Genomic DNA, 57,671 nt, shown 5'->3' with positions numbered 1-57,671 from the left:
GGAGCTGGCTGCCCCTCGGCAAGAAGGTGCTGGCCAACGTCGAGCGGATCGTCCGCGAGGAGATGGACGCCGTCGGCGCCCAGGAGGTCCTGCTCCCCGCGATCCTGCCGCGCGAGCCCTACGAGGCCACCGGCCGCTGGGAGGAGTACGGCCCCGAGCTGTTCCGCCTCCAGGACCGCAGGGGCGGTGACTACCTCCTCGGCCCCACCCACGAGGAGATCTTCACCCTCCTGGTGAAGGACCAGGCGTCCTCCTACAAGGACCTGCCGGTCATCCTCTACCAGATCCAGAACAAGTACCGCGACGAGGCGCGCCCCCGGGCCGGCATCCTGCGCGGCCGCGAGTTCCTGATGAAGGACTCCTACTCCTTCGACACCGAGGACGAGGGCCTCGCCAAGTCCTACGCCCTGCACCGCGAGGCCTACCAGAAGATCTTCGCGCGCCTCGGCCTCGACTACCGCATCTGCGCCGCCACCGCTGGCGCCATGGGCGGCTCCAAGTCCGAGGAGTTCCTCGCCCCCGCCGAGGCCGGCGAGGACACCTTCGCCGACTGCCCGAACTGCGACTTCGCCGCCAACACCGAGGCGATCACGTACGAGCTGAAGCCCGTCGACGCGGCGAGCGTGCCCGCCGCCGAGGACATCCCCACCCCCGACACCCCGACCATCGAGACCCTCGCCGCCTCCCTCGGCGTCCCGGCCTCGGACACGCTGAAGAACCTCCTGGTGAAGGTCGACGGCGAGATCGTCGCCGTCGGCGTCCCCGGGGACCGCGAGGTCGACATGGACAAGGTCGAGGCGCACTTCGCCCCGGCCACCGTCGAGCTGGTCACCGAGACGGACTTCGCGGCCCGCCCCGACCTGGTCCGCGGCTACGTCGGACCGCAGGGCCTGGACAAGGTCACCTACATCGCCGACCCGCGCGTCGCCCCGGGCACGTCCTGGATCACCGGCGCCAACAAGGCCGGCACCCACACCAAGAACGTCGTCGCGGGCCGTGACTTCGAGGTCGACGCCTACGTCGACGTCGTCGTCGTGCAGGAGGGCGACCCCTGCCCCAAGTGCGGCACGGGCCTCGTGCTGGACCGCGCCATCGAGATCGGCCACATCTTCCAGCTGGGCCGCAAGTACGCCGACGCCCTCAAGCTCGACGTCCTCGGCCAGAACGGCAAGCCGGTCCGCGTCACCATGGGCTCCTACGGCATCGGCGTCTCCCGCGCGGTGGCCGCCCTGGCCGAGCAGACCGCCGACGACAAGGGCCTGTGCTGGCCCGCCGAGGTCGCCCCGGCCGACGTCCATGTGGTCGCCGCCGGCAAGGCCCTGCAGACCGAGCTGGCCCTCGACATCTCCCAGAAGCTGGCCGCGGCCGGTGTCCGCGTCCTGGTCGACGACCGCCCCGGCGTCTCCCCGGGCGTCAAGTTCACGGACTCCGAGCTGATCGGCGTACCGCGGATCCTCGTGGCCGGGCGGCGCGCGGCCGAGGGCGTGGTGGAACTGAAGGACCGCCGTACCGGCGAGCGTGAGGAACTGACGGTCGAGGAGGCCGTCGCCCGCCTCACGGCGTAGTACCGAGAGCGCCGGGCGGCCGACCCCTTCGGTCCGCCCGGCTCCCTACAGCCACCCGGCGAATTCCAGGAGCAGTTCGGCGTCGCGGGGGCGTCCGACCCGGCCGGCCCGCACCCCCGACTCCACGGCCCGGAACAAGGTCCAGCCCCGCAGCCGGTCCTGGTCGACGTCCAGGGACTCGGCCAGCCGCTTCACCCGCCGCCGGGTCGTGGCCGCGCCGGACGGCTGGGCGATCAGGTCCTCGACCCGGTCCCGGACCAGCCGGGCCAGGTCGAACGCGCACTCGCCGACCACCGGGTCGGGCCCCACGGCCAGCCACGGCGTCCGCGTCCCGGCGAGGACCTTGCTCTGCCGGAACGTGCCGTGCAGCAACCGGTGTTCGGGTGGCGAGGCCAGCAGTTCCTCGCGCGCCGCGAGGGCCAGGTCGACCAGCGGGGCCACCTCGGGATCGGCCTGCGCCCGCGCCCGCATCGCCTCGGCCTGCCGGCCGGTCCGCTCGGTCACGGTCTCGAAGGGGAACACCGCGGGCGGTTCGACCCACAGCCGCCGCAGCGTCCCCGCCGCCTCCAGCAGGGCCTTCGCCTCCGGCAGCGTCCGCACCGAGACGTCCGGATGCAGCCGCTCCAGCAACAGGACGCCCTCCGTCGAGAACGGTTCGAGCAGCTGCACGGCACCCCGCCCGGCCCACTGCGCGAGCGCGGCACGCTCCGCCTCCGGGCGGGCCCGGCCCGGCGCCAGCTTGAGCACGGCCGGCGTCCCCTCGGCCGTACGCACCAGCACGACCAGGCTGCTGCGCCCGCCGGGCACCTGCACCCGTTCCACGGTCAACTCGCGTAGCGCGACGGCACGCCGCACCGCCTCGGGCAGCTTCTCCAGCCAGTCGTCACCTTCGGGCGCGGTCTCCCTGAGCGCCCTGACCAGGCGCTCAGGCGGTTCGACAACCATGCGCGAGTCGTTCCCTTCGTGCTGTGCGCGGTGCGTGCCCCGCGCGGGTCACGCCGTCGGCGCCGCCGAGGGCGGGGCCGTGCCGGCCCGCTCGGCGAGCCCAGGGAAGGCTACGCTCCCGCCGCGCCAGCGCACGGCTCGCACCGCCGCCTCCCGCAGCGCCTCGGCGGCCAGGGCCCGTCGCCCGCCGGCCGCCGCGCGCACCAGGTCGGCGTAGATCCCGGCCACCCGGTCCTCCAGCTCGGCGGCGAACCGTACGGCCGCCGCCGCGTCCGGGACGGCGAACGGCAGCGCGTACCCGGCGGACGCGGCCACCGGCCGGCCTCCCAGGTCCTTCACCTCACGCACCAGGGCGTCCCGGCGCGCCCGGTGCGCGTCGTAGGCCGTGACGGCCTCGGCGCGCCGCCCGTCGCCGATCTTCCCGCCGACGACGCCGTAGCCGTACACCGCCGCGTGCTCGGCCGCCAGAGCCGCCTGGAGGGCCCTGAGCTCCCGGTCCTTCGCCTCGCTCACGCGTCGCCCTCCGTCAGCAGGAACACGTGCGCCGCCCCGGCCGCGGCCACCGACGCCAGCAGCCGCGCCAGCTCACCCGGCACCGCGCCCAGCGCCTTGGTCCGCCGGTCCGCGAGCTCCCGCTCCGCAGCGGCGAGCCCGGCGAGGGCCTCTTTGTCGTTGCCCGGCACGGCAGGGGACGGGGACGGCGAGGCCGAAGCGGAGGCCGAGGGCGACGCGGAAGCGGACGCCGGGGGCGACGCCTTGCGGTCACTTCCGAACGCCCGCGCATGCCGTACGACCTCCTCGCGCAGCGGCCGCAGCCGCCCCGTGAGCCCGGGCCGGGCGGCGATCACCGCGTCGTACCGCTCGACCAGAGCCTCGCTGTCCCGGGCCGCACGCGCGCGGGCCCGGTCGGCGGCCGACGCGGCGGCCGGGCCACCGGAGTCCCCGCCGGTGCACCCCGACAGGGCGAGGGCCGCCGGGGCGACCGCGAGCAGGCTCCTTCTGCGCGGCCCCGAGCGGGCACGCGGCGATGGGGGGAACGGCACGTCAGACGTCCTCGGGGGCTCGTGTCGAGAAACATTCGAAAAGCATTCGCGAAGCATTCGAGAAAGAAAGGACTGCGAGGGCTGCACGCCCGTGATCACGGTACCCGGGCCCTTGCCCGGCATCACTCAGCGGCACCGTTCGTGACCGGGTGGACGGCAACACTCCCTGCGACCGGATACCCTTTGACCAGACACGCGCCCCATCCCACAACAGCACACGCGGCCGAGGAGTCACCCGGATGAGCACCACCCAGAGCGAGAGGCTGCGAGAGCTACTGGAGCCGCTCGTCACCTCCCAGGGCCTGGATCTCGAAGAGATCGAGGTGGACTCCGTCGGACGCAAGCGTGTGCTGCGCGTGGTGGTCGACTCGGACACGGGCGCCGACCTGGACCAGATCGCCGATGTGAGCCGCGCGCTCTCGGCGAAGCTCGACGAGACGGACGCGATGGGCGAGGGTGAATACACCCTCGAGGTCGGCACCCCGGGCGCGGAGCGCCCCCTCACCGAGCACCGTCACTACGTGCGTGCCACCGACCGGCTGGCGAAGTTCCAGCTGGCCGAGGGCGGCGAGCTGGTCGCCAGGATCCTGAAGGTCGACGACGAGGGTGTCGACACCGAGGTGCCCGGCGTGAAGGGCCGCAAGCCCACCGCGCGCAGACTCGCCTTCGACGACATCGTCAGGGCGCGTGTCCAGGTCGAGTTCAGCCGCAAGGACAACAAGAAGGAAGAGGAGGCGTAGCCGTGGACATCGACATGAGCGCCCTGCGGGGCTTGGTTCGGGAGAAGGAGATCTCCTTCCCCCTGCTGGTCGAGGCGATCGAGTCGGCCCTCCTCATCGCCTACCACCGCACCGAGGGAAGCCGCCGTCACGCGCGCGTGGAGCTCAACCGGGAGACCGGCCATGTGACCGTGTGGGCGAAGGAGGACCCCGACGACCTCGAGGAGGGCCAGGAGGCCCGCGAGTTCGACGACACCCCGTCCGGTTTCGGCCGTATCGCCGCCACCACGGCCAAGCAGGTCATCCTGCAACGCCTGCGCGACGCCGAGGACGACGCGACGCTCGGCGAGTACGCCGGCCGTGAGGGCGACATCGTCACCGGTGTGGTCCAGCAGGGCCGCGACCCGAAGAACGTGCTCGTCGACATCGGCAAGCTCGAGGCCATCCTGCCGGTGCAGGAGCAGGTGCCCGGGGAGACCTACCAGCACGGCATGCGGCTGCGCAGCTACGTGGTCCGGGTGGCCAAGGGCGTCCGCGGCCCGTCCGTGACGCTGTCGCGCACGCACCCCAACCTGGTGAAGAAGCTCTTCGCCCTGGAGGTGCCCGAGATCGCCGACGGGTCGGTGGAGATCGCCGCGATCGCCCGTGAGGCCGGTCACCGCACGAAGATCGCCGTGCGGTCCACCCGCTCCGGCCTGAACGCCAAGGGCGCCTGCATCGGCCCCATGGGCGGCCGCGTGCGCAACGTCATGGCCGAGCTCAACGGTGAGAAGATCGACATCGTGGACTGGTCGGACGACCCGGCCGACATGGTGGCGAACGCGCTGTCCCCGGCCCGGGTCTCCAAGGTGGAGATCGTGGACATGGCGACCCGGTCCGCCCGGGTGACCGTGCCCGACTACCAGCTGTCCCTGGCCATCGGCAAGGAGGGGCAGAACGCCCGCCTCGCCGCCCGGCTGACCGGCTGGCGGATCGACATCCGCCCGGACACCGAACCGGCCGGGAACGGATCCGAGGAATAGATCCAAGCCGCGGGCCGTTCAGATCACGACAGGTTCATGCGCGCCAACTGTTCGAATCCTGCCCCAAAGGGGTGAGGCGCGCACGGGGAGGTAGACTTAACTGTGTCTGGCCGGACGCGCGACCGAGCTTGCCCTGAACGCACGTGTGTGGGGTGCCGGGAGCGAGCGGCCAAGGCCGGGCTGCTGCGGATCGTGGCGATCGAGGACGCATGCGTCCCTGATCCACGCGGTACGCTGCCCGGCCGGGGTGCGTACGTTCACCCCGCACCGGTCTGTCTCGACCAGGCGGTACGCCGCCGGGCGTTCCCGCGGGCACTGCGCGTCCCGGGACCGCTCGACACAAAGGCGTTGCGCCGATACGTCGAGCGGACGACAGTTGCCGAGCAGGCAACACGGTAAGACGTGCCGTACGGAACCCCGTGCGGCTAGGTACCTCGCGAGTCGAAAGCAGGTCGAGATTGCGATGAGCACTCGATGAGTACGCGATGAGTACGCCCATGAACTAGCGACGGTCCGGACGCAACCCGGACCTCAAAGGAGCGAAGTGGCTAAGGTCCGGGTCTACGAACTCGCCAAGGAGTTCGGTGTCGAGAGCAAGGTCGTCATGGCCAAGCTCCAGGAACTCGGTGAATTCGTCCGTTCGGCGTCTTCGACGATCGAAGCGCCTGTTGTACGCAAGCTGACGGACGCCCTCCAGCAGGGCAGTGGCGGCGGCAAGTCCGCCCCCGCCCGCAAGGCTGCCCCGGCGAAGCCGGGCGCCCCCTCTCCCGCGCAGGCCGCCCGTCCGGCCGCCCCGCGCCCGCCGGCCCCCAAGCCGGCCGCCGCCGAGAAGCCCGCGGCTCCCGCCGCGCCGGCTGCTCCCGGCCCCCGTCCCACCCCGGGCCCGAAGCCCGCGCCGCGGCCCGCCCCGGCGTCCCCGGCTCCGACGACGCCCGAGTTCACCGCGCCCCCGTCGGCTCCCGCCGCACCGGCCTCGCAGGGTCAGGGCCCGGGCTCCGGCGCGCGTCCGGGCGCCCCGCGTCCGGCCGGCCAGGCGCCGCGTCCGGGTGCCCCGCGTCCGGGTGGTTCCGGCCAGGGCGGCCAGGGCCGTGGTGACCGCGGCGACCGTCCCGGCGCTCCGCGTCCGGGTGGCGGCGCCCCGCGTCCCGGCGCCCGTCCGGCGGGTCCCCGTCCGGGCAACAACCCCTTCACCTCCGGCGGCTCCACCGGCATGGCGCGCCCGCAGGCGCCCCGTCCCGGCGGTGCTCCGCGTCCGGGCGGTCCCGGTGCGCCCGGTGGCGCCCCGCGTCCGCAGGGCCAGGGCCAGGGCGGTCCCCGTCCGCAGGGTGCCGGCGGCGGTCCTCGTCCGCAGGCTCCGGGCGGCGCGCGTCCGACCCCGGGCGGCATGCCCCGCCCGCAGGGTGGCGGCCCCCGTCCCGGCGGCGGTCCCGGCGGTCCCCGTCCGAACCCCGGCATGATGCCGCAGCGTCCGGCTGCCGGCCCGCGTCCCGGCGGCGGTGGCCCCGGTGGCCGCGGTCCCGGTGGCGGCGGTCGTCCCGGTGGCGGCGGCGGTCGCCCGGGTGGCGGCGGCTTCGCCGGCCGTCCCGGTGGCGGCGGCGGCGGTTTCGCCGGTCGTCCCGGTGGTCCCGGTGGCGGTGGCGGCGGTTTCGCCGGTCGTCCCGGTGGTCCCGGTGGCGGTGGCCGTCCCGGCTTCGGTGGCCGTCCCGGCGGTCCCGGTGGCCGTGGTGGCACGCAGGGTGCCTTCGGCCGTCCCGGTGGTCCCGCGCGTCGTGGCCGCAAGTCGAAGCGGCAGAGGCGCCAGGAGTACGAGGCCATGCAGGCCCCGTCGGTCGGCGGTGTGATGCTGCCTCGCGGCAACGGCGAGACCGTTCGCCTGTCGCGCGGTGCCTCGCTCACCGACTTCGCGGAGAAGATCAACGCCAACCCGGCGTCGCTCGTCGCGGTCATGATGAACCTCGGCGAGATGGTCACGGCCACGCAGTCCGTCTCCGACGAGACGCTGCAGCTCCTCGCCGACGAGATGAACTACACGGTTCAGATCGTCAGCCCCGAGGAGGAGGACCGCGAGCTCCTCGAGTCGTTCGACATCGAGTTCGGCGAGGACGAGGGCGACGAGGAGGACCTGATGGTCCGCCCGCCGGTCGTCACCGTCATGGGTCACGTCGACCACGGCAAGACCCGGCTCCTCGACGCCATCCGCAAGACGAACGTCATCGCGGGCGAGGCCGGCGGCATCACCCAGCACATCGGTGCCTACCAGGTCGCGACCGAGGTCAACGACGAAGAGCGCAAGATCACCTTCATCGACACCCCGGGTCACGAGGCGTTCACCGCCATGCGTGCCCGTGGTGCGCGGTCGACGGACATCGCGATCCTGGTCGTCGCGGCCAACGACGGCGTCATGCCGCAGACGGTCGAGGCGCTCAACCACGCCAAGGCGGCCGAGGTCCCGATCGTCGTCGCGGTCAACAAGATCGACGTCGAGGGTGCCGACCCGACCAAGGTGCGCGGTCAGCTGACCGAGTACGGCCTGGTGGCCGAGGAGTACGGCGGCGACACCATGTTCGTCGACATCTCCGCCAAGCAGGGTCTGCACATCGACTCCCTGCTGGAGGCCGTGATCCTGACGGCCGACGCCTCGCTCGACCTGCGGGCCAACCCGAACCAGGACGCGCAGGGCATCTCGATCGAGTCCCGCCTCGACCGCGGCCGCGGTGCCGTCTCGACGGTCCTCGTCCAGCGCGGCACCCTGCGGGTCGGCGACACCATGGTGGTCGGCGACGCGTACGGCCGCGTCCGGGCGATGCACGACGACAACGGCAACAGCGTCGCCGAGGCCGGTCCCTCGACGCCGGTGCAGGTCCTGGGCCTCACCAACGTCCCGGGTGCGGGCGACAACTTCCTGGTGGTCGACGAGGACCGTACGGCCCGTCAGATCGCCGAGAAGCGCGCCGCCCGTGAGCGCAACGCCGCGTTCGCCAAGCGCACGCGCCGCGTCTCCCTCGAGGACCTGGACAAGGTGCTCAAGGCCGGCGAGATCCAGCAGCTCAACCTCATCATCAAGGGTGACGCTTCCGGATCCGTCGAGGCGCTCGAGTCCTCGCTGCTCCAGCTGGACGTCGGCGAAGAGGTCGACATCCGCGTCCTGCACCGTGGTGTCGGTGCGGTCACGGAGTCCGACATCGACCTGGCCATGGGCTCCGACGCCATCGTCATCGGCTTCAACGTGCGCGCCGCCGGGCGTGCGCAGCAGATGGCCGAGCGCGAGGGTGTCGACGTCCGGTACTACTCGGTCATCTACCAGGCGATCGAGGAGATCGAGGCGGCCCTCAAGGGCATGCTCAAGCCGGAGTACGAAGAGGTCGAGCTCGGTACGGCGGAGATCCGCGAGGTCTTCAAGTCGTCCAAGCTGGGCAACATCGCGGGTGTTCTCATCCGCTCCGGCGAGGTCAAGCGCAACACCAAGGCGCGCCTCATCCGCGACGGCAAGGTGGTCGCGGAGAACCTCAACATCGAGGGTCTGCGTCGCTTCAAGGACGACGTCACCGAGATCCGCGAAGGGTTCGAGGGCGGTATCAACCTCGGCAACTTCAACGACATCAAGGTCGACGACGTCATCGCGACGTACGAGATGCGCGAGAAGCCGCGCGTCTAACCTGAGTCACGATCGGGGCCGGTCGGCGGGACTTATTCCGTCGATCGGCCCCGGCCGTTGCGTGTACGGTTCCCGTATCGGCGTCCAAGCGCGGCGCCCGTACCCCGAACCGGCGGGACATCCGGATCACACATGTATGTGGGGACTCTGTCCTTCGATCTGCTCCTCGGCGACGTCCACTCGCTGAAGGAGAAACGCTCTCTCGTCCGTCCGATCGTGGCCGAACTCCAGCGCAAGTACGGCGTGAGCGCGGCGGAGACGGGCAACCAGGACCTCCACCGCAGGGCCGAGATCGGGCTCGCCGTGGTCAGCGGGGAGGCGGGACACCTCACCGACGTACTGGACCGCTGCGAGCGGCTGGTCGCGGCACGGCCCGAAGTCGAACTGCTCTCGGTTCGACGCAGGCTCCACAGCGACGAAGACTGAAGCAACAAGAAAGCACTTAAGGAGACGGACCAGTGGCCGACAACGCGCGCGCCAAGAGGCTGGCGGACCTCATCCGAGAGGTGGTGGCCCAGAAGCTGCAGCGCGGGATCAAGGACCCGCGGCTCGGCTCGCACGTCACCATCACGGACACCCGGGTCACGGGTGACCTGCGGGAGGCGACCGTCTTCTACACGGTGTACGGGGACGACGAGGAGCGCGCTGCGGCCGCCGCCGGCCTGGAGAGCGCCAAGGGCATCCTGCGCTCCGAGGTGGGCCGGGCCGCGGGGGTGAAGTTCACGCCGACCCTGGCCTTCGTCATGGACGCCCTCCCGGACAACGCGCGCGCCATCGAGGACCTCCTCGACAAGGCGCGGCAGTCCGACGAGAAGGTGCGCGAGGCCTCCGCGGGCGCCAAGTACGCCGGCGACGCCGACCCGTACCGCAAGCCCGAGGACGACGAGACGGACGACACCGCCGAATGACCCAGAAGCACACCACGCCCGACGGCCTTGTCATCGTCGACAAGCCGTCGGGCTTCACTTCGCACGACGTCGTCGCCAAGATGCGCGGCATCGCCCGGACGCGACGCGTCGGGCACGCCGGCACGCTCGACCCGATGGCGACGGGCGTCCTCGTCCTCGGCGTCGAGAGGGCCACCAAGCTCCTCGGCCACCTCGCGCTGACCGAGAAGGAGTACCTGGGCACCATCCGGCTCGGCCAGAACACCCTCACGGACGACGCCGAGGGGGACATCACCTCCACCACGGACGCCTCCCAGGTCACCCGGGACGCCATCGACGCCGGGGTCGCCAAGCTGACCGGCGACATCATGCAGGTGCCGTCCAAGGTCAGCGCCATCAAGATCAACGGCGTGCGGTCCTACAAGCGAGCCCGGGACGGCGAGGAGTTCGACATCCCGGCCCGGCCCGTGACCGTCTCCTCGTTCGGCGTGTACGACGTGCGAGAGGCCGTCGCCGAGGACGGCACGGCCGTGCTCGACCTGGTCGTGTCGGTCGTCTGCTCCTCCGGCACCTACATCCGGGCCCTGGCCCGCGACCTGGGAGCCGACCTCGGGGTCGGCGGTCACCTCACCGCCCTGCGCCGCACCCGCGTCGGCCCCTACAAGCTGGACGCGGCCCGCACGCTCGACCAGCTCCAGCAGGAACTGACCGTGATGCCGATCGCCGAGGCCGCCGCGGCCGCGTTCCGCCGCTGGGACGTCGACGCCCGACGGGCCAAGCTGCTCACCAACGGCGTGCGGCTCGAGATGCCCGAGACCTACGCGGGCGCCGGTCCCGTCGCCGTCTTCGATCAGGAGGGCCGCTTCCTCGCCCTCGTCGAGGAGCAGCGGGGCAAGGCCAAGAGCCTGGCCGTCTTCGTCTGACGCGGGCACGGGGGCCCGGCGGTCCGCCCGTGGAGCGGCGGCCACGGGGTACCTCCACTTCCGCCGCTCCACGGTCCCCCCTCGGTTCCCCCACCCCTAGGGTGTATCCCGCCGCCCCCGTTCCTTCACCCGTCCGTGCGGGCGCTCGGAGTGAACCGGGGGAGCGGAAGGGGGCGCTTTCGCTGAGCGATCTGTCCCGCTGATCATCACGCGCCTACTGTCGAACACAAGGGCACGGGTGTACGGCGGGGAGGCTCGACGATGGCGTCGCGGAACCGGTCCCGGGAGGCGGACGACAGCTCACGAGGCTCCCAGGACCGCCCCGGACCAGCGGGACACGAGGACGGGGTGATCCCCGGGGACGCCCTCGTCCGCATCCACGATCCGGCCGGCCGCCCCCGCGGCACCGGCTTCCTGGCCGACCACCACGGCATGCTGATCACCAGCCACGAGGCCGTCGAGGGCCTGCCCCGGCTCGTCCTGTACGGCGCGGGGGGCCGTCGCCGGGAGGTGTCCGCCGACGCGGTCACCCCGCTGCCCGCGCTGGACCTCGCCCTGGTGCGCACCGAGGGGCTCGGTGTGCCGCCGCTGCCCGTCACCGTGCGGGACGGCGCGCGGACGGGCGCCTATGTGCGGATCCCCGCCGGGGGCTGGCGCGAGGCCCGGGTGCTGGGCCCGGCCGCCGTGACGTACGCGGCCACGGACCGCTCCCACCGCATCGAGGCGCTGGAGCTGGCAGTCGGCACGGCGGGCCGGGACGCGCTGCGGCCGGGCGGCGGAGCGGCCGGGGGGCCCGTGCTCGACGCGCAGACCGGCGCGGTCGTCGCGGTCCTCGGCACCGCCCTCAGCTCCGACCACCGTGACGTCGGGTTCGCCGTACCGCTGCGCGCCCGGATCCCCGGCGCGGGGGGCCCGCTCGCCGAACTGCTCGCGGAGAACGCGGCGACGGTCCCCGCTCATGGGGCCGATCTGAACCTGGCCGGGGTGCTGGAGCTGACCGGCACCTCGGTGGGTCTGGACGGCCCGCCCGGCGGGACCGGTGTCCCGGAGCCGGTCGAACGGGCGGAAGCGGCCGCCCGGTTGGACGCCTTCCCGGCCGGCCCGGCGGCCGTCCTCGGTCTCGTCGGGCCACCGGGCAGCGGCCGTACGACGGAACTCGCGGCGCTCGCCGCGCGCCGCGGCCGCGGCGGGCAGCCCACGCTGTGGCTGCGCGGCTGCGAGCTGCGCGACGACGACACCTCGGTGGCGGACGCGGTCCGCCGGGCGCTGACCCGGGCCGCCCCCGTCCTGGCCGCCGCCCGGGCCCCGCACCCGCCCTCCCCGCCGGTCCCGGCCGACCCGGCGGACACCACGCCCGAGCGCTTGGCGCGCCTCACCGGTTCGCTCGGCCGGCCCCTGCTGCTCCTCCTGGACGGCCCAGAGGAGATGCCCCCCGCGGTGGCCCGGCGGCTGTCCGCCTGGGCGGAGGGGACCGTGCGGTGGCTGCGGGAGACGGGAGCGCGGCTGGTCGTGGCCTGCCGTCCCGAGTACTGGGAGGAGGTGTCGGACCCGCTGCGCCGCCCCGCGTGCGTACGACTGGGCGATCTCACCGAGGACGAGGCCCGCGAGGCCCGGCTGCGGTACGGCATCGCCGAGGGCGCCCTCACCGGCCCCGGCGCCCGGCACCCCTTGACCCTCCGGCTGCTCGCCGAGATCCGGGACGGGCTGGACGGCCCCGCCGACCGCCCCGTCCTGGTCACGGCCCCGCTCGACCGGGACGACGTCTTCGCCGCCTACCTGGACCTGATGTGCCTGCGCATCGCCCAGCGGCTGGCCGACGGGGCCGGGCTGCGCGGCACCGCCGTACGCCGGCTGGCCGCGAAGGTCGCCGGGCAGGTGCACGAGGCCGCCCGGCGCAGCCTCGGCCCGGGGACGGGAGACCTGGACCGGCAGGCGTTCGAAGAGGTGTTCCCGTGGGGGCCCGCCCCGGCGCGCCTCGGCGGCCACCCGGGCTGGGCGTCGGCCGTGCTCGCCGAGGGCCTGCTGGTGCCCGCCGGGCCCGGGTACCGCTTCGCGCACGAGGGGCTCGCCGACTGGCTCCAGGGCGCGCACCTCGACCTGGACGAGGCGCTGCACGTCCTCGTCCACCGCGGCGAGGAGGCCGAGTCCGACCCCGTGCCGCGGCACCGCCTCGGGCCGGTCGTCCAGGCCCTGCTGTACCTCGCCCGCCAGCACGGAGCCGGCCGGCCGGTCTCCCGGCTGGCCGACCTGGTGCACGCGCTGGACGCCGATCCGCGCTCCTGGTGGGCCGTCCGGCTGCTCACCGGGACGCTCACGGCCCTGCCCGACGCGACCCCGTACACGGAGGTGCTGCGGCTGCTCGCCGACCGGATCGTGGCATGGCGGCGTCAGGAGCGGCCCGTGCCGGAGGAGCTCGGGCCGGGCTTCTGGACCGGCCTGCGGCTGCCCGGGGAAGCGCGCTGCGCGCTGCTGCGGCGGCTGGTGCACGCCGACGGGCCACCCTGCGAGGCCGGGCCCCGCTTCCTGGACGCCGTCGCCGGGCTCCTCGCCGGTGACCCCACCGCCGTGCAACCGCACCTCGCCGACTGGTTCGACGACGAGCAGCCGCTGCCCGCCACCCCGCACGCGACCGTCGCCACCGCCGCACAGGCACTGCTGCACACCCACCGCCACGGTGCCCTGGACGAGCTGACCGACGTGCTCGCCGACCGCGCGCACCCGCGAGCCGACGAACTCCTGGCCGTGCTGGCCGAGGAGGAGCCGTCGGCGCTGTGCCGGGCCGTCGACCGGTGGGCGCGTGACGAGCGTCAGGCGCGGCGGAACGCCGCGGTGGCGCACGGACTGCGCGTCGCCCCGCACGTGCGCACGGGCGGCGACCGCGCCCTCCTGCGCTACGCGGCCCTCACCCTGCTCGCCCGCCCGGCCGACCGTGCCCTGCACGGGGGCGCGCTCGCCCTCCTCGTCAGGGACCCCCACACCAGGGCCCGCTACCTCCCCCGGGCGCTGGAGCACTTCGCTGCGGGCGACCCGCGGTTCTCACCGGACGCCCTGGCCGAGGCCCTGCTGACCGACCCCGAGCCGGTTCTCACGGCCTTCGGGGCCCGGCTGGAGCGGCCGGACGCCGAAGAGGCGCTGCGGGCGCTCGTCGACGCCACCCCGCCCGGTCTGGCCCGGCGGGTCGCCCCGCTGCTGTGCCGGGCGGCGCGGCAGCGGCCGGAACTGGCCGGACAGGTGGCCGCGTACGCGGACCAGCGGCTGGACCGCGGCCCGGCCGCCCGGCCCGTGCTCCTGCCGCTGGTCACCGGCCTGCTGGAAGGCGGCGACGTGCGGCTGCGCTGCGCCCTCGCCGCCGTCCTCACCCCGCCCGGCATCCCCGCCTCACGTCCGCTGCGTCGCGAACTGCGCGACGCGCTCCTGGCCCGTGAGCACGACACCGACGTCCTCGACGCGCTGCTGCACGCCGCCGCCCGCAACGGCGGGGACGACCTGCGCGACCTCGTCCATCGCGTCGGACTGCTCCTCGTGCGCACCCCGGAGGGCGCCGCCCGTTTCGACCGGGCCCTGGTCGACCTGGGGCGGCACGTACCCGGTTTCGCCGCCCGCGCCGCCGGCTGGCTGGCCGCCGCGCCCGAGGCGTGGGCGGCCCTCGTAGGGCCCAGTTCCCACCGGATGATCGAGAGCCTGGCGGGCTCCGGCGTCCCCGTGTGACCGGCCTCCCCGACACCGGGGCGCGGCACGCAGCCGTGCGCCCTGTCACAGCCCCCATGCCGATGCGGGCAGCGGACACCCGGCATGGCACCCTTAGACCTGCGCACGAGGCAACCACGGACAACGACCGGACACGGGTTCGACGAGCTTTCGACAAGGAGCAGGCACAGTGCAGCGCTGGCGTGGCTTGGAGGACATCCCCCAGGACTGGGGGCGCAGCGTCGTCACCATCGGCTCCTACGACGGAGTGCACCGCGGGCACCAGCTGATCATCCGGCATGCCGTGGACCGGGCGCGCGAGCTGGGCGTGCCCGCCGTCGTCGTCACCTTCGACCCGCACCCCAGCGAGGTCGTACGCCCCGGCAGCCACCCGCCGCTGCTCGCCCCGCACCACCGCCGCGCCGAGCTCATGGCGGACCTGGGCGTGGACGCGGTGCTCATCCTGCCCTTCACGACCGAGTTCTCGAAGCTGTCCCCGGCCGACTTCGTCGTCAAGGTGCTGGTGGACAAGCTGCACGCCAAGGCGGTCGTAGAAGGCCCCAACTTCCGCTTCGGCCACAAGGCCGCCGGGAACGTGGAGTTCCTGTCCACGCAGGGCAAGACCTACGACTTCGAGGTGGAGGTCGTCGACCTGTACGTGACCGGCGAGGCAGGTGGGGGAGAGCCGTTCTCCTCCACGCTGACGCGGCGACTGGTCGCCGAGGGCGACGTCCGGGGCGCGGCGGAGATCCTGGGGCGTCCGCACCGGGTCGAGGGCGTCGTCGTCCGGGGCGCCCAGCGCGGGCGCGAACTGGGCTTCCCCACGGCCAACGTGGAGACGCTGCCGCACACGGCCATCCCGGCCGACGGCGTGTACGCCGGGTGGCTGCACGCCCAGGGCGAAGTGATGCCGGCCGCGATCTCGGTGGGCACGAACCCGCAGTTCGAGGGGACCGAGCGCACGGTGGAGGCGTACGCCATCGACCGCGTCGGGCTCGACCTGTACGGGCTGCACGTCGCGGTCGACTTCCTGGCGTTCGTGCGCGGGCAGGCGAAGTTCGACACGCTGGACGCGCTGCTGGTTCAGATGGGGCAGGACGTGGAGAAGTGCAGGGAGTTGGTGGCGGCCGAGGGGGCTGCCTAGTCCGCGGGTGTGTGGGGGCTTGTCGCGCAGTTCCCCGCGCCCCTTGGGGGCGCGTCCGCACCTGCCCAGTGACATGCCACCTGTGATCCCCCGCCCCCGCCCAGTACCGCCAGGTCCTGGCCCCTGCACGCGTCTGCCACGCCCGCTGCCTCCGCCTCACCGCCGGCCAGGATCTGGCAGCGGGCGTGGAAGCGGCAGCCCGGCGGGACGTGGGTCGGGTCCGGGGGCTCGCCCGTGAGGATCACCGGGGCGCCGGGAGCCTCCGGGAGCACCGACAGGAGCGCCTGCGTGTAGGGGTGCCGGGGTGCCGTCAGGACCTGTTCCACCGCGCCCGTCTCCACGATCCGGCCCAGGTACATCACCGCGACCCGGTCGGCGATGTTCCAGGCCAGGCCCAGGTCGTGCGTGACGACCAGGGCGGACAGGCCGAGTTCGGTGCGCAGCCGCAGCAGCAGGGCGAGGATCTCGCCGCGTACCGAGGCGTCCAGGGACGCCACCGGCTCGTCGGCGACGAGGAGTTCGGGTTGCAGGACCAGCGCGCCCGCGATGACGACTCGCTGGCGCTGCCCGCCGGACAGTTCGTGCGGGTAGCGCAGGAAGAAGCGTTCCGGGGGGCGCAGACCGGCCCGGGACAGGGCCTCGGCGACCGCGGTGCGTTCGTCGCCGCCGTGCCCGTGGATGCGCAAGCCCTCGGCGACCGCGTCGTACACCGTGTGACGCGGGTTGAGGGAGCCGCTCGGGTCCTGGAGGACCAGCTGGACGCGGCGGCGGTAGGCCTTGAGGGACCGGCCGGAGTAGTCCAGCGGACGGCCGTCGAAGACGACCCGCCCCGCCGTCGGTTCGACCAGCCCCAGCAGGCTGCGCGCCAGGGTCGTCTTGCCGCAGCCGGACTCGCCGACCAGCGCGACGATCTCGCCGGGGCGGATGTCGAGGTCGACGCCGTCCACCGCGCGGGCCCGGGGGCCGCCGTGCCGGCCGGGGAAGGTGACGTACAGGCCCTGGGCGCTCAGCAGCGGGGCCGTGGTGACCTGGGAGGCCGTGGGGGAGAGGGTCATGACGTGCTGGGCCTCGCTTCCTCCAGGGCCTCCGGGCCCTCGGCCGAACCGGTCCGCGCAGTCTCCGGGCCGGTCGTCGCACGCTCCTCGACGGTCTCCGCTCCCGGTGGGGCGACCAGCACACACGCCGCCCGCCGCTCCGGTCCCGCCGCCCGCAGCGCCGGGTCCTCCTCGGCACACGACGCAAGCGCCACCGGGCACCGGGGATGGAACGTGCAGCCGGACGGCAGCGCGGCCGGGTCCGGCGGATCGCCCGCCAGACCCTGCGGCGCGAACCGGGACGCCGGGTCGCCGATGCGCGGGAACGCGGCCCACAGGGCGCGGGCGTACGGATGCCGGGCGTCCTCGTACACCTGCGCCGCCGGGCCCTCCTCGACCACCCGGCCCGCGTACATCACCGCGAGCCGGTCGCAGGTGTCGGCGAGGACCGCCAGGTCATGGCTGATCATGATCAGCCCGAGGTCCTGGTCCGCGACCAGCTGCTCGATGAGCCGGAGGATCTGGGCCTGGATCATCACGTCGAGCGCGGTGGTCGGCTCGTCCGCGATGATCAGCCGGGGGTCGCAGGCCAGGGCCATGGCGATCATGACCCGCTGGCGCTGCCCCCCGGACAGTTCGTGCGGGTAGGCGTCCGCGCGGGCCGCCGGCAGACCGACCTGCTCCAGCAGTTCGCCGGTCTTCCTCTTCGCTCCCGCCGCGGTGGCCTTCTTGTGCAGCAGGATCGGCTCGGCGATCTGATCCCCGATGCGGTGCACCGCGTTCAGGGAGTGCATCGCGCCCTGGAAGACGATGGAGGCCCCGGCCCAGCGCACCGCCCGCACGCGGCCCCACTTCATGGTCAGCACGTCTTCGCCGTCGAGGAGCACCTCCCCGGTGATCCGGGCGCCCCCCGGCAGCAGCCGCAGCAGGGCCAGCGCCAGCGTGGACTTGCCGCAGCCGGACTCCCCGGCCAGGCCGAGCTTCCGGCCCGCCTCCAGGCGCAGGTCCACCCCGCGCACCGCGGCCGCCCCGCCCGCGTACGTCACGGTCAGGTTCCTGACGTCGAGCAGACTCAACGCGACACCCCCAGCCTGGGGTTGAGGACGGACTCCACGGCCCGTCCGCACAGCGTGAACGCCAGCGCGACCACGGCGATGGCGATGCCCGGCGGCACCAGGTACCACCAGTCCCCGGCGCTGACCGCGCCCGCCTCCCGGGCGTCCTGGAGCAGCCCGCCCCACGACACGACCGTCGGATCGCCCAGGCCGAGGAAGGCGAGCGTGGCCTCGGCGAGGATGGCCGAGGAGATGATGAGAGTCGTCTGGGCCAGCACCAGCGGCATCACGTTGGGCAGCACGTGCCGGGACATGATGTGCCAGTGGCCTCCGCCGAGCGCCCTCGCCCGCTCGATGTACGGCCGGGTCTCCACGGCGAGGGTCTGGGCGCGCACCAGGCGGGCCGTGGTCGGCCAGGTGGTGACGCCGATCGCGACGACGGTCGTGGTCAGCGAGCGGGACATCACGGTCGCCAGGGCGATCGCGAGCACCAGCGTCGGCATGACCAGGAACCAGTCGGTGATCCGCATCATCACCGTCGCGTACCAGCCCTTGAAGTGCCCCGCCGTCACCCCGATCAGCGTGCCGATCGCCACCGACAGCACGGCCGCGAGCAGCCCGACCAGCAGCGACACCCGCGAACCCCAGATCACCAGGCCCAGCAGGTCGCGCCCGAACTGGTCGGTGCCGAGCGGGAACGAGGCGCTCGGGCTCTGCATCGGACGCCCGGGCGCGGCGGTCACGCTGCTCACGTCGGACCCGACGAACAGCGGTGCGAACAGCGCCAGCAGCGCGCACAGCGAGAGCGCGGCCAGGCCGTACAGCCCCGCCCGTTCGGAGCGGTACTGCCGCCAGAAGCGGGCGACGGACGCCCGGCGCCGCTGCCGGGCGAGGGCCCGTCGGCTCGGGGCGGTCGCGGTCGGAGTCGTCATCGGGCCACCCGGGGGTCCAGCAGCGGATAGACCAGGTCGGCGAGCGTGTTCATCAGGATCACCGCGGCGGCGAACACGAAGAACAACCCTTGCACCAACGGCAGGTCGGGCACGCTCAGCGCCTGGTAGAACAGCCCGCCCAGCCCCGGCCAGGAGAACACCGTCTCCACGAGGATCACGCCCGCCACCGTCCGGCCGAGGTTGATGAAGATCAGCGTCACGGTCGGCAGCAGCGCGTTCGGCACGGCGTGCCGGCGGCGCACCAGGTCGTCGCGCAGGCCCTTGGCCCGTGCGGTCGTCAGATAGTCGCTGCCCATCTCGTCCAGCAGCGCCGACCGCGTGACCAGCAGCGTCTGCCCGTACTCCACGGCCACCAGCGTCACCACCGGCAGCACCAGATGGTGCGCCACGTCCAGGACGTGGGCGAAGCCCTCCTCGCCGCCGGACTCCATGCCGCCGGTCGGGAACATGCCGGGCAGCGGGCCGATGCCCACCGACAGCACGATGATCAGCAGCAGCCCGAGCCAGAAGGACGGGATGGAGTACAGGGTCAGCGCCAGGCCGGTGTTGACCCGGTCGCCGAGCCCGCCGCGCCGCCACGCCGAGCGCGTGCCCAGGAAGATGCCGAGCGCGGTGTAGAGGACGAACGCCGTCCCGGTGAGCAGCAGGGTGTTCGGCAGCGCCTCGGTGATCTTGTCGACGACAGGGGCGCGGAACTGGTACGACGTGCCGAAGTCGCCGGTGAGCGCCTTGCCGCAGTAGTCCGTGAACTGCCGCCACAGCGGCAGGTCGAGCCCGAACTCCTCGCGGTAGGCGGCCAGCTGCTGCGCCGACACCTGACGGCCGCCCGTCATGGTCTTCACCGGGTCGCCGGGAATCAGCCGGAAGAGGAAGAAGCTGGTCACGAGCACGGCCAGCAGGGACACGGCGGCACCGGCCACCTTGCCGGCCAGGTACCGCGGGTACGCGGAGCCCTTGCGTGCCCGCGGCCCGGGCGTCCTCTGCTCGTCCTCGACCAGCGCGGGGGTCGCCTCAGCGGTCATGAGTACCCGCTCGCCGCTTCACTCGCGTTCCTCGGCGGTGGCCCGCCGCCGCATCGCCGCGAAGACGCCGAGCCCGGCCAGGACCACGACACCCGCGACGATCGCGACCACGACCCCCGTCGACGTCGCGTTGTCGGAGGAGTCGCCGGAGTCCGCGGGAACCGCCGACCACCAGCTCCAGTAGCCGTCCTGGCCGTAGATGTTGCCCGCCTTCGCCGGCATGGTCGTGATCGACTTGATCTGGTCCGTCCGGAAGGCCTCGACCGCGTTCGGATACGCCATGACGTTCATGTACCCGAGGTCGTACAGCCGCGACTCCATCTGCCGGACGATGTCCGCCCGTTTGGCGGGGTCGTACTCGGTGAGCTGGCGGGCGTAGAGCTCGTCGTACTTCTTGTCGCAGATGAAGTTGTCCGTCGCGCCGGTCTCCTCGGGCGTCGCCGGAAGCGCCCCGCAGGTGTGGATGGACAGCACGAAGTCCGGGTCGGGGTTGACCGACCAGCCGTCGAACGCCAGGTCGTACTTGCCGGCGAGCCAGGGGTCGGTCACGTTGTCCAGGCAGTCGAGCCGGACGCCGATGCCGAGCTCCCCCCACCACTCCTGGAGGTACTTGCCGACCGCCTTGTCGTTCGGGTCGGTGGCGTGGCACAGCACGCGGTAGGTGATCGGCTTGCCGTCCTTGCCGACGCGCTTGCCGTCGCCGTTCTTCTTGTACCCGGCCCGGTCGAGCAGCCGGGCCGCCTCGGCCGGGTCGTACGCCAGTTTCTGACGGGCGGAAGGTTTCCAGAAGTACTCCTGGAAGCGCGGCGGGATGTATCCCTCGCCCTCGACGGCGTGACCCCGGAACACCTTGTCGATGACGGCCTCGCGGTCGACGGCCCGGAACAGCGCGTTGCGCACCCGCTGGTCCAGCAGGGAGGGGTGGCCGTCGCCGAACTTCTCGCCGTTCTTCGCCCTGGCACCCGGGTTGGTGGCGAGGGCGTAGAAGCGGCGGCCGGGGGCGTCGTTGACCTGGATGTCTTCCGCGCCCTTCAGGGATTCCGCCTGAGCGGGCGTCAGGGACGGCGACCCGGCGACGAACGAGACCTCGCCCTTGCGCAGCGCCGACACGGCCGCGTCCTGGTCCTTGTAGTAGCGGAAGACCAGCTCGTCGAACTTCGGCGAACCGCGCCAGAAGTCCTTGTTGGCCTTGAGCCGGACGTAGCTGTCGGCCTTGTAGCCGCTCAGCACGAACGGCCCGTTCCCGACGACGGGAAAGTCCTTGTCGTTGTTGAACTCGGAGAAGTCGGAGACCTTCTCCCACACGTGCTTCGGCACGATCGGCACGTCCAGCGCGGTCATCGTGGCCTGGGGCTTCTTCAGCTCGATGACCAGCTTGGTGGGGCTAGGCGCGGTCACCTTGCGGAAGTTCCCGACGTAACTGCCGTTCGCCGTGGCCGCGCCGGTGTCGGTCATCATCTTGTTGAACGTCCAGGCCGCGTCCTCGGCGGTGGCCTGCCGGCCGTCCGACCACGTGGAGTTGCCGCGGATCGTGTAGGTCCAGGTCAGCTTGTCCGCCGACGGCTCCCACTTGGTGGCCAGGCCCGGGATGGCGTGGTTGTCCTTGGGGTCGTAGCTGGTCAGGTACTCGTACATGAGCCGGTGAATGCTCGTGCTGAGCAGCCGGACCGCGAGGAACGGGCTGAGCGAGTCCACGCTCTGCGCCACCGCGACGGTCAGCACCTTCTTGCCGTCGTCGGCCGCACGGGCCTGCCGGGGCGCCGGGTCGAGGGGGGTGGCGAGGCCGGCGGTGAGGGTGAGCGCGGCGGCCCCGGCCAGGGCGAGGAGCCGGAGGCCGTGCGGGAGGCTGCGTTTCTGATCGTTCGTGCCCATGGTCGGACCTCGCGTCATCGCTCGGACGGGAAGGACGGGTTGATCAGCTGTCAGATGCGTGTTGTGTGTGTACCAGCGGCCCTCTCCACCCGTCAACGGCGTGTTCACCCCTTGTGGCCTGCGGAAATAACGAATTGGCGAGCTTTTCGCGCCCATTGGTCGAGACCACTGACGCGCCGCTGGCCAGGGCCTGGCAACAAATTTCGCCCCGGAACGCGCCGGGGCCCGCGCCGAGTCGGAACGGCGCGGGCCCGAAGAGGACCGGCCCCTCGAAAGGGGCCGATCGGGTGAGGCGATTACTGCGTCGGGGGCGGGGGCGGCGGGGTCTGCCCGTCGGGCTGGGGGTAGCCGTAGCCGGGTTGCGGGGGAGCGGCCGGGGGCTGTCCGTCGGGCTGGGGGTAGCCGTAGCCGGGCTGCGGGGGAACGGCCGGGGGCTGTCCGGGCATGGGGTACGGCTGCCCCGGCTGCGCCGACGGCTGGCCGGGCTGCGGAGCCGGCTGCGGACCGGGCTGCCCCGGCTGCGGCTGCGGCTGGGGCTGCGGGACGCCGGCCTGCGGGTAGGGCTGCCCGGGCTGGGCCGGGGGCTGTCCCGGCAGGGCGTAGGGCTGGCCGGGCTGCGGATAAGGCTGCCCGGGCTGGGCGTACGGCTGGCCGGGCTGCGGCTGCGGCTGCTGCGGGTACGGGCCCGGCTGGCCGGGGGCCGGCTGCTGCTGGCCGGGGTACGGGGGCTGCCCCGGCTGGGCGTACGGCTGACCGGGCACGGGCTGCCCCGGCATGGCTTGACCGGGCACGGCCTGGCCCGGCAGCGGCGGGGCCGCGACCGGCGGGGGGTTTCCGTCCGAGGTCCACAGGCCGTGCGACTGCTGATGGCGGACGAAGTCCTCGGCGACCATGGCCGCGAGGTTGAAGTACGCCTCGCGCACCTTGGGCCGCATCATGTCGAGGTCGACCTCGGCACCGGCGGCGAGGTGCTCGTCGAACGGCACGACGATGACGCCCCGGCAGCGCGTCTCGAAGTGCGTCACGATGTCCTCGACCTTGATCATCTTGCCCGTCTCACGGACCCCGGAGATGACCGTGATGGACCGCGAGACGAGGTCGGCGTACCCGTGAGCGGACAGCCAGTCCAGGGTCGTGCTCGCACTGCTCGCCCCGTCCACGGACGGCGTCGAGATGATGATGAGCTGGTCGGCGAGGTCCAGCACACCGCGCATGGCGCTGTAGAGCAGACCGGTACCGGAGTCGGTGAGGATCACCGGGTACTGCTTGCCCAGAACGTCGATCGCGCGCCGGTAGTCCTCGTCGTTGAAGGTCGTGGACACGGCCGGGTCGACGTCGTTGGCGATGATCTCCAGACCGGAGGGCGCCTGCGAGGTGAACCGGCGGATGTCCATGTACGAGTTGAGGTACGGGATCGCCTGGACGAGGTCCCGGATGGTGGCGCCCGTCTCCCGCCGCACCCGGCGCCCGAGGGTGCCCGCGTCCGGGTTCGCGTCGATCGCGAGGATCTTGTCCTGCCGCTCGGTGGCGAGCGTGGAGCCGAGCGCGGTGGTCGTGGTCGTCTTGCCGACACCGCCCTTGAGGCTGATCACCGCGATCCGGTAGCAGGACAGCACGGGTGTGCGGATCAGGTCGAGCTTCCGCTGCCGCTCGGCCTCCTCCTTCTTCCCGCCGATCTTGAACCGGCCGCCACCGGCCACCGGACGGCTGCTCTTCGCCCTCTGCTTCTTGCTGTTGAGCAGCCGGTCGGACGACAGCTCCACGGCAGCGGTGTAACCGAGCGGCGCGGCGCCGGGGTTGGTGGGCTGCCGCTGGTCGTGCTGCATGGGCTGCGGCCAGGCAGCCCCGGTGCGGGGGTCCACGGGCTGCGGAGGCTGGCCAGGCTGACCTGGGTGACCCGGCTGACCGGGCTGGCCGGGCTGTGCGGCGTGCGGGGGCTGTGCCCCGGGCTGCGGCTGGGCCTGCGGGGGCACACCGGGGTGCGGCTGCTGGGCGTGCGGCTGGGGGAAGCCGTAACCGCCCTGGGGGCCGGGAGAGGCCTGGGCGGGGGCGCCCGGCTGGGGGAAGCCGTAGCCGTCCTGCGGAGCCGGAGCCGGAGCCGGAGTGGGCGCGGGGGCGGCCGGGGTGCCGGGCTGCTGGGCCGGGGGCTGCTGGGGTGCCGGGGCGGAGGCGCCCTGCTGCGGGAAGCCGTACCCGTCCCGCGCGGGGGGCGTGGGCGCGCCGTCCGGCTGCTGGACCGGGGCCGGGGGCTGCGGCTGCGCAGGGACACCGGGGTGCGGGAAGCCGTAACCGCCCTGGGCATCCGGCGCGGCCGGGGGCTGAGCCCCCGGGTGCGGGAAGCCGTAGCCCGGCTGCGGTGCGGGCTGGGCGGGCGGCTGGTTCCACGCGGCGGGCGCGGGCTGCGGCGCCTGCGGGTGGAACGGCGGCTGCTGGACGGGAACCGAGGGCTGCGGCTGCATGGGCGGCTGGCCCTGCGCCGCCGTCGGCTGCGGCAGGCCAGGCGCGTTCGGGTCCGCGGGCTGTGCATGCGGCTGTCCATGCGGCTGCTGCTGCGGCTGTGCGGGCCACTGGTTGGCGGGCGTCGGGGCGGCAGGCTGGTACGACGGAGGCAGCGGCGGAACGCCCTGGGGGAGCGGGGGGACCGAGCCGGACGGCGTGTGCTGCGAGGTCTCGGGCGCCGGGGCGGCCGGCACGGCGTCCTGCGGCCCGCTCTCGGTGGTCGGGAGGTCTGCGGGGGGCGCGTCGGCGGGCTCGGCGGCATCCGCCACCGCGTCCTGAGGCCCCTGCTCGGCGTTGGCCGGTACGGCGTCCTCAGGCTCGGGCCGGACGTCACCGGGCCGGACATCACCGGGCCGGACGTTACCGGGCTGGACGACGTCGGGCTCGTCGGCGTCCGACGCGGCGTCCCGCGAGCCGGCCTCCTTGGACGCGGCGTTCTCCGCCTCGGTGTCCGCGGGCTCGGCGTCGGCAGGCTGTGCGTCGTTGAGCTCGGCCTCCGTGGGCTCCGTTTCCTCCGCGCGGGCGTTGTCGGCGGGCGCCCCGTCCGGGTCCTCGGCGCCGTCGGCCTCGCTGTCGCCGACCGCGACGACAGGCGGCTCGATGACCACGGGCGCGATGTCCTCGCCCTCAGGCCGGGTTTCCTCCGACTCGGCTTCGTCGTCCGACGGCACCTCCACGAAGGCGTCCGCGTCCAGGGCGTATTCGGAGACCGCGTCGGAGTCGTCGTCGGCCTCCGCGTCGAGGTCGTGCTCCCGTGCGTCATCGGCGCGAACCTCGTCGCCGGTCTCGTCAGCGGCCTCCGCCTCGACGTCACCCTCGCCTTGGGCACCCGCCCCCTCAGGGGCATCGGGAGTGCCGGGCACGTCGGACGGGGGAACCGCCTCCGCGGCGGCCCGCTCCTCGATCTCGCGCTTCAGGGCGACGGCGGAGAAACGCATGGTGGCACCGCTCTCCAGGTCACCGTTCCCGGCATCCGCCTCCTCGGCGACCGGGGCGGCAGGAGGCGCCGGGGGAGCAGGCGGAGCAGCGGGAGTGGCCGGAACCTCCGGAACCTCCGGCGTGACCGGGGCCGCCTGCGGCGGAGCCGGCGGAGTCCACTGGCCCTGGTACCCGCCGGCGGGGATGTGCGGCACGGCCGTAGGAGAGGCCGCGCCGCCCGCCGGGGCCTCGGGCTGCCCCTGCGGCTGTGCTCCGGGCTGCGGCGCCTGCGGCTCGAAGCCGCTGCCCATCGGAAGCCGCGGCACGGCGGAGGGGCTCTGCGAGGAAGGCGCGGGCGGGGCCGGCGGCACGAAGGGCGCACCGGGCGCGGGCGCCGGCGGCGTGAACGGAGCACCCGGAGCGGGCGCCGGCGCGGGAGGAGTGAAGGGCGCCCCGGGCGCCGGAGCCGGTGCGGAGCTCCTCTGCCCCGGCAGCGACGTCGGAAGAGACGAGGGTCCCCCGGAAGGGTTGGCGTGCGGCGGCGGAGTGAGCCCGGGCAGCGGCGGCATCGGACCCTTCGGCACGGGGGAACCTCCAGGCGTCCCGGCAGCTCCGGCTGCCCCGGAGTTCCCGGGCGCATGGGAGGCCCCCGGCCCGGAACCGGGCGCCCCCGAGGCACTGGAGTCCGCGGAAGCTCCCGCCCCCTGCCCCGAGGCCGAACTCCCGGAGGCGTTCTGCGTGTACCAGGCGGGCGGCGCGTAGTCGATGGTGAACTCGCCCGTCACCTCTGCCGCGGACTCCGCGTCGGGCTGGTCATCGCCGGGTGTCGCCCAGCCCCCGCGCATCCCGTCCCGATCGCTGCTCACAGTGTTCCTCCTGGTGTGGTCGAGCACCCTCGTGCCGTGCTGGGGCGACCATTGCTGTCGCACGAATCAGCGGGCTACCCCTGGGCCACCCCCGATATCGCGTCACCCTGTTGGGTCATCGCCTCGTCCCCCACCCCAGCCTAATCAAGAAAGTGGCGGACACGGCAGGCGCGTCCGCCCGCCTGATGTGCGTCCGACACAAAGTCGGCGGAACCCCGGAGCGGGTTCGCGGTCAGTCCATCCGCCGGGCCGCACCCAGCAGACCGATCTCGGCGTCCGTGGGCTGCGTCATGACGTACTGGCGGTCACTGTCGGTACACCACAGAGTCACACCGTCGGCGAGGGTCGGCAGCGGTTCGTACTCGGTGCGCGGCAGGCCGATCACGCGACCGATCTCGGCCGCCTCATCGGGCGACACCCGCTGCACTCCGGTGAGCCGGGCCTGACGCATCAACCGGGGTGCCACCGGGCTGAGATACGGCAGCAGGGTGAGCACCGACTGCCAGGGCGCCGACACCACGCGTCCGCGCGGCGGCCGCATACCGCAGTCCCGAATGACCAGGACCGGGCTGCCAGCAGAGGCGCCGAGCGGAGGGACCCGGCCCACGTCGTACACCGTCATCCCGGACTGGCCGCCGCCCACTGCCTGGACGATCCGCGACCAGTGCTGGGCACGACCGGTCTCGACGGCGACCCGCGCGCCCGTCGCCGCGGCGCGCAGCGCGAGCACCTGGGCCGTCCACAGACCGCCGATCAGCAGCACGTCGTACGGCGTTGGGCGGTTCACTCCGAGCACGGCGGGCTGGCCCTCGGGGGTGACGCCCACGACCACGCCGTCGTCACCGATGGGCAGCGACAACGCGTCGAGCTGGTCTACCGGCAGCGTGTGCCGCGGGCGGCGTGGGCCGAGCAGCCCGAAGCCGGTGCGCAGGCGCACTGCCAGGCCGCCGCCCTCTGAGCGGGTCCGGGACGGCCCGGCTGGATCCGGAACGGGGGCTGTGGGGGAGTTGGCGGACGAGGGCGGTGTTGTCATGGCGGCCATCAGCGGGCACCTCCGAGCGGCAGCGTGGCCAGGACTCCGGGCAATTGCTCCCGGTCGAGTCGGGCGAGTCCGGTCTGCGCCTGCCGTGCCACGCGTTCCAACTCGCGCCGTGACGCGGCAAGCTCTGTGCTGCTGCGCCCGGTGACCCGTACATGCCCAGTAAGGGACACCTCCTTTTTTCCGCCCCGGGCAAGCGTCAGGCTGAGCGTCGTCGCCAGGGCGGGCACCGCGGTCAACTGCGCGACCAGTTGCGGCAGACCGATACCGGAGCCGCCGAGAGAGGGCCAGCGGCGCACCCAATACGTGGTGTGTCTGCGGTTGTCGCACCGCCAGCTGCGACTGGTCTCCTCGGTGCGCCGCCGAGGCGCCTCACTCTGCCCGGCCTGAGTGGTCACCATCGGGTTGGCGCAGGCGGAGGTGGCGATGGCAGAGGTCACCTCCTCCTCGGTGAGCACGCTCACCCGGAACCCGGCGCCCGTCAGCCGGCTCGCCAGATGCTCCGCCGACCGCACCAGGCTCTTCTGCGCCCCGGCGAGCCCGCCGCCGCGGGCAGCCACCGCCTCCGGGCACAACTCCGGGTCCAGTTTCAGTGCGATCCACATGATGCGGACGGCCGGAGAGGCCGTGTGTCCCTGGAGCTGTGTGTAGTTGGTCACGACGACCGATTGCTGGGGCAGGTGCGGCGCGGGCGCGGGCTGGGTGTGCACCACGATCTGCGCGGACTCCAGGTGGATTCCGTCGACATCCAGTGTGTCCCGCACCAGAGCCAGGGGGAGTGGGCGGCGGCCACGCTCCGCGCGTAGCGCCCCGAAGTCCGCCTCGACCTGGAGGACCGCGGTGAGGAAGCCGCCGTCACCGACCATGCCGACGGGCCGCTGGTCACGGTCGTTGCCGCGACTGTAGCTGTAGGTGCGCAGGCTCGGGTCGCACTCGACGGCGGGGGCCAGCCCCGGGTCTGTGCCCGGCGGCACTGGGCTGCTGGCGGCCCTGCGGCGGCGGGAGCGCAGGGCCTGCACGCCGGCCAGCCACTCGGGGAGGGCGCGTCCCCGGCGCCGCACCAGCGCGAGCACCACGAGGATCACGGCCACGACGGCGGCCGGAACGAGCGCGTATGTCCCGATCGCCCAGCCGCACAGGACGAGTGCCGCAGCCAGTTCGAGCAACACCAGCCGCTGCACAACGAAGGAACGTCCGCGCCCCGAACGTGCCCTCAGGTGCGGCGTGACAGCGCCAGACGCCGCGGCGCCACCACTGGGCGCCGCCCGACCGGCGCTGCCCGAACGTGACCTCGATTGCGATCGCGATTGTGTCCGCCGCGCGGAAGCCGTCACCGCAAACCCCCCGAATATGTCCCGAATGCCTCTGCCCACACGCTCCTGCTAGTCCTGAGCGCACTGCCCCTGACACACGCACGGCCACGCAACAGGCATAGTAGGGGCCGGGTCTGACAACCGAGGCACCAGAGGCAACCACGGGCGGGCGACGGTCACCATCACCGTCCCCAGGGCTCCGCAACGGGGAGAGAGCGGACACAGATGGCATCACGCCGCGATGAACTCAACGCCTACACCTTCGCGAAGCGGCGCACACTCGCTTCGTTTCTGCGCCCGTCGCCGTCGGGTTCCGAAGAGGGCGCGCCGAAGCCGCTGAGCGCGGTATGGCCGGGTGTGGTGGTCGCTGTGGTGATCCTCGCGGTGTTCGGCGCCATAGGGCTCTTCAGCCCCACCGCTCCGAGAGGCTGGGACACCCCGAACGAACACGTCATCGTCGCCAGCGACTCGACGACGCGATACGTCGTCCTGGAGACGAAGGGCCAGAAGCAGCTGCATCCGGTGCTCAATATGGCTTCGGCGAAACTGCTGCTGAAGCCCGACAAGAACAGCATCATCACGGTCGACGAGAAGGTCCTCGACAGCGGCAAACCCCCGCATGGCGCCACCCTCGGCATCCCGTACGCCCCCGACCGGCTACCCTCCGCCGATGAGGCGGAGGCCACCAAGCGCTGGGCGGTCTGCGAGCGCCCAAGCGACGGCGGACGGGCCATTCAGAAGGCGGCGTTCGTCCTCGCCGAGAAGGAGTGGACCAGGATGGAGGGCCGCCACAAGCTCTCCGGGAGCGACCTGATGTACGTCGTCGGTCCGGACGGCAAGACGCAGTACGTCGTCGACGACCGCGGCTGGGCCTACCCGCTCGTCGACCCCACCGACAAGGAACTGCTCAAAGCCCTCGACACCCAGGGCCGTGCCCCGCAGCGCGTCTCCCAGGACTGGCTGGACACCCTGCACAAGGGCGACCCCCTGGCCATCCCCTCGATCGACGGCACCCCCGGCGCCGAGGCCGGCGCGTCCGACCGCCTCGGCGAGTACGACAAGGTCGGCATGGTCATCAAAGCCTACGACGGCACGCGCATGCAGTACTACGTCGTCCTCCCCGGCGAGGTCGCCCGGATCAGCGAGTTCACCGCCACCCTCCTGCTGAACAGCGGCAAGCTCGTCGCTGTCGGGCAGACCGGCGAGGCACGACAGGTAGCCCCCGGCGCGGTGGTCGACAGCACCACCTTCCGCGGCGAGAAGAAGTGGCCGACGTACAAGCCGAGGACCGTCAACAACGGCACGAGCGCCACTACCGGCCGCAACACCGTCTGCAACGTCCTGCGCTCGGTCGACGCGAAGGACGGCACGACCACCCTGTCCACCTGGGTCGGCACCGACTTCCCCGCGTCGCTGCCCACCGGCTCCTCCAGCGCCTACGTCACTGCCGGCTCCGGACAGCTCTACCGCCAGTTCCAGGGCACCGAAACCAAGGCGGGCAGTGTCTTCCTGGTCACCGACACCGGCCTGCGCTACGCCCTGCAGTCCAACAGCGACAGCGCCACCGAGGACAAGGGCATCGGCACGTCCAAGGAGCAGCGCGAGCAAGCGCTGACCGAGGCAAAGATCGCGCAGACCAGGCTGGGCTACGAGAAGGTCGACCCGGCCCCCGTCCCTCTGGCCTGGTCGAGGTTCCTGCCGACGGGCCCCCGCCTGTCCGAGTCGGCGGCGCGCCAGCCGCAGGGCTCGTAGCCGCGGGCATTCGGTAGGAGAGCGAACTGATGCCGAAAGCAGGCGACATGAGAACCAGGAGCCGCTCGCTGATGGTGACGCTGCTCGCCACGACGGCCCTCACCGCTACGACCCGACCAGCCCTCCCAGCCCCCGAGGCACGGGCGGACGACAGTGGCCAGTGCACCTTCCCCTCGAAGAGGTACGAGGGCCGCCCCTGGTCGCTGCAACGCATCAACCTTGACGAGCTGTGGGCACAGACGAAGGGCGAAGGGATCCGGGTCGCCGTCGTCGACACCGGTGTCGACGTCAGGAACCCCCAGCTCACCGAGGCCGTCGACGTGTCGAAGGGCAAGAACTTCCTCCCCGAGAAGAACAAGAAGGGCGAGAAGATCGAGCGCGGCAACGCGAGCGGAACGACGGACACCGTCGGCCACGGCACCCGCGTGGCCGGCATCATCGCCGCACGCCCAGTGAAGGGGACCGGCTTCGTGGGCCTGGCCCCCGAGGCCACGATCATCCCGATCAAGCAGAACGACGCGGAGGGTAACGGCACGGCGCTCACTCTGGCACAGTCCATCCGCCACGCAGTGAACGTGGGCGCGGACGTCATCAACATCTCCCAGGACACAGCCAACGCCGTGAAACCGGCCGAGGAGCTGGAACAGGCGGTGAATTACGCCCTCGGCCGGCAGGTGGTCATCGTCGCCTCGGCCGGCAACGACGGGCTCGGCGGCAACGTCAAGGTCACTTACCCCGCTTCGTACCAGGGCGTCCTCGCCGTGGCCTCCTCGGACCGCAACAACGAGCGTGCCCCCTTCTCCCAGTCCGGCAGCTTTGTGGGGGTCGCCGCACCCGGCGTTGACATGATCTCCACCGTCCCCGGCGACGGCCACTGCTCCGACAACGGCACCAGCTTCTCGGCCCCGTATGTCGCGGGCGTAGCCGCCCTGCTGAAGGCCAAGTATCCCAAGTGGACGGCCCGGCAGATCGTCGCCCAGATCGAACAGACCGCGGAACGCACGATCCCCGGCCACGACATCCTCGTCGGCTGGGGCGTGGTCGACCCGGTCAAGGCCCTCACCGACATCGACCCGGCCCACCCCGCCGAGTCCCCCCGCCCCGAACAGAACCCGGTCGGCGCCGAAGCTCCCTCGGTGCCCCCCGTCCACTTCGGCGAAACACCGGAGGAACGCAACACCCGCCTCGGCACCTACGTCGTGGTCGGAGGCCTCGTCCTGGCAGTGGGGCTGAGCGGGACGGCGGTGGCGGTGCGGGATGCGCGGCGTCGGCGGAGAGGCATGGGGGGACCAGCATGCTGACGCAGCTGTCGATCATCCTCTTTGTGTTGGCGGCTCTGCTGATCCTCATGGCCTGCGTGAAGGCGCAGCGGGTCCGTTCCTGGCGCGAGTCCTTGAACCCGTCCGCGCCGGAGGTCCCGGACGCGGCGTTCGTCACCGCCCGCATCGCTCTCATAGGCACGGCAGCGGTCTGTGCAGTGATGGGCTTTCGAGGCCTCGGCATCGAGGACGGCTCCAAGTGGAGCGACGGCGAGCTGAAGAGCGCCGTGGAACAGGCCGCGTACGAGCTCGACGGGTTGCTGTACCGGGTCGACGACTCGGGCGAACCTGTAGTCCACTTCCACGACTACGACACGCTCATCGAGAACGAGGTCGTCGAGAACGGCGGCGGCGATGCCCCACAGGACGGCGTCGCCGCCTCAGCTGCCGACGGCAACACGGACGCCGACGCGTACTTCACCGTCTCCGCGAACGGCGCCGACGCCGAGTTCTGCGTCCACATCGAGCGCGTGCGCTCTAAGAAGGACGACTACACGCCGCCAGGGCTCGACGCGGATACCTGGACTCAGCTGGGTTACCGACTCGCGGTGACGTCGCGGGAGGGCGCCTGCTGACGTGACTCGTCAGGCTACGTCGTCCGCAGCGGCGGAATGAGTCTTCCCGCCCTGTGCCTACTCGGCGCGTTCGCTTAAGAGCGCCTGCCGGTGTGAACGGCGCGCCTCGACCGAAATCAATCACTCCGAGCCGTCCGCTTCGCACATGGCCGCGTCTTCGACCTTACTCGTGTAGGCGGTGATCAGCCTTTTCATCGCATCGGCATCCTTGTGGTCCGAGCCTTGGGCCTGAACCGCTGTGTAGAGCTCCTGGCCGTGCTGCTCGTCAACGCAGCCCTTCGTCTTTCCGAAGGCCTCGTTACCCGAGTACCGGAACCGATCGCCCTCCGCCGACTCCTCAGGGGCCGTGAGCGTCTGGCTGGAGGCGAAGTACGCGGTGGTCTTGCCCTCTTCCACCCACGCCTGGGTAGCCCTCAGAGCCAGTTCGTCATCCACGACGACCTCGCACACCGTCGTCCCGCCACCGGACTTGTCCCGCACGGTGATCTCCTTGCCGCTCGGGAGGAACGGGCCCAGTTCATCGGAGTCAACAGCGACTCCGCAAAGATCCTTCGGGATCGCGAAGTCGCGTCCGGACTCGTCACCGCCACATCCTGACAGCACGGTGACAAGGACGGCGATCCCTGACACGACAACCATGCCTCGCTGTCGCGACGGCGCAGGGCGAACACTCACAAGATCCCCTTCGTCGAGCCGCAATGATCAGAAGGCGGCGATGGTACCGGGCGCCTGTCCATTCACAATGGCGCGTGCGTTGATGTAACCCTGGCGTGCCGCCTCACGGGCGGTGATGCCGGCATCGCTCGTGTCCATCGTGTGGTGCTTGTCCGCCGCAGTCCGGGCGGCGTCCTCCGTGATGGTCAGGTTTCGTGTCAGGCCTTCCTGCCAGTACTCGCCGCCCGTCTGCTGCGCCTGGTCCATGGCGTGGCCCTCTGCGTCCTTGAACACCGATTCCAGGACGGTGCTGGTGACGGTGCCAGCTGCGCCGCCGACCGCGGCCCCCACCCATGGCGTTGCGACGAAGGACGTACCGACGCCGACCACGGTGCCGACCGTGCCGGAGATGATGTTCTTCTTCTGGGCGACGGCGTGCTCGTATTCCTTGTCCTTGTCCGAGGCCTCCTGGCCGATGTACTCCTGTGCGCCCAGCGCGAGAGTGCCGGACACCTCGCCGGACCTTCCGGCGATCTGCCGGACGACGAGTTCCTCGTCGTCGGAGAGCCGTTGGGCCTCCGGCAGGTCCGGGTTCAGGTGGTAGTCCAGCAGCTTGCCCATATACGCCTTCTGGCCGACTTCGACCGCGGCATATCCTTCCGGGTTCTGCCCGACGGCGAAGAGCAGCTTGCTCACGGACGCGTGATCCAGTACGGCTTCGGAGCCGGCGACGGGGTACAGCTTCTCAACCTCCCGCCACTTGTCCGAGTCCGGATCCCGCTCGACATCGGTCATGGACCGGTTGATATCCGGCAGGTACTCGGAAGTGATCTGTCCGACGCTGTCGGTCATGAAGCCACGGCCGGTGAGCCGCTCCGGGTCGTCCGCGATCGACGCGACCAGGCTCTGCATGAGTTTGGCCTGATCGGCTGTGTGAGCCGGCGTGTCGATGGTCGGCATCTGGCCCGCGGGGTGACCCGTGGTGGCCGCCTCCAGCGCGAGGGCGAGATTGTTCTCGCCGGTGTGGAGATCGTCGCCCTTGAGGTTGCTCTCCTGCGGCCACTCCCGCTCCTCGAAGAGGTACTGGAAGTTGGAGAGGGTGACCTTGCCGTTCTTGCCGTTGCCGTCGGTGTCCCGCTCGAAGGGGTTGTCCTTGTCGTCCTTGTTGATGAACTCCTGGTTGAAGAAGTCCGTGGCCGCGTCCGGGCTGTTGGAGAGGCCCTTCAGGTAACCAGTGAGGGGGTCGGAGCCGCTGTCCTCGCCGATGCGGTTCAGCCAGGGGTCCGCGCCCATGTGCTGCCACGCCAGGTTCTGGTGCTCGCCGTTGCCGGTGAGCTTACGCTCGGTGGCCATGAGCTTGTTGCCGTAGTCCTTCAGGAACTGGTCGTCATAGTCCCCGGTCCGCATCAGGTTGCTCATGACCTGGAAGCCCATGGGACCGCCGCCATTGTTGCCGTAGATCGGCTTGTCGCCGATGTCGATCACCGTGCGCTTCCACTCGGTCATCGCGACCGAATCACTCTGCGTGGCGTTGGCGAGCGTGGTGCCCAGGCTGCGCTGCAGGTCGTCGAACTTCTCCCGCCGTTCCTGCCCGAGCTCGTAGTTGCCACGGTGCGGGTCGTTGACGCCGGTCCAGAACTCCAGCGTTTTCTGCGGACCGAGCGTCGTGGCGAACCGTTCGGCGAACAGATCGTCGTCGCCGTACTTGTTGAGCCCGTTGAGGAGCCGGTCGAACTCTTCGGGGCTGAGGTCCTTGGTGTCCTTCCGCGCCAGCTTCGCCAGCTCGTCGGCCTGCTTGACGGCCTCAGCGGCGCTGTCCCGGTCCTTGTACGAGGCGTCCGAGAAGCCGAGTTTGCTCTGGTCGGCGATGGCCTGCAGGACGGTCTTGGCCGAGTTGTCGCTCTCGGTCGCCTTGTCGAGGATCTTCTGGAGCTGATCACGCAGCGTGGTGATCTCGGACTGTTTGTCCTTGTCCTGCTGCGCCCGGCCCTCCGGCGGCACGTTTGTGGTGACGGTGAACCCGCCCTCGTAGCCGATCACCGTCAGGTTGTTCTTCCGGCCGCCGTCTATCGCGTTGACGAGCTCCTGGTGATAGCCCTTCAGCTCTGTCCGTGTGTCCTCGAGGATCTTGTGGATGGTCGTCGCCTGCGTGTGCGCGTCGCTGAACTCACCCGCAGTCTTGCCGATGAACTCCTTCGACACCTGAGCGTTCACACCCGCCCAGTCCGCCTTGTTCGCGGCCTGGTGTAGTTCTTCCTCGGCGTCCTTTTTCAGCGTCTCCAGGTGCTTGACCAGGGTCGACCAGTCCGTGACGGCGTCGTCGAGCAGCTTGAAGTTGGCGTCGCGCAGAGTTTCGAGGTTCATCGGTCGCTATCCCCAGAAGTCCATGAGTTTCAGAAGCGTCGAGCAGCGGCTGAGCGAGTCGGTGAGCCGTGTGCCGGTCTCCGGCTGTACGCCGGGAGCCACACCGGCGTCCCGTGGGTTGCCGCTACCCGTCCTTCTTCTTCTCGTCCTTCTTCTCCCCGTACACGGGGTTCTTCTCGCCCGGCTGCCCCACCCGCTCGTCGAAGCCGGCGTCCAAGGTGTCGATGCTGCTCATCTGGCGCACGATGAAGTTGTCGTCGCCGGCGTGGATCTTCTTCGTGACCTGCAGATGGTTCGTGATCTGCGCACACGCGTCCATGAGGGATTTGAGCTGTTCCTCCCACCGGTTCGACACGTGCTGCAGCCCCGCCCCGAGCGCGAACCCCTGCTTCGACAAGTCACTGGCCGCGGAGTCACTGCTGGGGACAGAGACACGGGCCTTGTCCCACAGCGCGTTGTACAAGCTGTGCGCGGATTTGCTGATCTTCGTCAGCGAAGCGTTGGTGACCTTCAGATCGCCGTACGACGACGGTCCTCCTGCCGTACCCGGCGATCCGTCGCCCGGGTCGAGCTGGTTCAACTGCATGTGCGTGGAGTGCTGTTCGGCCGCCTGAGTCTTGAGCTGCTCCCACTCATCCCATGCCATGGATCGTCCTCTTCCCCCGTGCTGCTCGGCTCCCGGAGCTCGTGCCGGTTGGATGACTGCGTTCCGGGGGCTGTGGTTACGGGTCAACCTAGCAACCGGGTTTGGTGGGGGTAGGGAGCAGGTCTTTTGTGTGCGGATTGTCCGCAGTGAAGATTCGGGACGGTGCCCGCCTGACAGAGCCGCGACGCCTGGCCGTGGGGGCGACGCGAAGATCGCAGGGGACTCGCGATGGGTTGGAGAGCGATTCGCAAAGCGGTGAACGGGTCAGTCGGTGGCGCGTACACGAGCTCGTAACTGAGGCAAGCCGTGCGACTGTTGGTCCCGTTGTGCAGGTTGACTAGAGTGGTAAACGCGTCGTCCGAGGCGGCTCGCCTTGAGATCGTATGGCGCGCGAGTGGTCGGTCCGAATCTGATCGGGCCGACGGATGTTCACGGGGAAACGGGGAGGAGCGTCGTGCTTCCAGCGGACATGGGGGGTGTGTCGGCGGCTAGGGCGGCGGACCTGGAGGTCAGTGGGGAACTGCTGCAGGACTTTGTCGACCGAGTGGACGCAGTGCTTCGCAATCTTGAAGCGTCTGCCGGCAGCCCGGCAAAGGTGGGAGCGCAGACGCTCAGGCCGTCGTCCTTGAGCAACGGGCGGGCTGGTGTGTTTCCCGAAGCGCAGAGCCTGCACGCCCAGTACAACGGCGTCCACGAGAAGCTCACAGCGCTGTCGAAGACGCTGCATCTGCACATCGAGGCGATCGCCATCGGGGTCAAGGGCGCGGCTAACGGCTACGACACGCTTGAAGACGACCAGCGTCGGCGGTTCTGGGCGATTCGTTGGGAGCTCGAATCGATGCAGGACGACAAGAGTGGTCAGTACACCCGCGAAGACGAGTCCGGGATGGGGGCCTGACCATGAGCGACGAGCAGCACAAGCAGGACTTGGAGCGTGCCTCCAACCAGAACAACTTCGCCGATGTGGCCCGGAATGTCGAGCACTCCAAGGGCAACGGGTTCCTCCCCGGGTTCATGAGTGACTCGTTGCGGGCGATGGTCGGGTCCACCGCACCGGGCAAGGCCGTCTTCGGCAGCACGGACTTCGGAGCGAAGGACCTCGACCTCAACGCGATGATCGATCTGGTTGAGCAGACAGCCCCCGAGGACTTGGAGTCGTCCGGCAAGGCGCTGTGGGATGCGCGTGACGCCATCCAGTCGGCAGCGGATGAGCTAAGGGGTCGCATCGAACGCGTCAATTGGAAGGGACAAGCAGGTACTGACTTCCAGAAGTACGGTCGCTCACTCGTCCAGAGCACGGACGGATTGAGCGAATTCGCTGGGAAAGCGGGTGATCAGATCTCCGCTGCCGCGGTGGGCCTGGCCTCAGTGCGCGCGGCCATGCCGAAGCGTGACCCGCGAAACCTCAAGCGCCCCGAGAGCTACAGCGAGGCCGAGAAGACTGAGAAGAAGGACGAGTACGAAGCTGCCGTCAAGGTGGAGAAGGACCGGCAAGAGGCAATCAACCAGATGAATCGGTTGGCGTCGTACTACGCGGTCTCCAGCCAGCAGCTTTCAGTGCTGCAGGAGCGTCCTCCGACGTTCCGGTCGTTGCCGACCATGGGCATGCCGCCCCAGACCTCGGACAGTGGTTCGGCGGCAGCCGGGGAAGGGGCGGGGCCTGGAGCAAAGGCGGCTGCCACCACGTACCACGCACCCACGGAGTCCCAAGGCCGTTCCACCGTGGACGGCGTGACGGACACACGGGCCCCCGAGGGCCTCCCCAGGGGCAGGGCCTCGTACCCCGACGACGCTGTCGGCACCTCCATCGACAGCGTCGACACCCTGCCGCCGACCACGACGCCTGCCACCGGGAACATGCCTCCGGTCACCGGAACACCCCCTACCACGGGTGGGCAGCCCAGCACTTTCGACAACTACGCGCCCATTGTCCAGGGGAGGGCCAACGGCAAGACCACGGGTGGGGGGAGCGGGCCTCGCACCCCTGTCACGGCCCGAGGACGTACTCAGACCGGTCCGATCACCCCAGCCAACGGGCGTACCGGTCCCGGTGCCACGAACCAGATGGGTCGTCCCACTGCGACGGGCCAACCCATTGCCAAGGGAACCGGTTCCGGTTCCAGGTCGTTCCCGATGGGACAGTCGGGCGTGCACGGAGGCACTCCTCGCCCCGGCGGCACGACCGCACCGCGGACGAACACCGGTCCGTCCACTGGTGCAGGGCGGGCGAACGGAGTGGTCGGCGGACGACCCGCGGCCACTGGCGGTGCGGTGGCGAAGGGCGGGCAGCAGATTCCTCGTGGCACGGTGGTCGGTGCCGGTCCCCATGCCGGCGCCCGGCCGTCGACCGGTGCTCCCGGACAGCGCGGTGTCTTCGGTGCGCCTCAGACCGGTGTGAGGTCCGGCGCCGGCGGCACCTCTCGCGGAGGCGCCACAGCAGGGAACATGCCTGTGACAGGCAACCAAGCAGGTCGTAACTCCGCTGTTCAGGCGGAGCGCAACGGCATGACGCACGGTGGCGCTGGACTGGTCCGGCGGCCTGGTAAGGGCAAGCCTGGCGACGAGAGGGACGCGCAGGGGTCACAGCGTCCTGATTATGTGGTTGAGGAAGAACAGACGCATCTGCCCGACACGCCCCGGCGCGATGTGCCGCCGGTCGTCAACTGATTGTTAGCGAGGATTGGCAACGCCATGAAGTCAGGGACGACATTCCTTGGTGCATGGTGCGATAGGCGAGTGCGTGCTACAGGCGCGATCGTCGGCACCCTGGCTGCCGCGGGAATGGGACTGGCACCGAACGCCACTGCCGCCGATGGCGGGTCGCAGCAGTGGTACCTGGAGCCAATGCAAATCGAGCAGATGTGGAAGGTCAGCACGGGCAAGGGTGTCAAAGTTGCCGTCATCGACAGCGGGGTGAACGCGAACACGCCGTCGCTGAAGGGACAGGTACTGGTCGACGAGGTTCCCAAGTCGGTTGCCTACCGTGCGACGGTCGACTACAGCGGTCACGGGACGAGCATGGCGGAACTGATCGCCGGTACCGGTGAGGGAGGCGGCCTTCGAGGACTGGCTCCAGGAGCCAGGATCATTCCTTACCGAGTTGAAACGTTTGACCAGTCGAACGCGGACAGAGAGAAGACTCCGCAGACATACCAAGCACTCAGGGCTGCGGCGGACAGCGACGCCAAGATCATCAACATGTCCATTGGCGGTATGAATTCCGACGAGGACAAAGCCGCTGTCAAGTACGCGGCTTCGAAGGGCAAGCTGCTCATCGCTTCCGTGGGCAACGACGGCGTACCCAACGCGCCGGCGATCCTTCCCTACGTGGTCGGTGTCGGGGCGGTCGACTCCTCCTATGAGGTGGCAGAGTTCGCGAAGAAGTCGTCACACGGCTTTGCCGACCTCGTAGCGCCCGGCGAGGATGTGCCTACCTGGTGCGACGAAAAGTTCCGTTCGTACTGTAAGTCCGCAGGAACCAGCCAGGCTGCCGCACTCGTCTCCGCCTCTGCCGCCCTCATTTGGTCCGCCCACCCCGACTGGACCGTCAACCAGGTCACCCGAGCGCTGCTCGACACCGCCAGCCGCGGTTGGCCCAAGGATGAACCCAGCAAGTACGCGGGTTATGGAATGGTTCGTCCGCGAGTCGTCCTGGCAAACCCCGACTATGACGCCGGCGCACCGGACGTTGACCCGCTGGCTAAAATCAACGGGGGTGACGTGCTGGCCAAGGCAGGGGCACGGGACGCAAGCAACAGCGACAGAGCCAACGATTCCTCCGTCCCCTCCGCTTCTGCATCAGCCGCGTCACAGGCCCCTGAAAAGGGTTCAGTCGACGGTACTTCGGCGGCAGGATCGAGCGCGGAAGTAGCCGCCCACGACAACGGCACCCTGTGGATCGCACTGGGCGCCGCAGGCGCAGTGATCGTAATCGGCGGTGCCGGCGCAGCCGTACTGCGGGCGCGCCGCGCGAGGTGACTCGACCAGCCGCCCGAGCCGACCGAGTACCGGGCTGGAGTCACGGCCTTCGGCTCGGTCTCAACACCGCGTTCGCCTCCTCCGAACCTCGAGGTGACGCGGGACCAATCGACCAGACAACACACAGCGGAAGGGACGGCTGGCCATGGCGATGGACCAGAAGCTCGAAGATGCAGCAGTAGTCAAGCTGCAGAAGCAGATGTTCGAGAAGTACGAGAGCATCCGCAAGCGGGTGCACAACCTTCAGGGCGTCATCGACGGCCTCGAAGGCCAGTGGCAGGGTATCGGTCGCGCGGAGTTCGACCGGAAGCAGTACGAGATCAACGAATCTCTGGCCAAGATCGGCAACATCCTCGGTGAGGTCATGGATGCCATGACGACCACGCGCAACATCAAGGACAGCAAGGAAGACGAGGTCCGCGCGGCGGTCAACCGCATCAACCTCCAGGATGGTGCTCCTACGGTGCAGCCGTCTGCTTTCAACTCGATGTGAGCGGCCCGAACCGAGGCCTCCGGTCCGGCCTCAGGGCATCGAGCACGACAGTTGACCCCACATCCAACCGCACACGAGCGATACGAGGTAGGTAGGCATGAGCCGTAACGGTGACGGTCTCTCCGTAAGTTATGACGCGCTGGACTTCGCGGCCACCAACATCGGCAACGAGGCGAAGCAACTGGAGCAGGACCTGGCGGAGCTCCGCAAGCTGGTCGAGAGCAGCAAGCAGTACTGGTCGGGTCAAGCCCAGGGCACCTTCGGGGACAAGCTGGCCCGCTGGGACAAGGAAGCCAACGACATTCACCAGGCGCTGACGGGCATCGGCCACGTCGTCGGCCAGTCGGGTGGTACGTACATGGAAGGCGACAAGAAGGCCGCCAGCTACTTCCTGTAAGAGGACGGCTGTCGCAGGACGAGCACAGGGTGGGCGCGCACGGGAGGCGCCCACCCTGCTGTGCGTGGGAACGGGACGAGGCGTGCGACGAGGCCTTGAGGGAGCCAGGGGCCGCCCCGCCGAAGCGAAGCGACCCCGAAGCCGAGCCTGACGGTGCCCGTCATAGAAGCCCATCCGCCACCAACCCCACCTGAACCAACGGCTTCCCCCGCTTCCGCGACACGAACACACCTCGACCCGCGGGCATCGGGCGCGGCCGTACGCCCCCCAGCAGGTCGCCCTCGCTGGAGTCGCCGGCGAGGATGACGCCTTGGGCGCCGAGCTCCTTCATGCGTTGCATGAATGGCTCGTAGCCCGCGCGACCCGCGCCCGCAGTTGAGCGGGCGATGATGAAGCGGACGCCTACGTCCCGGGCGAACGGGAGCATTTCCGTGAGGCCGGCCAGTGGGTTGCCACTGGACGTGGACACCAGGTCGTAGTCGTCGATGACGATGTACACGGTGGGGCCCTGCCACCAACTGCGGTTGCGGAGCTGCTCGGGGGTGACATCGGCGGTCGGCGTGCGGCGCTGCATCAGGTTGACCAGAGCGTCCATGTGGTGCTGCATCTGGTTGGACATGGGGATGTACTCCGCCAGGTGCGAGTCCGGGGTCACGCCGAGCAGCGATCGCCGGTTGTCGACCACGAAGAACTTCGCCTCGTTGCCGGTGTGACGCTCGGTGATCCGCTGGATGAGCAGCTTGAGCAGGTTGGACTTGCCGGACTCGCTCTCGCCGAACACGAGGAAGAATGGGTCCTGTTCGAAGTCGACGAACACCGGCTCGAGGTTGTCCTCGTCGAGTGCGAAGGCAACGCCGCGGTTCGGGAAGCGGTCACCGGGCGGGAGCTGCTGCGCCGGGAACTCCCGGGGGAGCAGCCGCACCTCGGGGGCAGCGGGCTGCTGCCAGTGCCGTGAGACCTCGGCGGCCAGCGCCTGCGTCGCCTCGGCCAGGTCGGTGTTGGAGGACAGACCGTCTATGCGGGGGACCGCCGCCATGAAGTGCTCTCGCTGTGGAGTCTGGCCGCGCCCCGGGACACCGGTCGGCACGTTGGCCGCCACCTTGCGGTCGAACTCGGAGTCCATGGCGTCGCCGAGCCGCAGCTCCAGGCGGTTCATCAGATGGTCCTTGAGGTTGGAGCGGACCTCCATCGACCGCGAGGCTGTGAGGATCAGGTGCATGCCGTAACCGAGGCCGCGAGCCGCGATGTCGACGACGGCCGGCTCCAGACCGTCGTAGTCCTGTCGGAAGTTGCCCCAGCCGTCGATGACCAGGAAGACGTCCCCCCATGGCTGGTCGGCCGTGGAGATCTCGCCCCGTGCGCGCCGGGTGCGGAACTCGGCGATCGAGGAGATGCCCGACGTGCGGAAGTACTCCTCGCGGCGGGTCATGATGCCGTACACCTCGGCGACCGTGCGCCGGACCTTCTCCGGGTCAAGGCGTGAGGCGACGCCGCCGACGTGCGGTAGACCTGCCACGGAAGCCAGACCACCACCGCCGAAGTCCAGGCCGTAGAACTGGACCTCCTGTGGGGTGTGCGTCAGTGCGAACGACGCGACGATCGAGCGCAGCAGGGTCGACTTGCCGGACTGCGGACCCCCGAGAATCTGCATGTGGCCGGCAGCACCGCCGAAGTCCATCCACAGCGAGTCACGGCGCTGCTCGTACGGCTTGTCGACGATGCCGACGGGAATCACCAGCCGGCCCGCGCCCTCGTACCCGGGCTGCGTCAACCCGCGGCCGGGCACGGTGGCGAGGCCGGGCAGCAGCGAGTCCAATGACGGCGGGCTGTCCAGGGGTGGCAACCACACCTGGTGGGCCGCCGGGCCCTGAGCCTCCAGCCGCCGCACGATCACGTCGAGCACGGTGTCGGCGAGCGCTTCGTCGGTCCGCTCGGGCTCCTCCTCTTGCCGTTGCTGCGGCACCGCCGCGTACTGGACTGGCACTTGCGCCGCGGTGAACAGCACGGGCCGGCGGTCCACCGGGAGTGGACCGCCGTACGACGCTGCCTGCTGGGCGCTGGAGCGGTACACACCGGAGACGTACGCAGCCTTGAAACGGACCATCTCGTCCGTGCCGTGCTTCAGAAAGCCGGAACCCGGCACGTTCGGCAGCTCATAGGCGTCCGGGACGCCGATCGCGGCCCGCGACTCGGCCGCCGAGAAGGTGCGCAGACCGATCCGGTAGGAGAGGTAGGTCTCCAGGCCGCGCAGGCGTCCCTCCTCCAGACGCTGTGAAGCCAGCAACAGGTGCACGCCGAGCGACCGGCCGATACGGCCGATCTGCACGAACATCTCGATGAAGTCCGGTTTGGCGGTGAGCAGTTCGCTGAACTCGTCGATGACGAGGACGAGCGAGGGGATCGGCTGGAGCGCGGCACCGGCCGCGCGGGCCTTCTCGTAGACATGGATGTTGGCGAAGTTGCCCGCGTCGCGCAGCATCTCCTGGCGGCGGTTGAGCTCACCGCGTATCGAGTCGCCCATGCGATCGACGAGGGTCAGGTCGTCGGCGAGGTTGGTGATGACTGCGGCCACATGCGGCATCCGGGACATGCCCGCGAACGTCGCACCGCCCTTGAAGTCGGCGAGGACGAAGTTCAGCGTCTCGGAGGAGTGGGTGACCGCGAGACCGAGGACCAGGGTGCGCAGCAGCTCCGACTTGCCGGAACCGGTGGCGCCGACGCATAGACCGTGGGGCCCCATGCCCTCCTGCGCGGCCTCCTTCAGGTCGAGCATCACGGGCCGGCCGTCCTCACCGACACCGATCGGCACGCGCAGCCGCTCGGACTGCGAACGCGGCCGCCAGGTGCGCCGCGGGTCGACGGCGGCGGCGTCCCCGAGGTTCAGCAGGTCGGTGAACTCCAGGTTGGCCAATAGCGGTTCGTCGTCTTCACCACCGGAGGCCATCCGCAGCGGTGCGAGCTGCCGGGCCAGCGCCTCCGCCGCCGCGTAGGACAGAACGTCGGGCGTGCCCTCGTAGACCATGCCGTGTGCCGACTCCAGGCGCAGCTCGCGCGGGTGCACGACGACGGACAGGTCGCCGCGTCCGGCGGTGAGCTCGCCGGGCACGACCTCCAGGACCGTCACGCCCTGCAACCCCTCAGGGCTGGCGAGCAGGGACGTCGGCGGCAGCGAGACGCCGTCCAGGACGACGACCACGTGCGGCTGTTCGGGCACCGGCGGCGCGCTTGGGTGGAAGCGCGGGCGGCTCTGAAGGCCGGCACCCAGCAGGTCCTCCAGCTGGAGCGGATTCGTGGTGATCAGACGCAGGCTGCCGGCGCCGTCCGCCTCTCCCCTGGCCTGTACGTGCGGCAGCCACTTCGTCCACTCCCACTCGGGTGCGGAATCCCGCCCGGTGGCGACGGCGATGACGAGGTCCTCAGGGGAGTGCAGCGAGGCCAGGGCGCCCGTCACCGCGCGGGCCGCGCCGCGCACGGTGTCCGGCTCACCGCTGATCGACACGTGGTAGAAGGCACGCAGTGACACCGCCATCGGAAGATCCTCGAGCGTGCTGTGTGTGGCCAGGAATCGCTGCATGGCGCCCGCCGTCAACGGCTCCAACTGGTCCACCGGCGCGGTCTCCGGCGGGAGCAGCGGGGTGGCCAGGGACTGAGCGCCGAGCCCCACACGCACCTGCCCGAAGTCCTCATCCCCGACGCGGCGCTCCCACACCCGGCTGCCCTCGGCGACCAACGCCCACAGTTGCTCCGGCGAAGGGTGCAGGTAGTACTGGGCGTCGCGCTGAGCCTCGGCGGTCTTCTGCGCCGCACGCCGGGTCTGCGACAGGTACCGCAGGTAGTCCCGGCGGATGTCGGCGATTTGTCCCTGGTTGCCGCGCCGGTAGCGGATCAGCATCGCGATGCCCATCGCGATCGTGGAGGCCACCATGACCATGCCCATGATCTTCATGAAGGGCTGAGCCTGGGGGTTGAAGAAGAACACCACCGACCCGCCCATACCGAGCATGGGTAGAAGTTGCATCAGGGCGCCTTCCCGCTCCCCGCGCGGCAGCTCCGGCGGCGGTTGCAGGAGGACCTCGTGCGTCGGCACTTCCCGCGGCAGAGCCCTCGGTGGGCGCTTGACGACGATGTGGCTCACTTCGCACCAATTCCCTTGCCGGACCGACCGTTCCGTCCGCCGCCCCGTGTCCGGCGAGCGTCGATCACGAAGCGCGATCCTACTGACAACCAGTGACATCGGTGGGCGGTAGGGTGCCCGTGAGACGGGTGAGCAGTTGCGAATCGGGCGCCTGAAGACCGGACATTCCGCACTCATCGTGCGGAGTGCTCACCGCCTGTTCCCGGAAGACGGGCTCATGTGACCTGCGGCCCAGGTGGTGGCAAGGCATTACCCGACAGCATCGTTATCGGCGATCGCGCGCTCGACGCCGCGAACGCGTACCACCGACGAGGGGGAACAGCAGGTGAGTTTGACGGCCTCCGGGGCGACCGGCACGACCGGCGGAGCGGGCACCGGAGCTCCTTCCGGGGCGGGTAACGGGTTCGGATTCTGCCGAGTCACCATCGCGGCGCCTGACAGCCGTATCGACGTTGCGCTGCCCGACGACGTGTCAGTCGTCGACCTCTATCCGGAGATCCTGCGGCTCTCCCGGCAGAGCCCCGCCGAGGGCGCCCCGGTCGGTTACCACCTCGTGCGCCGGGACGGCACCGTCCTCGACGGGTCCCGCTCCTTCGCCGCCCAGCGCATCCTCGACGGCGAGTTGCTGGCACTGCGTCCGTTCGCAGAGTCGCTGCCGCCTGCGGTCCACGACGATGTGTCCGAGGCGGTCGCCTCCGCTGTGACCGAGGACCGCACGCTGTGGAGCGGCACCCTCACCCGTGCCGCCGGTCTGGTCGCCGGCGGGATCCTGCCTGCGTTGCTTGCGTTCGTGGTCTGGAGTTCAGAAATCCGCCACGACATGAACAGCCTCCAGGGCGTCTTGGCCGCCGTCACGGGCCTCCTCCTCATCACCATTTCGTGCGTCCGCGCGCGGGTCTACGACGACCGCGGATCTGCCGTCGCCCTGGGCCTGGGTGCCCTGCCGAACATCGCAGTGGCCGGCTCCGGACTGCTCCCGCTGTCGGAGGGGCAGGGCATCGGACGCCTGCAGTTCTTGCTCGCGTGCGCGGCCGTCCTCGTCGCCGCACTGGTCCTCACGCTGGTGTCACCCAGCGGAGACAGCCCGTTCGTGGCGTTTGTGTTCGCCTCCGGGATCGGCCTGCTGACCACATTCGTCGCGGTGCTCACGCAGCTGAAGCCCATCGAGACGGCCGCCGTCTGCGCGCCGCTCGCGGTCTGTGCCCTTGCCTTCCTGCCGGGTCTGTCCATGCGCTTCGCCAGGCTGCCGATCGGCTTCGAACCGCCCAACCCGGGCCGTGGCTACACCACCGAGGAGCCCACCGGTCAGCACGAGCCCGTTGACGTCCGGCGCATCGCCACCCAGGTCCGCCGCGGACACGAACTCCTGGTCGGTCTGGTCGGCGGCTGCGCGATCGTCACGGTTGGAGCGTCCATCGTCCTCGGCTTCTCCGACGACGTGTGGGCGCAGTTCCTCTCTCTCGCCACAGGTATCGCCATGCTGATGCGCGCCCACCTGTTCCGTTACACCGCGCAGGTCGGCGCCACACTTGCCGCCGGTCTCGCCGCCCTCGTCTTCCTCGGCCTCGGGCTCGCCCTGAACCCGCCCGTGGAATTCCTGCGCGACGCGATCCAGGGTGACACCGCCGGCCTCGACATCCGCTCGGTGTGGCTTGCGGCCGCGATCGCCGCGACCGCCGGCCTGCTGATGTCGATCGGGCTGATCGCACCGCGCAGCGGAGTCACTCCCTTCTGGGGGCGCTTCATGGAGATCGCCGAGACGTTCATCTTGCTGACGCTGGTCCCGCTGACCCTCGCCGTGTTTGACGTGTACGCGTCCGCGCGGTCCATGGCCGGTAACTGAACCGCCGTCTGCGCCGACCATGGAAGGAATCGCCCAGCGTGAGCTTCGGCGAGCCCTGTCCGTGTTCACCGGTCTTCCGTGGCGGCTGACCGGCAGCGCAGGAGGCGTCGTACGGTCCTGCTCACCGTCGTCGCAGTCGCAGCGTTGACGTCGTCCGCCGCCGTGTGGCCCTCCCGTGGCGCGCCTGCTGGTGTCCTGCTCGTTGAGCGCGCGTGACCCGGACAGGGGTCACGCGCGCTTGCCCACTACTGCGCGGAGCCCGGCTCGAGATCGAACTCCCCGTCCCGCGCCCCCAGCACGAACGCCCGCCACTCCGCCTCCGTGTAGCGCAGCACCGTCCCCGGGTCGAGCGACGACCGCATCGCCACCGCCCCCTCGGGCAGGTAGGCGATCTCGACCCGCTCCTCGTGGTCCTCGGTGCCCGGCGCGCTGTGCCACTCGACACCGGAGATGTCGAGGGCGTAGAGCTCGTCCCGCTCCCGCTCCTTGCGTGCCTTGATCTCCTCAGCCGTCTCCGCCATGCCGCAGCGACCCCTTCCCGACGTACGAACGATCCGAATCTGCTCACCCTAGTGGCCCCCTCCGCCCCGGCCGGGCGGTTCGCGGGACCAGGGCAAAGAGGACCCGGACCGCCTGGTACCCTGGTGGACGGCCGTTTGTGTACGCACCCCCGGAGCGCCGCTCTGGAGGCCGCGCTCAGCGGATCCCCGCCTCCCGAGTAACGGAAGCTCCCCCGAGACCAAGACCGGGGGCACTCGGTGGCCATCACAGACTACGAGGAGTACGCGTGCCGCTCGACGCCGCTACGAAGAAGCAGATCATCAGCGAGTTCGGTCAGAAGGAGGGCGACACCGGCTCCCCCGAGGTCCAGGTCGCCATGCTCTCGCGCCGGATCTCGGACCTGACCGAGCACCTCAAGACCCACAAGCACGACCACCACTCCCGCCGTGGTCTGCTGATCCTCGTGGGTCAGCGTCGCCGCCTTCTCCAGTACCTGGCGAAGAAGGACATCCAGCGCTTCCGCGCGCTGGTCGACCGCCTCGGCATCCGCCGCGGTGCGGCGGGCGCCAAGTAAGACGCCGTGAGGGGAGCGGTTCCCGAAGGAAAGGGGACCGCTCCCTTTGCTGTACGTGCGGAGTGTCACCACTGCTTTGTAGTGTGGTAGCACAACGCAATACGGACGACACAGCACGACAAGAAGAGGAGAGGCGCACCCAGCCGCCGCCGGTCCTCGGTAGTGGCCCCCGGGGGAAGCGAGCCCGGGTGCTTCGATCGAAGACCGGCCCGCACAGCCCGGCGCGCTTCTCCGCAACCGTCTCCCCGCCACACGGGCCGGGAGACGAGGACGAGGAGACATCACTAGTGGAGAACGAGACCCACTACGCCGAGGCCGTCATCGACAATGGCGCCTTCGGCACCCGCACCATCCGCTTCGAGACGGGCCGCCTGGCCAAGCAGGCCGCCGGCTCCGCCGTGGCGTACCTGGACGACGACACCATGGTGCTGTCGGCCACCACCGCCTCCAAGAACCCCAAGGACCAGCTCGACTTCTTCCCCCTCACGGTGGACGTCGAGGAGCGGATGTACGCCGCCGGCAAGATCCCCGGCAGCTTCTTCCGCCGTGAGGGCCGCCCCTCCGAGGACGCGATCCTCACCTGCCGCCTGATCGACCGCCCGCTGCGCCCCTCCTTCAAGAAGGGCCTGCGCAACGAGATCCAGGTCGTCGCCACGATCATGGCGCTCAACCCCGACCACCTGTACGACGTCGTCGCGATCAACGCGGCCTCCGCGTCCACGCAGCTGGCCGGCCTGCCCTTCTCCGGTCCGATCGGCGGCGTCCGCGTCGCGCTGATCAACAACCAGTGGGTGGCCTTCCCGACGCACTCCGAGCTCGAGGACGCCGTCTTCGACATGGTCGTCGCGGGCCGCACCCTGGAGGACGGCGACGTCGCGATCATGATGGTCGAGGCCGAGGCCACCGAGAAGACCATCCAGCTGGTCAAGGGCGGTGCCGAGGCGCCGACCGAAGAGGTCGTCGCCGCCGGTCTGGAAGCCGCGAAGCCCTTCATCAAGGTGCTCTGCAAGGCCCAGGCCGACCTCGCCGCCAAGGCCGCCAAGCCCACCGGCGAGTTCCCGATCTTCCTCGACTACCAGGACGACGTCCTGGAGGCGCTCACCGCGGCCGTCAAGCCCGAGCTTGCCCAGGCGCTCACCATCGCCGCCAAGCAGGAGCGCGAGGCCGAGCTGGACCGCGTCAAGCAGCTTGCCGCCGAGAAGCTCCTGCCGGAGTTCGAGGGCCGCGAGAAGGAGATCTCCGCCGCGTACCGTTCGCTGACCAAGACCCTGGTCCGTGAGCGCGTCATCAAGGAGAAGAAGCGCATCGACGGCCGCGGTGTCACCGACATCCGCACCCTGGCCGCCGAGGTCGAGGCCATCCCGCGGGTCCACGGCTCCGCCGTGTTCGAGCGTGGCGAGACCCAGATCCTGGGCGTCACCACCCTGAACATGCTGCGCATGGAGCAGCAGCTGGACACCCTCTCCCCGGTGACCCGCAAGCGCTACATGCACAACTACAACTTCCCGCCGTACTCCACCGGCGAGACCGGCCGCGTCGGCTCCCCGAAGCGCCGCGAGATCGGCCACGGCGCCCTCGCCGAGCGCGCCCTGATCCCGGTCCTGCCGACGCGCGAGGAGTTCCCCTACGCGATCCGCCAGGTCTCCGAGGCGCTCAGCTCCAACGGCTCGACGTCCATGGGCTCGGTCTGCGCCTCCACCATGTCGCTGCTGAACGCCGGTGTGCCGCTGAAGGCCCCCGTCGCCGGTATCGCCATGGGCCTGATCTCCCAGGAGATCGAGGGCGAGACGCACTACGTCACCCTCACCGACATCCTCGGTGCGGAGGACGCCTTCGGCGACATGGACTTCAAGGTCGCCGGCACCAAGGAGTTCGTCACCGCCCTCCAGCTCGACACCAAGCTGGACGGCATCCCCGCCTCCGTCCTGGCCGCGGCCCTCAAGCAGGCCCGTGACGCCCGCCTCCACATCCTCGACGTGATGATGGAAGCGATCGACACGCCGGACGAGATGTCCCCGAACGCCCCGCGGATCATCACCGTCAAGATCCCCGTGGACAAGATCGGCGAGGTCATCGGCCCCAAGGGCAAGATGATCAACCAGATCCAGGAGGACACCGGCGCCGACATCACGATCGAGGACGACGGCACCATCTACATCGGCGCGGTCGACGGACCGTCCGCCGAGGCCGCCCGCACCACGATCAACGGCATCGCCAACCCGACCATGCCGGAGGTCGGCGAGCGCTACCTGGGCACGGTCGTGAAGACGACCACCTTCGGCGCGTTCGTGTCGCTGCTCCCGGGCAAGGACGGTCTGCTGCACATCTCGCAGATCCGCAAGCTGGCCGGCGGCAAGCGCGTGGAGAACGTCGAGGACGTCCTCGGTGTGGGCCACAAGGTCCAGGTCGAGATCGCCGAGATCGACTCCCGCGGCAAGCTCTCCCTGATCCCGGTCATCGAGGGCGAGGACGGCGACGAGACGAAGGACGACGGCGACAAGTGACGTCCCGCGGTTTCCAGGCGACGGCCCGCACCTCTTCGGAGGCGCGGGCCGTCGCCCGTACCCAAACCCTCATCAAGGGCGAGAACGGCATCGGCACGGTCCGCAAGACCACCCTCCCCGGCGGCCTGCGCATCGTCACCGAGACCCTGCCCTCGGTCCGCTCCGCGACCTTCGGCATCTGGGCGCACGTCGGCTCCCGCGACGAGACCCCGGCGCTGAACGGCGCCACGCACTACCTGGAGCACCTGCTCTTCAAGGGCACCGGCCGCAGGTCCGCCCTGGACATCTCCTCCGCGCTGGACGCGGTCGGCGGCGAGATGAACGCGTTCACGGCGAAGGAGTACACGTGCTACTACGCACGCGTGCTCGACAACGACCTGCCGCTCGCCATCGACGTCGTCTGCGACATGCTGACCGGCTCGCTCATCCGCGAGGAGGACGTCGACGTCGAGCGCGGCGCCATCCTCGAAGAGATCGCCATGACCGAGGACGACCCGGGCGACTGCGTGCACGACCTGTTCGCGCACACGATGTTCGGCGACAACGCCCTCGGCCGCCCGGTCCTCGGCACGGTCGACACGGTCAACGCCCTCACCGCCGACCGCATCCGCCGCTTCTACAAGAAGCACTACGACCCCACCCACCTGGTCGTCGCCTGCGCCGGCAACATCGACCACGCCAAGGTCGTACGGCAGGTCCGCGCCGCCTTCGACAAGGCCGGTGCCTTCAAGGACCTCACCGCCGACCCCGTCGCTCCGCGCGGCGGCAAGCGAGCCCTGCGCACGGCGGGCAAGGTCGAGCTGGTGGGCCGCAAGACCGAGCAGGCGCACGTCGTGCTCGGCATGCCGGGCCTGTCCCGCACCGACGAGCGGCGCTGGGCCCTCGGCGTGCTGAACACCGCCCTCGGCGGCGGCATGTCCTCCCGGCTGTTCCAGGAGGTCCGCGAGAAGCGCGGCCTGGCCTACAGCGTGTACTCGTACACCTCGGGCTTCGCCGACTGCGGCCTGTTCGGCGTGTACGCGGGCTGCCGCCCGTCACAGGTGCACGACGTGCTCAAGATCTGCCGCGACGAACTCGACCAGGTCGCCGAGCACGGCCTGTCCGACGAGGAGATCGGGCGGGCGATCGGCCAGCTCCAGGGGTCCACGGTCCTCGGCCTGGAGGACACCGGCGCGCTGATGAACCGTATCGGCAAGAGCGAGCTGTGCTGGGGCGAGCAGATGTCCGTCGACGACATGCTCGCCCGGATAACGTCGGTCACCCCGGACGACGTCCGTGAGGTAGCCCGCGAGATCCTGGGACGGCGGCCCTCCCTGTCGGTCATCGGCCCGCTGAAGGACAAACAGGCGGCCCGTCTGCACGACGCCGTCGCCTGACCACCCCCTGGTGAAGGAAGCACAAGAGATGAGCAAGCTGCGCGTGGCGGTCCTCGGCGCCAAGGGCCGGATCGGCTCGGAAGCCGTGCGGGCCGTCGAAGCCGCCGACGACATGGAACTGGTCGCCGCCCTCGGCCGGGGCGACTCGCTGGAGACGCTGACCGACTCCGGCGCCCAGGTCGCGGTCGAACTGACCACGCCCGACTCGGTCATGGCCAACCTCGACTTCTGTGTCGGCCACGGCATCCACGCGGTCGTCGGCACCACCGGCTGGACCGAGGAGCGCCTCGCGCAGTTGAACGGCTGGCTGTCCGCCTCCCCGGAGACGGGCGTGCTCATCGCGCCGAACTTCTCCATCGGGGCCGTCCTCACCATGAAGTTCGCGCAGCTCGCGGCCCCCTATTTCGAGTCCGTCGAGGTCGTCGAGCTGCACCACCCGAACAAGGTGGACGCCCCCTCCGGCACCGCCACCCGCACCGCCCAGCTCATCGCCGAGGCCCGCCGCGCCGCCGGCACCGCCCCGGCCCCCGACGCCACGACCACCGCCCTCGACGGTGCCCGCGGCGCCGACGTCGACGGCGTTCCGGTCCACGCCGTCCGGCTGCGCGGTCTGCTCGCCCACCAGGAGGTCCTGCTCGGCGCCGAGGGCGAGACCCTCACCGTCCGGCACGACTCGCTCCACCACAGCAGCTTCATGCCGGGCATCCTGCTCGGCGCCCGCCGCGTGGTGAGCACCCCCGGCGTGACGTTCGGCCTGGAACACTTCCTGGACCTGAACTGAGCCCCTGACCGTCATGCGCGCGAAGCTCACCTACGCCCTCACCGCCGCCGTCCTGGTCGTCTACTTCGTCCTGGTCGGCAGCCGCGGCGTCCTGCTCATCGAGGTCGGCACGCCTCTCACCGTCACCTTCGGTGTCGCCGTGCTGATCCTGCCGGTCATCGGCCTGTGGTTCCTGTGGAAGAACACCCAGTTCGCCCGCAAGGCCAACCGACTCGCCGCCGAACTCGACGCCGAGGGCGGGCTGCCCGTCGACGAACTGCGGCGCACCCCCGGCGGGCGCATCGACCGCGACTCGGCCGACGAAGTCTTCGCCAAGCGCAAGGCCGAGACGGAGGACGCCCCCGACGACTGGCGCACCTGGTTCCGCCTGGCCGTCGCCTACCACGACGCCCGCGACACCCCGCGGGCCCGCAAGGCGATGCAGCGCGCGATCGCCCTGCACGACGGCAAGCAGCCCGAGACCGCCTGAACCCACCCCACGCATGCCGATGGGGCCGGACCGTGCGACACGGTCCGGCCCCATCGGCACGAGGTCGAGGGCGTCAGCGCGGGCCGTACTCGGCGGCCCACGCCTCGACCGAGTCCGCCGCCCGGTCGAAGGCCTCGGTGCGGCCCAGGAAGTCCGCGTTGTGCGTCGTCATCAGCGGCAGCGGACCGGCGGCGTCGCCCTGCCGTCCGAGCAGCAGCGCTTGCCCCTGCACGGTCCGGGGCAGTCCCAGCCAGCGCACCGGCTGCTGCACCGTGCGCACGGAGGCGACCTGCTCCCAGGACGCCGTACGCGTCGTGAGGAAACCGACGTGCCGCACCCCGCGCGCACTGACCCACACGCCCACGCGCAGCAACCGCAGTGCCGCGGCGATGACGAGCAGCGCGAGGCCGAACACCACCGCCGCCGACGCCAGTTGAGCCGTCACGGCGATGATGACCGCCGCGAACAGCACGAACGAGGCGAGCAGCAGCGCGAGCGCCGCCGCCGCGACGCGGTACGGCCCGGGCCGGTACGGCCGCCGCCAGAGGTCACGGTCGTCGTAGGGCAGCGGAACGTCGTCCGCCGCCTCGAAAACGCGGTCGGCCGTCAGGAAGGGCAGGGGCACGGCGGGTCCTCACTCGATCCATGCGTGGGCTGTGCCCGGTGAGGCTACCGATCTGTGTCCCCGGTCACCACTGGCGGGGGGCCGGATGGAGTCACCGCGCGTGCGGCGCGGTTCAGCGGCTCTCGGACGCCTGCGACTGCTGAGGCTGATCAGCCGTCTTGGCGGGCGTCAGCGCGGGCGTCCCGATGACCAGGGACCCCACGAGGCCCGCCACGATGGTGAGGCCCAGCAGCCAACGGCCGGCCAGCTCACCGACGGACGACCGCTCGGGCGGTGGGGGAGTGACATTGCTGCGGAACCTGTCGGCTTCGGCGACGAAGGCAAACGGTACGGGTTCACGCCGACCGAACATCAGGGGTGCGTCTCCTTCGAGGGTGGAACGGATCACTTTCGTCTGTAGAGACGAACGAACTCCCTCAGAGGTGCCCTGTTTCACCGACTTCATTGCGGCACGCCACCGATCGTGCCGAATCGGCCGCGCCGTAGAGTGGCGTCGCCACACGACGAGATGGGAAGGCCCTGCCAACCGTGACCGACACCCCCGCCGACGACCTCAAGCCCAGCTTCCGCAGCGACGTCACCGTCGAGCTGGTCAAGCACACCGCGTCCGACGCGGACGTCCTCTTCGCCGCCCGCGTCTCGACCCTCGGCGAGCAGTCCCTGGACGAGCTGAAGAAGGACCCCGAGCGCTCCAAGGGCCTGATCAACTACCTGATGCGGGACCGGCACGGCAGCCCCTTCGAGCACAACTCGATGACGTTCCTCATCAGCGCCCCGATCTTCGTCTTCCGCGAGTTCATGCGGCACCGCGTCGGCTGGTCGTACAACGAGGAGTCCGGTCGTTACCGGGAGCTCCAGCCCGTCTTCTACGTCCCGGACGAGTCCCGCAAGCTGGTCCAGGAGGGCCGCCCGGGCAAGTACGTCTTCGTCGAGGGCACCCAGGCCCAGCAGGAACTGACCGGCCGTGTCATGGAGGACTCGTACCGCCAGGCGTACGAGGCCTATCAGGAGATGCTGGCCGCCGGCGTCGCCCGCGAGGTAGCCCGTTCGGTCCTGCCGGTCGGCCTGTACTCCTCGATGTACGCCACCTGCAACGCCCGCTCGCTGATGCACTTCCTCGGCCTGCGCACCCAGCACGAGCTGGCCAAGGTGCCGTCCTTCCCGCAGCGCGAGATCGAGATGGTCGGCGAGAAGATGGAGGCCGAGTGGGCCCGCCTCATGCCGCTCACCTACGCCGCCTTCAACGCGAACGGACGCGTGGCGCCGTAGTGCGCCCCGAGCCCGGTCAGGTACAGATGTGCGGTTCAGCCGCACGAAGTGTCCGTATTGCGGCATTTAGAGAAGTTCATCTAGCCTGATCAAACGGGTCCGGCACTGCTTGAACCCCCGAGCAGGCAGTGCCGGGCTCCACCTATGTCATGACTTGCCGCCCGCCCCGCGGGCAGACCCGGTCCTGAGCAACGAGTAGCGTGTAACCCATGGCTCCGACCTCGACTCCGCAGACCCCCTTCGGGCGGGTCCTCACCGCCATGGTCACGCCCTTCACGGCGGACGGCGCACTCGACCTCGACGGCGCTCAGCGACTCGCCACCCACCTGGTGGACGCAGGCAACGACGGCCTGGTCATCAACGGCACCACCGGCGAGTCCCCGACCACCAGCGACGCGGAGAAAGCGGATCTCGTACGAGCGGTCCTGGAAGCGGTCGGAGACCGGGCCCACGTGGTGGCCGGAGTCGGCACCAACGACACCCACCACAGCATCGAACTCGCCCGCGCGGCCGAGCGCACCGGCGCACACGGCCTGCTCGTGGTGACCCCGTACTACAACAAGCCCCCGCAGGAAGGCCTCTACCGGCACTTCAGGGCCGTCGCCGACACCACCGGCCTCCCGGTGATGCTCTACGACATCCCCGGCCGCAGCGGCGTCCCGATCAACACCGAGACGCTCGTCCGCCTCGCCGAGCACCCGCGGATCGTCGCCAACAAGGACGCCAAGGGCGACCTCGGCCGCGCCAGCTGGGCCATCGCCCGCTCCGGCCTGGCCTGGTACTCCGGCGACGACATGCTGAACCTGCCCCTGCTGTCGGTCGGTGCGGTCGGCTTCGTCTCGGTCGTCGGCCACGTCGTCACCCCCGAGCTGCGCGCTCTGGTCGAGGCGTACACCTCGGGCGACGTCCAGAAGGCCACCGAGATTCACCAGAAGCTGCTCGCCGTCTACACGGGTATGTTCCGCACCCAGGGCGTGATGACCACCAAGGCGGCGCTCGCCTTGCAGGGACTCCCCGGCGGCCCGCTGCGCGCCCCCATGGTCGAATGCGCGCCCGAAGAGATCGAGCAGCTCAAGCTCGATCTTGCAGCTGGCGGGGTACAGCTCTGACAACGGACTTCGCGCGGCTCCCGCGCATTTGCTTCACAACCGAATACTTCACAACCGAATAAGCGGGCCACCGGTGCCCGCACCCCACACACAACTGCTCATGCACGAACGTCACGCGCGCCACGTGCCCCACCGGTACGTGGCGTGTGTGGTGAGGAGAGTCTTTTGAGTCATCCGCATCCCGAACTGCGCACGCCCCCGCCGCTCTCCGAAGGCGGCCTGCGTGTCACCCCGCTCGGCGGGCTCGGCGAGATCGGCCGGAACATGACGGTCTTCGAATACGGCGGCCGCCTCCTGATCGTCGACTGCGGAGTGCTCTTCCCGGAGGAGGAGCAGCCCGGAATCGACCTGATCCTGCCGGACTTCTCGTCCATCAGGGACCGCCTCGACGACATCGAGGGCATCGTGCTCACGCACGGCCACGAGGACCACATCGGCGGTGTCCCCTTCCTCCTGCGGGAGAAGCCGGACATCCCGCTGATCGGCTCCAAGCTGACCCTCGCCCTCATCGAGGCCAAGCTCCAGGAGCACCGCATCCGCCCCTACACCCTCGAGGTGGTGGAGGGGCACCGCGAGCGCATCGGCCCCTTCGACTGCGAGTTCATCGCGGTCAACCACTCCATCCCGGACGCGCTGGCCGTGGCCATCCGCACCCCGGCGGGCATGGTCGTCCACACCGGCGACTTCAAGATGGACCAGCTCCCGCTGGACAGCCGCCTCACGGACCTCCACGCCTTCGCACGTCTGAGCGAGGAGGGTATCGACCTCCTCCTCTCCGACTCGACGAACGCCGAGGTGCCGGGGTTCGTCCCGCCGGAGCGGGAGATCTCCAACGTCCTGCGCCAGGTCTTCGCCGGCGCCCGCAAGCGGATCATCGTCGCGAGCTTCGCCAGCCATGTGCACCGCATCCAGCAGATCCTGGACGCGGCGCACGAGTACGGCCGCCGCGTGGCCTTCGTCGGCCGCTCCATGGTCCGCAACATGGGCATCGCCCGGGACCTGGGCTATCTGAAGGTCCCGCCGGGCCTGGTCGTGGACGTCAAGACGCTCGACGACCTCCCCGACAGCGAGGTGGTCCTGGTCTGCACGGGCTCCCAGGGCGAACCGATGGCGGCCCTGTCCCGCATGGCCAACCGGGACCACCAGATCCGCATCGTCCAGGGCGACACGGTGATCCTGGCGTCGTCCCTCATCCCCGGCAACGAGAACGCGGTCTACCGCGTGATCAACGGCCTCACCCGCTGGGGCGCCAACGTGGTCCACAAGGGCAACGCCAAGGTCCACGTCTCCGGCCACGCCTCCGCGGGCGAGCTGCTGTACTTCTACAACATCTGCCGCCCCAAGAACCTGATGCCGGTGCACGGCGAATGGCGGCATCTGCGTGCCAACGCCGAGCTGGGCGCCCTCACCGGCGTCCCGCACGACCGCATCGTCATCGCCGAGGACGGTGTCGCCGTCGACCTTGTCGAGGGCAAGGCCAAGATCTCCGGCAAGGTCCAGGCGGGCTACGTCTACGTCGACGGCCTCTCGGTCGGCGACGTGGGTGAGCCGGCCCTCAAGGACCGCAGGATCCTCGGTGACGAGGGCATCATCTCGGTGTTCGTGGTCATCGACTCGTCCACCGGGAAGATCACCGGCGGCCCGCACATCCAGGCCCGCGGCTCGGGCATCGAGGACTCCGCCTTCAGCGACGTCGCGCCCAGGATCACGGAGGTGCTCGAACGCTCCGCCCAGGACGGCGTGGTCGAGCCCCACCAGCTCCAGCAGCTCGTGCGCCGCACGCTGGGGAAGTGGGTCTCGGACAACTACCGGCGCCGGCCGATGATCCTGCCCGTCGTGGTGGAGGTCTGACGGACCGTCGGGCCTGGGACCAGGCCAACTGGGAGCGGGGCGCCTCGATTTGCATCGAGGCGCCCCGCTCCACTAGGTTTACAACTCCTCCCGACGGGGCACCCGGGCCACTCAGGTTCCAGGGACCATGCCCAGCCGGGGAGGAAATTCCGACTCAGAACTTCTGATAAAGTCGGAACCGCCGGAAAGGGAAACGCGAAAGCGAGAACCTGGAAAGCACCGAGGAAATCGGATCGGAAAGATCTGATAGAGTCGGAAACGCAAGACCGAAGGGAAGCCCGGAGGAAAGCCCGAG

Annotated in this window: 45 protein-coding genes (1 of these 45 running past the window's edge); 27 read left to right on the top strand and 18 right to left on the bottom strand. The window is 70.6% G+C overall.

All coding sequences use genetic code 11. The annotated features are described in order from the left end of the window. Window positions 1-1,565, top strand: partial view of a proline--tRNA ligase gene (locus AB0I06_RS08955; protein WP_363118087.1) — the 3' portion only. It extends 136 nt beyond the left edge of the window; only the last 1,565 of its 1,701 coding nucleotides appear in the window; its start codon lies beyond the left edge, outside the window; its stop codon occupies window positions 1,563-1,565. Between the two features lie 45 nt (window positions 1,566-1,610). Here the strand turns inward: AB0I06_RS08955 and AB0I06_RS08950 are convergent, their stop codons facing one another. From AB0I06_RS08950 to AB0I06_RS08940, 3 genes are read right to left on the bottom strand one after another with little or no spacing between them, the layout of a single operon-like run. Further along, window positions 1,611-2,510, bottom strand: a complete 900-nt coding sequence (locus tag AB0I06_RS08950; RefSeq protein ID WP_363118086.1) for an aminoglycoside phosphotransferase family protein — start codon at window positions 2,508-2,510, stop codon at window positions 1,611-1,613. Window positions 2,511-2,558: 48 nt separating this feature from the next. Then, on the bottom strand, window positions 2,559-3,023 hold the full coding sequence (locus tag AB0I06_RS08945; RefSeq protein ID WP_363118085.1) for a ferritin-like domain-containing protein: 465 nt from the start codon (window positions 3,021-3,023) through the stop codon (window positions 2,559-2,561). Further along, window positions 3,020-3,553, bottom strand: a complete 534-nt coding sequence (locus tag AB0I06_RS08940) for a hypothetical protein (RefSeq protein WP_363118084.1) — start codon at window positions 3,551-3,553, stop codon at window positions 3,020-3,022. Before AB0I06_RS08940 ends, AB0I06_RS08945 begins: the two co-directional genes overlap by 4 nt. 239 nt (window positions 3,554-3,792) lie before the next feature. Here AB0I06_RS08940 and rimP point away from each other — a divergent pair, with 239 nt between their 5' ends. The 9 genes from rimP to AB0I06_RS08895 all read left to right on the top strand — a co-directional run bounded on the left by rimP (window position 3,793) and on the right by AB0I06_RS08895 (window position 15,590). Next, window positions 3,793-4,293: a ribosome maturation factor RimP gene (gene rimP / locus AB0I06_RS08935; RefSeq protein WP_363118083.1), complete on the top strand. Its 501-nt coding sequence runs from the start codon at window positions 3,793-3,795 to the stop codon at window positions 4,291-4,293. Window positions 4,294-4,295: 2 nt separating this feature from the next. Further along, window positions 4,296-5,294 carry a transcription termination factor NusA gene (gene nusA, locus AB0I06_RS08930; protein ID WP_363118082.1) on the top strand — a complete coding sequence of 333 codons (999 nt, stop codon included), beginning with the start codon at window positions 4,296-4,298 and terminating at the stop codon, window positions 5,292-5,294. A 102-nt stretch (window positions 5,295-5,396) separates the two neighbouring features. Next, window positions 5,397-5,693 (top strand): YlxR family protein, encoded by a 297-nt coding sequence (locus tag AB0I06_RS08925; RefSeq protein ID WP_363118081.1) that lies wholly within the window; start codon window positions 5,397-5,399, stop codon window positions 5,691-5,693. 145 nt (window positions 5,694-5,838) lie between these two features. Then, window positions 5,839-8,949, top strand: coding sequence for a translation initiation factor IF-2 (gene infB / locus AB0I06_RS08920; RefSeq protein ID WP_363118080.1), 3,111 nt, complete (start codon window positions 5,839-5,841; stop codon window positions 8,947-8,949). A gap of 132 nt (window positions 8,950-9,081) precedes the next feature. Beyond that, window positions 9,082-9,375, top strand: a complete 294-nt coding sequence (locus AB0I06_RS08915; RefSeq protein WP_363118079.1) for a DUF503 domain-containing protein — start codon at window positions 9,082-9,084, stop codon at window positions 9,373-9,375. Between the two features lie 32 nt (window positions 9,376-9,407). Beyond that, window positions 9,408-9,857 (top strand): 30S ribosome-binding factor RbfA, encoded by a 450-nt coding sequence (gene rbfA, locus AB0I06_RS08910; RefSeq protein ID WP_363118078.1) that lies wholly within the window; start codon window positions 9,408-9,410, stop codon window positions 9,855-9,857. Next, window positions 9,854-10,759 carry a tRNA pseudouridine(55) synthase TruB gene (gene truB, locus AB0I06_RS08905; protein WP_363118077.1) on the top strand — a complete coding sequence of 302 codons (906 nt, stop codon included), beginning with the start codon at window positions 9,854-9,856 and terminating at the stop codon, window positions 10,757-10,759. The genes rbfA and truB overlap by 4 nt, the downstream gene beginning before the upstream one ends. Before the next feature lie 261 nt (window positions 10,760-11,020). Beyond that, the gene (locus AB0I06_RS08900; protein ID WP_363118076.1) at window positions 11,021-14,467 is read left to right on the top strand and encodes a trypsin-like peptidase domain-containing protein; all 3,447 of its coding nucleotides are present in this window, start codon (window positions 11,021-11,023) and stop codon (window positions 14,465-14,467) included. 169 nt (window positions 14,468-14,636) lie between these two features. Beyond that, on the top strand, window positions 14,637-15,590 hold the full coding sequence (locus tag AB0I06_RS08895; RefSeq protein WP_363118074.1) for a bifunctional riboflavin kinase/FAD synthetase: 954 nt from the start codon (window positions 14,637-14,639) through the stop codon (window positions 15,588-15,590). Here AB0I06_RS08895 and AB0I06_RS08890 read toward each other — a convergent pair. From AB0I06_RS08890 to eccE, 8 genes are all read right to left on the bottom strand, one after another. Then, complete coding sequence (locus AB0I06_RS08890; RefSeq protein WP_363118073.1) at window positions 15,587-16,645, bottom strand: ABC transporter ATP-binding protein; 1,059 nt, start codon at window positions 16,643-16,645, stop codon at window positions 15,587-15,589. The genes AB0I06_RS08895 and AB0I06_RS08890 overlap by 4 nt on opposite strands. Next, complete coding sequence (locus tag AB0I06_RS08885; RefSeq protein WP_363118072.1) at window positions 16,642-17,700, bottom strand: ABC transporter ATP-binding protein; 1,059 nt, start codon at window positions 17,698-17,700, stop codon at window positions 16,642-16,644. The genes AB0I06_RS08890 and AB0I06_RS08885 overlap by 4 nt, the downstream gene beginning before the upstream one ends. After that, complete coding sequence (locus tag AB0I06_RS08880) at window positions 17,697-18,611, bottom strand: ABC transporter permease (protein WP_363118071.1); 915 nt, start codon at window positions 18,609-18,611, stop codon at window positions 17,697-17,699. The genes AB0I06_RS08885 and AB0I06_RS08880 overlap by 4 nt, the downstream gene beginning before the upstream one ends. Next, complete coding sequence (locus AB0I06_RS08875; protein ID WP_363118070.1) at window positions 18,608-19,654, bottom strand: ABC transporter permease; 1,047 nt, start codon at window positions 19,652-19,654, stop codon at window positions 18,608-18,610. The genes AB0I06_RS08880 and AB0I06_RS08875 overlap by 4 nt, the downstream gene beginning before the upstream one ends. A gap of 18 nt (window positions 19,655-19,672) precedes the next feature. Continuing rightward, a complete protein-coding gene (locus tag AB0I06_RS08870) occupies window positions 19,673-21,526 on the bottom strand; it encodes an ABC transporter substrate-binding protein (protein WP_363118069.1) in 1,854 nt (617 codons plus the stop codon). Window positions 21,527-21,822: 296 nt separating this feature from the next. Then, complete coding sequence (locus AB0I06_RS08865; RefSeq protein ID WP_363118068.1) at window positions 21,823-25,809, bottom strand: SCO5717 family growth-regulating ATPase; 3,987 nt, start codon at window positions 25,807-25,809, stop codon at window positions 21,823-21,825. 232 nt (window positions 25,810-26,041) lie between these two features. Continuing rightward, the gene (locus tag AB0I06_RS08860; protein WP_363118327.1) at window positions 26,042-26,842 is read right to left on the bottom strand and encodes a hypothetical protein; all 801 of its coding nucleotides are present in this window, start codon (window positions 26,840-26,842) and stop codon (window positions 26,042-26,044) included. Between the two features lie 8 nt (window positions 26,843-26,850). After that, window positions 26,851-28,065: a type VII secretion protein EccE gene (eccE, locus tag AB0I06_RS08855; protein WP_363118326.1), complete on the bottom strand. Its 1,215-nt coding sequence runs from the start codon at window positions 28,063-28,065 to the stop codon at window positions 26,851-26,853. Between the two features lie 321 nt (window positions 28,066-28,386). Between eccE and eccB the strand changes: the two genes are divergently transcribed. From eccB to AB0I06_RS08840, 3 genes are all read left to right on the top strand, one after another. After that, complete coding sequence (eccB, locus tag AB0I06_RS08850; protein WP_363118067.1) at window positions 28,387-29,913, top strand: type VII secretion protein EccB; 1,527 nt, start codon at window positions 28,387-28,389, stop codon at window positions 29,911-29,913. 71 nt (window positions 29,914-29,984) lie between these two features. Then, a complete protein-coding gene (gene mycP / locus AB0I06_RS08845; RefSeq protein ID WP_363118325.1) occupies window positions 29,985-31,214 on the top strand; it encodes a type VII secretion-associated serine protease mycosin in 1,230 nt (409 codons plus the stop codon). After that, on the top strand, window positions 31,208-31,807 hold the full coding sequence (locus tag AB0I06_RS08840; RefSeq protein ID WP_363118066.1) for a hypothetical protein: 600 nt from the start codon (window positions 31,208-31,210) through the stop codon (window positions 31,805-31,807). Before mycP ends, AB0I06_RS08840 begins: the two co-directional genes overlap by 7 nt. A gap of 120 nt (window positions 31,808-31,927) precedes the next feature. Here AB0I06_RS08840 and AB0I06_RS08835 read toward each other — a convergent pair whose 3' ends face one another. The 3 genes from AB0I06_RS08835 to AB0I06_RS08825 form a co-directional block, all read right to left on the bottom strand. After that, entirely contained in the window at window positions 31,928-32,446 is a 519-nt protein-coding gene (locus tag AB0I06_RS08835) for a ferrous iron transport protein A (protein WP_363118065.1), read from the bottom strand. A 63-nt stretch (window positions 32,447-32,509) separates the two neighbouring features. Then, entirely contained in the window at window positions 32,510-34,825 is a 2,316-nt protein-coding gene (locus tag AB0I06_RS08830; protein WP_363118064.1) for a hypothetical protein, read from the bottom strand. Between the two features lie 124 nt (window positions 34,826-34,949). Next, complete coding sequence (locus AB0I06_RS08825; protein ID WP_363118063.1) at window positions 34,950-35,471, bottom strand: hypothetical protein; 522 nt, start codon at window positions 35,469-35,471, stop codon at window positions 34,950-34,952. 454 nt (window positions 35,472-35,925) lie between these two features. Between AB0I06_RS08825 and AB0I06_RS08820 the strand changes: the two genes are divergently transcribed. The 5 genes from AB0I06_RS08820 (at window position 35,926) to AB0I06_RS08800 (ending at window position 40,339) form a co-directional block, all read left to right on the top strand. After that, window positions 35,926-36,369, top strand: coding sequence for a DUF2563 family protein (locus AB0I06_RS08820; RefSeq protein ID WP_363118062.1), 444 nt, complete (start codon window positions 35,926-35,928; stop codon window positions 36,367-36,369). Window positions 36,370-36,371: 2 nt separating this feature from the next. Next, window positions 36,372-38,138, top strand: a complete 1,767-nt coding sequence (locus AB0I06_RS08815) for a hypothetical protein (protein ID WP_363118061.1) — start codon at window positions 36,372-36,374, stop codon at window positions 38,136-38,138. A 114-nt stretch (window positions 38,139-38,252) separates the two neighbouring features. Continuing rightward, entirely contained in the window at window positions 38,253-39,449 is a 1,197-nt protein-coding gene (locus AB0I06_RS08810) for a S8 family serine peptidase (protein ID WP_363118324.1), read from the top strand. A 145-nt stretch (window positions 39,450-39,594) separates the two neighbouring features. Then, window positions 39,595-39,942 carry a WXG100 family type VII secretion target gene (locus AB0I06_RS08805; RefSeq protein ID WP_053668649.1) on the top strand — a complete coding sequence of 116 codons (348 nt, stop codon included), beginning with the start codon at window positions 39,595-39,597 and terminating at the stop codon, window positions 39,940-39,942. A 97-nt stretch (window positions 39,943-40,039) separates the two neighbouring features. After that, window positions 40,040-40,339 (top strand): WXG100 family type VII secretion target, encoded by a 300-nt coding sequence (locus AB0I06_RS08800; RefSeq protein WP_361873926.1) that lies wholly within the window; start codon window positions 40,040-40,042, stop codon window positions 40,337-40,339. A 160-nt stretch (window positions 40,340-40,499) separates the two neighbouring features. On the opposite strand, the gene eccCa is transcribed toward AB0I06_RS08800, so the two are convergent. Then, complete coding sequence (gene eccCa, locus AB0I06_RS08795; protein WP_363118060.1) at window positions 40,500-44,474, bottom strand: type VII secretion protein EccCa; 3,975 nt, start codon at window positions 44,472-44,474, stop codon at window positions 40,500-40,502. A gap of 325 nt (window positions 44,475-44,799) precedes the next feature. On the opposite strand from eccCa, the gene eccD reads away from it, so the two are divergent. Beyond that, window positions 44,800-46,317, top strand: a complete 1,518-nt coding sequence (gene eccD / locus AB0I06_RS08790) for a type VII secretion integral membrane protein EccD (RefSeq protein WP_363118323.1) — start codon at window positions 44,800-44,802, stop codon at window positions 46,315-46,317. A gap of 245 nt (window positions 46,318-46,562) precedes the next feature. Here the strand turns inward: eccD and AB0I06_RS08785 are convergent, their stop codons facing one another. Next, a complete protein-coding gene (locus tag AB0I06_RS08785) occupies window positions 46,563-46,838 on the bottom strand; it encodes a DUF397 domain-containing protein (RefSeq protein ID WP_363118059.1) in 276 nt (91 codons plus the stop codon). A gap of 266 nt (window positions 46,839-47,104) precedes the next feature. On the opposite strand from AB0I06_RS08785, the gene rpsO reads away from it, so the two are divergent. The 5 genes from rpsO (at window position 47,105) to AB0I06_RS08760 (ending at window position 52,522) form a co-directional block, all read left to right on the top strand. After that, the gene (gene rpsO / locus AB0I06_RS08780) at window positions 47,105-47,392 is read left to right on the top strand and encodes a 30S ribosomal protein S15 (RefSeq protein ID WP_015657483.1); all 288 of its coding nucleotides are present in this window, start codon (window positions 47,105-47,107) and stop codon (window positions 47,390-47,392) included. 287 nt (window positions 47,393-47,679) lie between these two features. Continuing rightward, window positions 47,680-49,896 carry a polyribonucleotide nucleotidyltransferase gene (locus tag AB0I06_RS08775; RefSeq protein ID WP_363118058.1) on the top strand — a complete coding sequence of 739 codons (2,217 nt, stop codon included), beginning with the start codon at window positions 47,680-47,682 and terminating at the stop codon, window positions 49,894-49,896. Further along, window positions 49,893-51,272, top strand: a complete 1,380-nt coding sequence (locus AB0I06_RS08770) for a pitrilysin family protein (RefSeq protein ID WP_363118057.1) — start codon at window positions 49,893-49,895, stop codon at window positions 51,270-51,272. Before AB0I06_RS08775 ends, AB0I06_RS08770 begins: the two co-directional genes overlap by 4 nt. A 28-nt stretch (window positions 51,273-51,300) precedes the next feature. Continuing rightward, entirely contained in the window at window positions 51,301-52,053 is a 753-nt protein-coding gene (dapB, locus tag AB0I06_RS08765) for a 4-hydroxy-tetrahydrodipicolinate reductase (protein WP_363118056.1), read from the top strand. Between the two features lie 13 nt (window positions 52,054-52,066). After that, window positions 52,067-52,522 (top strand): hypothetical protein, encoded by a 456-nt coding sequence (locus AB0I06_RS08760; RefSeq protein WP_363118055.1) that lies wholly within the window; start codon window positions 52,067-52,069, stop codon window positions 52,520-52,522. 73 nt (window positions 52,523-52,595) lie between these two features. Here AB0I06_RS08760 and AB0I06_RS08755 read toward each other — a convergent pair whose 3' ends face one another. Next, window positions 52,596-53,147 (bottom strand): hypothetical protein, encoded by a 552-nt coding sequence (locus AB0I06_RS08755; protein ID WP_363118054.1) that lies wholly within the window; start codon window positions 53,145-53,147, stop codon window positions 52,596-52,598. A 112-nt stretch (window positions 53,148-53,259) separates the two neighbouring features. After that, window positions 53,260-53,499 (bottom strand): hypothetical protein, encoded by a 240-nt coding sequence (locus AB0I06_RS08750; protein ID WP_363118053.1) that lies wholly within the window; start codon window positions 53,497-53,499, stop codon window positions 53,260-53,262. A gap of 176 nt (window positions 53,500-53,675) precedes the next feature. Here AB0I06_RS08750 and thyX point away from each other — a divergent pair, with 176 nt between their 5' ends. The 3 genes from thyX (at window position 53,676) to AB0I06_RS08735 (ending at window position 57,376) form a co-directional block, all read left to right on the top strand. Continuing rightward, window positions 53,676-54,416, top strand: a complete 741-nt coding sequence (gene thyX, locus AB0I06_RS08745; protein WP_363118052.1) for an FAD-dependent thymidylate synthase — start codon at window positions 53,676-53,678, stop codon at window positions 54,414-54,416. A gap of 209 nt (window positions 54,417-54,625) precedes the next feature. After that, on the top strand, window positions 54,626-55,525 hold the full coding sequence (dapA, locus tag AB0I06_RS08740; RefSeq protein ID WP_363118051.1) for a 4-hydroxy-tetrahydrodipicolinate synthase: 900 nt from the start codon (window positions 54,626-54,628) through the stop codon (window positions 55,523-55,525). A 165-nt stretch (window positions 55,526-55,690) separates the two neighbouring features. Further along, window positions 55,691-57,376, top strand: coding sequence for a ribonuclease J (locus tag AB0I06_RS08735; protein ID WP_363118050.1), 1,686 nt, complete (start codon window positions 55,691-55,693; stop codon window positions 57,374-57,376). Window positions 57,377-57,671 lie beyond the last annotated feature (295 nt).

Source organism: Streptomyces sp. NPDC050674, from assembly GCF_040654575.1.
Taxonomy (GTDB): Bacteria; Actinomycetota; Actinomycetes; order Streptomycetales; family Streptomycetaceae; genus Streptomyces.
Note: the sequence above shows the minus strand (reverse complement) of the source record. Positions and strands in the feature narration are given on the sequence as shown.

Coding starts and splice junctions, on each gene's coding strand:
- AB0I06_RS08915 (WP_363118079.1), top strand. CDS start 9,082: ATGTATGTGGGGACTCTGTCCTTCGATCTGCTCCTCGGCGACGTCCAC.
- AB0I06_RS08760 (WP_363118055.1), top strand. CDS start 52,067: ATGCGCGCGAAGCTCACCTACGCCCTCACCGCCGCCGTCCTGGTCGTC.
- AB0I06_RS08880 (WP_363118071.1), bottom strand. CDS start 18,611: ATGACGACTCCGACCGCGACCGCCCCGAGCCGACGGGCCCTCGCCCGG.
- AB0I06_RS08805 (WP_053668649.1), top strand. CDS start 39,595: ATGGCGATGGACCAGAAGCTCGAAGATGCAGCAGTAGTCAAGCTGCAG.
- AB0I06_RS08810 (WP_363118324.1), top strand. CDS start 38,253: ATGGGACTGGCACCGAACGCCACTGCCGCCGATGGCGGGTCGCAGCAG.
- rimP (WP_363118083.1), top strand. CDS start 3,793: ATGAGCACCACCCAGAGCGAGAGGCTGCGAGAGCTACTGGAGCCGCTC.
- AB0I06_RS08750 (WP_363118053.1), bottom strand. CDS start 53,499: ATGTTCGGTCGGCGTGAACCCGTACCGTTTGCCTTCGTCGCCGAAGCC.
- AB0I06_RS08830 (WP_363118064.1), bottom strand. CDS start 34,825: ATGAACCTCGAAACTCTGCGCGACGCCAACTTCAAGCTGCTCGACGAC.
- AB0I06_RS08860 (WP_363118327.1), bottom strand. CDS start 26,842: ATGACAACACCGCCCTCGTCCGCCAACTCCCCCACAGCCCCCGTTCCG.
- AB0I06_RS08900 (WP_363118076.1), top strand. CDS start 11,021: ATGGCGTCGCGGAACCGGTCCCGGGAGGCGGACGACAGCTCACGAGGC.
- AB0I06_RS08785 (WP_363118059.1), bottom strand. CDS start 46,838: ATGGCGGAGACGGCTGAGGAGATCAAGGCACGCAAGGAGCGGGAGCGG.
- AB0I06_RS08825 (WP_363118063.1), bottom strand. CDS start 35,471: ATGGCATGGGATGAGTGGGAGCAGCTCAAGACTCAGGCGGCCGAACAG.
- AB0I06_RS08840 (WP_363118066.1), top strand. CDS start 31,208: ATGCTGACGCAGCTGTCGATCATCCTCTTTGTGTTGGCGGCTCTGCTG.
- AB0I06_RS08890 (WP_363118073.1), bottom strand. CDS start 16,645: ATGACCCTCTCCCCCACGGCCTCCCAGGTCACCACGGCCCCGCTGCTG.
- mycP (WP_363118325.1), top strand. CDS start 29,985: ATGGTGACGCTGCTCGCCACGACGGCCCTCACCGCTACGACCCGACCA.
- AB0I06_RS08815 (WP_363118061.1), top strand. CDS start 36,372: ATGAGCGACGAGCAGCACAAGCAGGACTTGGAGCGTGCCTCCAACCAG.
- eccB (WP_363118067.1), top strand. CDS start 28,387: ATGGCATCACGCCGCGATGAACTCAACGCCTACACCTTCGCGAAGCGG.
- AB0I06_RS08870 (WP_363118069.1), bottom strand. CDS start 21,526: ATGGGCACGAACGATCAGAAACGCAGCCTCCCGCACGGCCTCCGGCTC.
- AB0I06_RS08950 (WP_363118086.1), bottom strand. CDS start 2,510: ATGGTTGTCGAACCGCCTGAGCGCCTGGTCAGGGCGCTCAGGGAGACC.
- dapB (WP_363118056.1), top strand. CDS start 51,301: ATGAGCAAGCTGCGCGTGGCGGTCCTCGGCGCCAAGGGCCGGATCGGC.
- AB0I06_RS08835 (WP_363118065.1), bottom strand. CDS start 32,446: ATGGTTGTCGTGTCAGGGATCGCCGTCCTTGTCACCGTGCTGTCAGGA.
- AB0I06_RS08875 (WP_363118070.1), bottom strand. CDS start 19,654: ATGACCGCTGAGGCGACCCCCGCGCTGGTCGAGGACGAGCAGAGGACG.
- dapA (WP_363118051.1), top strand. CDS start 54,626: ATGGCTCCGACCTCGACTCCGCAGACCCCCTTCGGGCGGGTCCTCACC.
- truB (WP_363118077.1), top strand. CDS start 9,854: ATGACCCAGAAGCACACCACGCCCGACGGCCTTGTCATCGTCGACAAG.
- AB0I06_RS08800 (WP_361873926.1), top strand. CDS start 40,040: ATGAGCCGTAACGGTGACGGTCTCTCCGTAAGTTATGACGCGCTGGAC.